This window comes from Streptomyces viridosporus T7A, from assembly GCF_008704515.1.
Classification (GTDB): domain Bacteria; phylum Actinomycetota; class Actinomycetes; order Streptomycetales; family Streptomycetaceae; genus Streptomyces; species Streptomyces viridosporus.
Window position 1 is genome coordinate 2,963,540 of record NZ_CP023700.1, and the last position, 57,671, is coordinate 3,021,210.

At 72.8% G+C, this 57,671-nt stretch carries 48 protein-coding genes and 2 tRNA genes (2 of these 50 running past the window's edge); 8 read left to right on the forward strand and 42 right to left on the reverse strand.

The features are described from left to right. Positions 1-178, reverse strand: the start of a protein-coding gene (locus tag CP969_RS13815; RefSeq protein ID WP_026085198.1) for a S41 family peptidase. Its footprint begins 3,029 nt before the window's first position; the window shows 178 of its 3,207 coding nt (coding positions 1-178); the start codon lies at positions 176-178; the stop codon falls past the left edge of the window. A gap of 45 nt (positions 179-223) precedes the next feature. After that, positions 224-790, reverse strand: coding sequence for a hypothetical protein (locus CP969_RS13820; protein WP_051044424.1), 567 nt, complete (start codon positions 788-790; stop codon positions 224-226). A 71-nt stretch (positions 791-861) separates the two neighbouring features. On the opposite strand from CP969_RS13820, the gene CP969_RS13825 reads away from it, so the two are divergent. Then, entirely contained in the window at positions 862-1,233 is a 372-nt protein-coding gene (locus tag CP969_RS13825) for a hypothetical protein (protein ID WP_026085197.1), read from the forward strand. Positions 1,234-1,242: 9 nt separating this feature from the next. Here CP969_RS13825 and CP969_RS13830 read toward each other — a convergent pair whose 3' ends face one another. The 4 genes from CP969_RS13830 to hrcA all read right to left on the reverse strand — a co-directional run bounded on the left by CP969_RS13830 (position 1,243) and on the right by hrcA (position 5,318). Further along, entirely contained in the window at positions 1,243-1,983 is a 741-nt protein-coding gene (locus CP969_RS13830) for a 16S rRNA (uracil(1498)-N(3))-methyltransferase (RefSeq protein ID WP_004988291.1), read from the reverse strand. Further along, on the reverse strand, positions 1,980-3,053 hold the full coding sequence (locus CP969_RS13835; RefSeq protein ID WP_016826327.1) for a nitronate monooxygenase: 1,074 nt from the start codon (positions 3,051-3,053) through the stop codon (positions 1,980-1,982). Before CP969_RS13835 ends, CP969_RS13830 begins: the two co-directional genes overlap by 4 nt. A gap of 111 nt (positions 3,054-3,164) precedes the next feature. Further along, positions 3,165-4,301, reverse strand: a complete 1,137-nt coding sequence (gene dnaJ / locus CP969_RS13840; RefSeq protein WP_004988289.1) for a molecular chaperone DnaJ — start codon at positions 4,299-4,301, stop codon at positions 3,165-3,167. Then, positions 4,302-5,318 carry a heat-inducible transcriptional repressor HrcA gene (gene hrcA / locus CP969_RS13845; protein ID WP_004988288.1) on the reverse strand — a complete coding sequence of 339 codons (1,017 nt, stop codon included), beginning with the start codon at positions 5,316-5,318 and terminating at the stop codon, positions 4,302-4,304. Positions 5,319-5,479: 161 nt separating this feature from the next. Between hrcA and CP969_RS13850 the strand changes: the two genes are divergently transcribed. Then, on the forward strand, positions 5,480-6,226 hold the full coding sequence (locus CP969_RS13850) for an MBL fold metallo-hydrolase (protein WP_026085196.1): 747 nt from the start codon (positions 5,480-5,482) through the stop codon (positions 6,224-6,226). A 28-nt stretch (positions 6,227-6,254) separates the two neighbouring features. Next, positions 6,255-7,055: a DUF3097 domain-containing protein gene (locus CP969_RS13855; RefSeq protein WP_004988284.1), complete on the forward strand. Its 801-nt coding sequence runs from the start codon at positions 6,255-6,257 to the stop codon at positions 7,053-7,055. A 127-nt stretch (positions 7,056-7,182) separates the two neighbouring features. Here CP969_RS13855 and hemW read toward each other — a convergent pair whose 3' ends face one another. The 4 genes from hemW to lepA form a co-directional block, all read right to left on the reverse strand. After that, entirely contained in the window at positions 7,183-8,415 is a 1,233-nt protein-coding gene (hemW, locus tag CP969_RS13860) for a radical SAM family heme chaperone HemW (RefSeq protein ID WP_026085195.1), read from the reverse strand. A 69-nt stretch (positions 8,416-8,484) separates the two neighbouring features. Then, positions 8,485-10,698: a SpoIIE family protein phosphatase gene (locus CP969_RS13865; protein ID WP_150474925.1), complete on the reverse strand. Its 2,214-nt coding sequence runs from the start codon at positions 10,696-10,698 to the stop codon at positions 8,485-8,487. Positions 10,699-10,986: 288 nt separating this feature from the next. Beyond that, positions 10,987-12,861, reverse strand: coding sequence for an AMP-dependent synthetase/ligase (locus tag CP969_RS13870; protein WP_004988277.1), 1,875 nt, complete (start codon positions 12,859-12,861; stop codon positions 10,987-10,989). A 268-nt stretch (positions 12,862-13,129) separates the two neighbouring features. Next, positions 13,130-14,998 (reverse strand): translation elongation factor 4, encoded by a 1,869-nt coding sequence (gene lepA, locus CP969_RS13875; protein ID WP_004988276.1) that lies wholly within the window; start codon positions 14,996-14,998, stop codon positions 13,130-13,132. A gap of 253 nt (positions 14,999-15,251) precedes the next feature. Here lepA and rpsT point away from each other — a divergent pair, with 253 nt between their 5' ends. After that, positions 15,252-15,518 (forward strand): 30S ribosomal protein S20, encoded by a 267-nt coding sequence (rpsT, locus tag CP969_RS13885; protein WP_004988275.1) that lies wholly within the window; start codon positions 15,252-15,254, stop codon positions 15,516-15,518. Positions 15,519-15,746: 228 nt separating this feature from the next. Here the strand turns inward: rpsT and holA are convergent, their stop codons facing one another. The 9 genes from holA to leuS all read right to left on the reverse strand — a co-directional run bounded on the left by holA (position 15,747) and on the right by leuS (position 27,859). Further along, a complete protein-coding gene (gene holA / locus CP969_RS13890) occupies positions 15,747-16,736 on the reverse strand; it encodes a DNA polymerase III subunit delta (RefSeq protein WP_181384056.1) in 990 nt (329 codons plus the stop codon). Between the two features lie 200 nt (positions 16,737-16,936). After that, a complete protein-coding gene (locus CP969_RS13895; protein ID WP_078495529.1) occupies positions 16,937-17,182 on the reverse strand; it encodes a hypothetical protein in 246 nt (81 codons plus the stop codon). Between the two features lie 24 nt (positions 17,183-17,206). Then, a complete protein-coding gene (locus tag CP969_RS13900; protein ID WP_004988268.1) occupies positions 17,207-18,046 on the reverse strand; it encodes an arylamine N-acetyltransferase family protein in 840 nt (279 codons plus the stop codon). A gap of 90 nt (positions 18,047-18,136) precedes the next feature. After that, on the reverse strand, positions 18,137-19,018 hold the full coding sequence (locus CP969_RS13905) for a YceI family protein (protein ID WP_026085194.1): 882 nt from the start codon (positions 19,016-19,018) through the stop codon (positions 18,137-18,139). A 248-nt stretch (positions 19,019-19,266) separates the two neighbouring features. Beyond that, positions 19,267-21,879 carry a ComEC/Rec2 family competence protein gene (locus CP969_RS13910; protein WP_150474926.1) on the reverse strand — a complete coding sequence of 871 codons (2,613 nt, stop codon included), beginning with the start codon at positions 21,877-21,879 and terminating at the stop codon, positions 19,267-19,269. Beyond that, a complete protein-coding gene (locus tag CP969_RS13915; protein WP_150474927.1) occupies positions 21,876-22,979 on the reverse strand; it encodes a ComEA family DNA-binding protein in 1,104 nt (367 codons plus the stop codon). Before CP969_RS13915 ends, CP969_RS13910 begins: the two co-directional genes overlap by 4 nt. Positions 22,980-23,104: 125 nt before the next feature. Further along, positions 23,105-23,950 (reverse strand): DegV family protein, encoded by an 846-nt coding sequence (locus CP969_RS13920; protein WP_004988254.1) that lies wholly within the window; start codon positions 23,948-23,950, stop codon positions 23,105-23,107. Positions 23,951-24,055: 105 nt separating this feature from the next. Next, complete coding sequence (locus tag CP969_RS13925) at positions 24,056-24,787, reverse strand: hypothetical protein (protein WP_026085193.1); 732 nt, start codon at positions 24,785-24,787, stop codon at positions 24,056-24,058. 195 nt (positions 24,788-24,982) lie between these two features. Further along, positions 24,983-27,859 (reverse strand): leucine--tRNA ligase, encoded by a 2,877-nt coding sequence (gene leuS, locus CP969_RS13930; RefSeq protein ID WP_016826316.1) that lies wholly within the window; start codon positions 27,857-27,859, stop codon positions 24,983-24,985. A 552-nt stretch (positions 27,860-28,411) separates the two neighbouring features. On the opposite strand from leuS, the gene CP969_RS13940 reads away from it, so the two are divergent. Both CP969_RS13940 and CP969_RS13945 read left to right on the forward strand, forming a co-directional pair. Next, on the forward strand, positions 28,412-29,701 hold the full coding sequence (locus CP969_RS13940) for a ferric reductase-like transmembrane domain-containing protein (RefSeq protein ID WP_016826315.1): 1,290 nt from the start codon (positions 28,412-28,414) through the stop codon (positions 29,699-29,701). After that, a complete protein-coding gene (locus tag CP969_RS13945; RefSeq protein ID WP_016826314.1) occupies positions 29,698-31,308 on the forward strand; it encodes an NADH-quinone oxidoreductase subunit NuoF family protein in 1,611 nt (536 codons plus the stop codon). Before CP969_RS13940 ends, CP969_RS13945 begins: the two co-directional genes overlap by 4 nt. Before the next feature lie 83 nt (positions 31,309-31,391). Here CP969_RS13945 and CP969_RS13950 read toward each other — a convergent pair. The 9 genes from CP969_RS13950 to CP969_RS33230 all read right to left on the reverse strand — a co-directional run bounded on the left by CP969_RS13950 (position 31,392) and on the right by CP969_RS33230 (position 36,428). Continuing rightward, positions 31,392-31,464, reverse strand: a tRNA-Ala gene (locus CP969_RS13950). A 151-nt stretch (positions 31,465-31,615) separates the two neighbouring features. Next, positions 31,616-31,849: a hypothetical protein gene (locus CP969_RS13955; RefSeq protein ID WP_004988233.1), complete on the reverse strand. Its 234-nt coding sequence runs from the start codon at positions 31,847-31,849 to the stop codon at positions 31,616-31,618. A gap of 3 nt (positions 31,850-31,852) precedes the next feature. Then, positions 31,853-32,041, reverse strand: a complete 189-nt coding sequence (locus CP969_RS13960) for a hypothetical protein (protein ID WP_078495417.1) — start codon at positions 32,039-32,041, stop codon at positions 31,853-31,855. Between the two features lie 199 nt (positions 32,042-32,240). Then, positions 32,241-32,313: transfer RNA gene (locus CP969_RS13965), tRNA-Ala, on the reverse strand. Positions 32,314-32,444: 131 nt separating this feature from the next. Then, the gene (locus CP969_RS13970) at positions 32,445-33,119 is read right to left on the reverse strand and encodes a histidine phosphatase family protein (RefSeq protein ID WP_016826313.1); all 675 of its coding nucleotides are present in this window, start codon (positions 33,117-33,119) and stop codon (positions 32,445-32,447) included. After that, positions 33,110-33,556: a ribosome silencing factor gene (rsfS, locus tag CP969_RS13975; protein ID WP_004988229.1), complete on the reverse strand. Its 447-nt coding sequence runs from the start codon at positions 33,554-33,556 to the stop codon at positions 33,110-33,112. The genes CP969_RS13970 and rsfS overlap by 10 nt, the downstream gene beginning before the upstream one ends. Positions 33,557-33,672: 116 nt before the next feature. After that, entirely contained in the window at positions 33,673-35,454 is a 1,782-nt protein-coding gene (locus CP969_RS13980; RefSeq protein WP_016826312.1) for an LCP family protein, read from the reverse strand. Positions 35,455-35,470: 16 nt separating this feature from the next. Continuing rightward, entirely contained in the window at positions 35,471-36,184 is a 714-nt protein-coding gene (nadD, locus tag CP969_RS13985; protein ID WP_016826311.1) for a nicotinate-nucleotide adenylyltransferase, read from the reverse strand. Between the two features lie 79 nt (positions 36,185-36,263). After that, on the reverse strand, positions 36,264-36,428 hold the full coding sequence (locus tag CP969_RS33230; RefSeq protein WP_004988218.1) for a hypothetical protein: 165 nt from the start codon (positions 36,426-36,428) through the stop codon (positions 36,264-36,266). 283 nt (positions 36,429-36,711) lie between these two features. On the opposite strand from CP969_RS33230, the gene CP969_RS13990 reads away from it, so the two are divergent. Continuing rightward, positions 36,712-37,827 (forward strand): M48 family metallopeptidase, encoded by a 1,116-nt coding sequence (locus CP969_RS13990; protein WP_004988214.1) that lies wholly within the window; start codon positions 36,712-36,714, stop codon positions 37,825-37,827. Between the two features lie 18 nt (positions 37,828-37,845). Here the strand turns inward: CP969_RS13990 and CP969_RS13995 are convergent, their stop codons facing one another. The 6 genes from CP969_RS13995 to CP969_RS14020 form a co-directional block, all read right to left on the reverse strand. Next, the gene (locus CP969_RS13995; RefSeq protein WP_016826309.1) at positions 37,846-38,916 is read right to left on the reverse strand and encodes an SCO2583 family membrane protein; all 1,071 of its coding nucleotides are present in this window, start codon (positions 38,914-38,916) and stop codon (positions 37,846-37,848) included. Positions 38,917-39,004: 88 nt separating this feature from the next. Then, the gene (locus CP969_RS14000) at positions 39,005-39,559 is read right to left on the reverse strand and encodes an SCO2584 family spore wall biosynthesis protein (RefSeq protein ID WP_449205553.1); all 555 of its coding nucleotides are present in this window, start codon (positions 39,557-39,559) and stop codon (positions 39,005-39,007) included. Positions 39,560-39,673: 114 nt separating this feature from the next. Beyond that, positions 39,674-40,960: a glutamate-5-semialdehyde dehydrogenase gene (locus CP969_RS14005; protein WP_004988205.1), complete on the reverse strand. Its 1,287-nt coding sequence runs from the start codon at positions 40,958-40,960 to the stop codon at positions 39,674-39,676. 103 nt (positions 40,961-41,063) lie between these two features. After that, the gene (locus CP969_RS14010; RefSeq protein ID WP_004988202.1) at positions 41,064-41,531 is read right to left on the reverse strand and encodes a hypothetical protein; all 468 of its coding nucleotides are present in this window, start codon (positions 41,529-41,531) and stop codon (positions 41,064-41,066) included. 132 nt (positions 41,532-41,663) lie between these two features. Further along, positions 41,664-42,791, reverse strand: coding sequence for a glutamate 5-kinase (proB, locus tag CP969_RS14015; protein ID WP_078495416.1), 1,128 nt, complete (start codon positions 42,789-42,791; stop codon positions 41,664-41,666). Between the two features lie 1,147 nt (positions 42,792-43,938). After that, positions 43,939-45,108, reverse strand: a complete 1,170-nt coding sequence (locus tag CP969_RS14020) for a phospholipase D-like domain-containing protein (RefSeq protein WP_004988198.1) — start codon at positions 45,106-45,108, stop codon at positions 43,939-43,941. A gap of 630 nt (positions 45,109-45,738) precedes the next feature. Between CP969_RS14020 and CP969_RS14025 the strand changes: the two genes are divergently transcribed. Next, positions 45,739-47,745 carry a hypothetical protein gene (locus CP969_RS14025; protein WP_016826303.1) on the forward strand — a complete coding sequence of 669 codons (2,007 nt, stop codon included), beginning with the start codon at positions 45,739-45,741 and terminating at the stop codon, positions 47,743-47,745. On the opposite strand, the gene CP969_RS14030 is transcribed toward CP969_RS14025, so the two are convergent. The 8 genes from CP969_RS14030 to rfbC form a co-directional block, all read right to left on the reverse strand. Next, positions 47,714-48,940, reverse strand: coding sequence for a glycosyltransferase family 2 protein (locus CP969_RS14030; RefSeq protein ID WP_016826302.1), 1,227 nt, complete (start codon positions 48,938-48,940; stop codon positions 47,714-47,716). The genes CP969_RS14025 and CP969_RS14030 overlap by 32 nt on opposite strands. Before the next feature lie 234 nt (positions 48,941-49,174). Further along, entirely contained in the window at positions 49,175-51,250 is a 2,076-nt protein-coding gene (locus CP969_RS14035; protein ID WP_016826301.1) for a hypothetical protein, read from the reverse strand. Between the two features lie 183 nt (positions 51,251-51,433). Next, complete coding sequence (locus CP969_RS14040) at positions 51,434-52,930, reverse strand: bifunctional cytidylyltransferase/SDR family oxidoreductase (RefSeq protein WP_004988190.1); 1,497 nt, start codon at positions 52,928-52,930, stop codon at positions 51,434-51,436. A gap of 596 nt (positions 52,931-53,526) precedes the next feature. Beyond that, positions 53,527-55,077 (reverse strand): alkaline phosphatase D family protein, encoded by a 1,551-nt coding sequence (locus CP969_RS14045; RefSeq protein WP_016826299.1) that lies wholly within the window; start codon positions 55,075-55,077, stop codon positions 53,527-53,529. Between the two features lie 194 nt (positions 55,078-55,271). Continuing rightward, the gene (gene obgE, locus CP969_RS14050) at positions 55,272-56,717 is read right to left on the reverse strand and encodes a GTPase ObgE (protein WP_004988188.1); all 1,446 of its coding nucleotides are present in this window, start codon (positions 56,715-56,717) and stop codon (positions 55,272-55,274) included. Between the two features lie 106 nt (positions 56,718-56,823). Then, positions 56,824-57,078 carry a 50S ribosomal protein L27 gene (gene rpmA, locus CP969_RS14055; RefSeq protein ID WP_004988181.1) on the reverse strand — a complete coding sequence of 85 codons (255 nt, stop codon included), beginning with the start codon at positions 57,076-57,078 and terminating at the stop codon, positions 56,824-56,826. 14 nt (positions 57,079-57,092) lie between these two features. Next, positions 57,093-57,413 carry a 50S ribosomal protein L21 gene (rplU, locus tag CP969_RS14060; protein ID WP_004988176.1) on the reverse strand — a complete coding sequence of 107 codons (321 nt, stop codon included), beginning with the start codon at positions 57,411-57,413 and terminating at the stop codon, positions 57,093-57,095. Between the two features lie 203 nt (positions 57,414-57,616). Then, a protein-coding gene (gene rfbC, locus CP969_RS14065; RefSeq protein WP_004988175.1) for a dTDP-4-dehydrorhamnose 3,5-epimerase crosses the window boundary here: on the reverse strand, positions 57,617-57,671 show its 3' portion. 539 nt of this gene lie beyond the right edge of the window; the window shows 55 of its 594 coding nt (coding positions 540-594); its start codon lies beyond the right edge, outside the window; it ends in the stop codon at positions 57,617-57,619.

Genomic DNA, 57,671 nt, shown 5'->3' on the forward strand with positions numbered 1-57,671 from the left:
CGTCGGGTGAGATGCGGGGGTGGGTCACCGGCACGTTGTCGGCGCTGACCCGCCAGGCCCGGCCGCCGTCGAGCGGCGCGAGCCACACGTCGTCCTCGGCGGTGAAGGCGACCAACTCACCGTGCAGGTGCGGGAATCGGAGATACGCGGTGGATGCGACCGATGCAGGCTGTGTCACCCGATCACCCTACGCAAGCGCCCGCGGCCTGGACAGGGGTGGGGATCACTTGCCCTCGACCGGGCGACAGGAGGGGTACTGGTCGCACCACACCGTCGTCGTGACGGTCACGGTGACGGTGGGGGCCGGCCCGCCCCGGGTGGGCTCGCCCACCGGCGGCGGGCTGGTGGCGTCGCAGTCGCCGAGACCGTCGACCCGGAACAGCCGCTTGCCGCCCACCTCGACGGTGAGGTTCCCGCGCACGCAGGCCCCGTTCACGGCGTGGGTGACCTTCCCGGTGACGGTGATCTCCCTGCCGTCCTCGGTCTCCCCCTCGCAGTCGACCGAGGCGACGGTGTCCTCGCTCCCGGAGGAGGCCGAGGACGACGGGCCGTCCTCGTCGCCGAAGGACGCGGTGCAGTTGAGCCACCGCACCCCGGTCTTGCGCCGGTCGAGTTCCTCGGTCACGGTCTCGTCGGTGGTGTACGCGACCGCCGCGGAACTCAGCCCGCCCGGCTCGCACGCCACGCTCCCGCCCACCGCGGCCACCACGAACCCGGCGGCCACCACCGGCCGCCGCCACCGTGCCCCGCTCCGTGCCCTGTTCCGGGCCCTGTTCCTCAACGCCCCCATGGACGGCAGCCTGCCACCGTCACCGCCGGGGCGGTAGGGCGCATACGGCCACTCCGCACTACCCTGGGCCGATGAGCGAACGCCGGGTCAGGAGACTCGTCACGGAGGGAGCCACGGCGGGCGAAACGGTCACCTACCGGTGGTCGGTGCGCCATCGGCACAGCACCGAGGGGCCCTGCGCGGAAGTCCTCGTGCTGACCCGGGGCACCACGACGACCCACCTGGTGTTCCGGGGCGGCGAGGGACGCCTCGTCCCCGACGGCTTCCTGCACTCGGGGGCCGTGGCCCTCGGGGAGCACGCGGCGCTCAATCTGCACGAGCCCGGTGTCGTACGGGCCTTCGTCGACGAGGCGCTCCGGCGCGGACTGCTCGAGGGGCCCGCGGAACTGGACGGCTGGGAACTGTTCCCGGCGGTCGCCGACCGCCGCGCGACGGACGGCTGACCGGGGCCGTCAGGACCAGCGGCCCGTGCGGGCCAGCAGCACGGCCGCCGCCGCGGTGCCGGCGGTGGAGGTGCGCAGGACACTGCGGCCCAGGCGGTAGGGCCTGGCTCCGGCCTGCGCGAAGAGCTCCAACTCCTCCGGTGAAATGCCGCCTTCGGGCCCGACGACCAGCACGATGTCGCCGGAGGCGGGGAGTTCGGCGGTCGCGAGGGGCTCGGTGCCGCTCTCGTGCAGGACGGCGGCGAAGGCGGCACCGGCCAGGAGGGGGACGACCTGCTTGGTCGTCGCCACCTCCGCGACCTCGGGGAAGCGCACCCGGCGGGACTGCTTGCCGGCCTCGCGGGCCGTCGCCCGCCACTTGGCGAGGGACTTCAGTCCCCTCTCGCCCTTCCACTGCGTGATGCAGCGCGCCGCCGACCACGGCACGATCGCGTCGACGCCGACCTCGGTCATCGTCTCCACCGCCAGCTCGCCCCGGTCGCCCTTGGGCAGCGCCTGGACGACGGTCAGCCGGGGGGACTCCGCGGGCTCCTCGACGACGTCGCCGAGGGCCACGACCAGGCGGTCCTTGCCCTCGGTGCCCGCCACCTCGCCCTCGGCCCAGCGGCCCGCGCCGTCGGTGAGGACGACGCCCTCCCCGGCCCGCAGCCGCTTCACGGAGACGGCGTGCCGGCCCTCGGGGCCGTCGAGCACGTAACGGCCCGCGCCGTCCGTGCCGAAGTGGTCGACGACGAACACCGGCGCGGTCATCGGGCACCTCCCGCCGACAACGCCGCCCGGGCGGAGGCCAGTTCGGCGACCAGCACCTCCACCAGCCGCCCGGCGGGCAGCTCCCGGGCCATCCGGTGGCCCTGGCCCGCCCACAGCGCCATGCCCTGCGCGTCCCCGGCCCGGGCGGCGGCCTTGCGCAGCGGCGCGGTGAGGTGGTGGACGTCCGGGTAGGCGGCGGGCGCGTAGGGACCGTGCTCGCGCAGGAAGCGGTTGACCAGGCCGCGGGCGGGGCGGCCGGAGAAAGCCCGGGTCAGCTCGGTGCGGACGTACAGGGGGTTGGTCAATGCCTGCTTGTGCAGGGCGTGCGCGCCGGACTCGTGGGTGGCGAGGAAGGCCGTGCCCATCTGGGCCGCGGCGGCGCCGGCCGCGAGCACCGCGGCGATCTGACTGCCGCGCATGATGCCGCCGGCGGCGACGACCGGGATGCCCACGGCCTCCCGGACCTGGGCGACGAGGGCCAGCAGCCCGACGCCGGAGCCGTCCGCCTCCGGGACGTCCCGGTGGGTGCCCTGGTGGCCGCCGGCCTCGACGCCCTGCGCGATCACCGCGCCCGCGCCGGCCCGCTCGACGGCCCGGGCCTCCTCCGTGGTCGTGGCGGTGACCAGGGTGAAGGTGCCGACGCGGTGGAGGGAGTCCAGGGCCTCACGGGACGGCACGCCGAAGTGGAACGACACCACCGGCACCGGGTCGTCCAGGAGGACGGCGAGCTTGGCGTCGAAGCCGTCGTCGCGGCCGCTGTCGGGGTCGCCGAGTTCGGTCTCGTACCAGGCGGCCTCCCCGGCCAGCTGGTGGGCGTAGACGCCGACGGCGGCGGGGTCGGCCGTCTCCGGCTGGGGCAGGAAGAGGTTGACGCCGAAGGGCCTGCCGGTCAGTCCCCGCATCTGCTTGATGTCCCGGTACATCCCGTCCGCGGTCTTGTACCCGGCGGCGAGGAACCCGAGCCCGCCCGCCTCGGACACGGCGGCGGCCAGCTGCGGCACGGAGACACCGCCCGCCATGGGAGCCTGCACGATCGGGTGCGGGAAGAGCTCGGTCAGCACGGAGGACATGACCGCATGTTGTCACGTCCCCCGGACGAACCAGAACCGACCCGTCCCTCGGGCCGGGCCGCTTCCCGGAGCTCCGCGGGAGCCGGCCCCGGCCCTCGCGGAAAGCTCCGCTCAGCGTCCGTTGAACGCGTCCTTCAGCCGGGAGAACAGCCCCTGCTGCCCCGGCTGGAACTGACCCTGCGGGCGTTCCTCGCCGCGGAGCTTGGACAGTTCGCGCAGCAGCCGCTCCTGCTCGGGGTCGAGCTTGGTCGGGGTCTGGACCTCGACGTGGACGACGAGGTCGCCCCGGCCGCCGCCGCGCAGGTGCGTGACGCCCCGGCCGTGCAGCGGGATCGACTGGCCGGACTGGGTGCCGGGCCGGATGTCGACCTCCTCCATGCCGTCCAGCGTCTCCAGCGGCACCTTGGTGCCGAGGGCCGCCGCGGTCATCGGGATGGTGACCGTGCAGTGCAGGTCGTCGCCGCGCCGCTGGAAGGTGGGGTGCGGCAGCTCGTGGATCTCGACGTACAGGTCGCCGGCGGGACCGCCGCCCGGGCCGACCTCGCCCTCACCGGCGAGCTGGATCCGGGTGCCGTTGTCGACACCGGCCGGGATCTTGACGGTGAGCGTGCGCCGGGAGCGGATCCGGCCGTCACCCGCGCACTCCGGGCACGGGGTGGGGACGACGGTGCCGAAGCCCTGGCACTGCGGGCACGGGCGCGAGGTCATGACCTGGCCCAGGAAGGACCGCGTGACCTGCGAGACCTCACCGCGGCCGCGGCACATGTCACAGGTCTGCGCGCTGGTGCCCGGAGCCGCGCCCTCGCCGCTGCAGGTGGTGCAGACGACCGCCGTGTCGACCTGGATGTCCTTGGTCGTGCCGAACGCGGCCTCGTCGAGCTCGACCTCGATGCGGATCATCGCGTCCTGGCCGCGGCGGGTGCGCGAGCGCGGCCCGCGCTGCGACGCCGTGCCGAAGAACGCGTCCATGATGTCGGAGAAGTTCCCGAAGCCACCGGCCCCGAAGCCGCCCGCGCCGCCGCCGCCGGACTGCGAGAGCGGGTCGCCGCCGAGGTCGTAGACCTGCTTCTTCTGCGGGTCCGACAGCACCTCGTAGGCGGCGTTGATCTCTTTGAACCGCTCCTGGGTCTTCGGGTCCGGATTGACGTCCGGATGCAGCTCGCGGGCGAGCCGCCGGAAGGCTTTCTTGATCTCTTCCTGCGACGCGTCGCGGCGTACGCCGAGTACGGCGTAGTAGTCCGTGGCCACCTATGACTCCGCCAGGATTTGTCCGACGTACCGTGCCACTGCGCGTACCGCTCCCATCGTTCCGGGGTAGTCCATGCGGGTCGGTCCGACCACGCCGAGCTTGGCGACAGCCTCGCCGCCCGAACCGTAGCCGACCGACACGACGGACGTGGAGTTGAGTCCTTCGTGGGCGTTCTCGTGACCGATGCGGACGGTCACGCCCGGATCCTTCGCCTCGCCGAGCAGCTTGAGGAGCACGACCTGCTCCTCCAGCGCCTCCAGGACGGGCCGGATCGTGAGGGGGAAGTCGTGCCCGAAGCGGGTGAGGTTGGCGGTGCCGCCGATCATCAGCCGCTCCTCGTTCTCCTCGACGAGCGTCTCCAGGAGGGTGGAGAGGACCGTCGAGACGGTACCGCGGTCCTCGGCCTCGAAGGCCTCCGGGAGGTCCTCCACCAGGTTCGGCACGTCGGTGAACCGGCGGCCCGCGACCCGGCTGTTGAGCCGTGCGCGCAGATCCGCCAGGGACGTCTCCCCGAACGGGGCCGGGCAGTCGACCATGCGCTGCTCGACCCGGCCGGTGTCCGTGATCAGCACCAGCATCAGGCGCGCGGGCGCGAGGGACAGCAGTTCCACGTGCCGCACCGTCGAACGGGTCAGCGACGGGTACTGCACGACGGCGACCTGCCGGGTCAGCTGCGCGAGCAGCCGCACCGTACGGGCCACCACGTCGTCGAGGTCGACGGCGCCGTCGAGGAAGTTCTGGATGGCGCGCCGCTCGGGCGCGGTCATCGGCTTGACCCCGGCGAGCTTGTCGACGAACAGCCGGTAGCCCTTGTCGGTGGGGATGCGCCCGGCGCTGGTGTGCGGCTGGGCGATGTACCCCTCTTCCTCCAGGGCCGCCATGTCGTTGCGCACGGTGGCCGGGGAGACGCCGAGCCGGTGCCGCTCGGTGAGCGCCTTGGAGCCGACGGGCTCCTCGGTGCCGACGTAGTCCTGGACGATCGCGCGCAGCACCTGGAGCCTGCGTTCGCTGAGCATCGCGCACACCTCCAGTAGCTTCCGCCCGGTAACCTCACTGGCACTCTTCGCACGCGAGTGCCAGACTTCCCCGGCCCAGTGTACGGCCGGGGGGTACTGCCCCGGCAAGGCCGGTCCCACGCTGTCGCGCCGTGCGGCGTCGTCCCGGATAGCGTCCCGGTATGACCGTGACTTGGGAAGAGGTGGGGTGGGAGCGGGTGGCGCCCGGAGTGGGGCGGTGCCGGCTGCCGGGGTGGGACTGCACGGCGGGGCTCGTCGTCGGGGCGGACGCCGTGCTGCTCGTCGACGCGGGCTCGAGCCTGGCCGAGGGCGCACGGTTGCGGGCCGAGGCGCAGGCGCTCACCGGCCGCCGTGTGACGCATCTCGCGCTCACCCACCCCCACTTCGACCACGTCCTCGGGGCGGCGGCGTTCGCGGGCGCGGAGGTCTTCGGCGCGGAGGGAGCGGAGGGAGCGGACGCGGCGCCGGCGTACGGGCGGGAGGAGCTGCGCGCGGACGCGGTGCGCCACGGGCTGGACGCGCGGGCGGCGCAGGAGGCCGTGGACGTCCTGGTCCGGCCGCACCGCACGGTGCGCGGCGAGCTGGCGCTCGACCTCGGACCGGGTGGCGGACGGCGGGTGCTGCTGGCGGACGTGGGTCCGGGGCACACGGCCCACGACCTCGCGGTGCTGGTCCCCGGCGACCCGGGGGTGGTCTTCTGCGGCGACCTGGTGGAGGAGTCGGGCGAACCGCAGGCGGGCCCCGACGCCGTGCCGTCCCACTGGCCGGCCGCCCTGGACCGGCTGCTGAAGCTGGGCGGCGAGGAGGCGCGGTACGTCCCCGGCCACGGAGCGGTGGTGGACGCGGCGTTCGTCCGGGCCCAACGCGACGCCCTGGCGGCCCGTTTCGGCGTGTCGCACCGATCCTGACGAACGGGCTCCTCGTATCGTCATCCGAATGCGCCCGTACTCCGCCGATCTGACCCCTCCGTGGAAGAAGCCGCAGCCCGTGCCGGAGGTCGCGGCCGAGCCCGGCCTGGTGGTGGAGGAGCCCGGCACCGGTTTCTGCGGCGCGGTGATCCGCTGCGAGGCGGGCACGGTGACCCTGGAGGACCGCTTCGGCAAGCACCGCGTGTTCCCGCTCCGGCCGCGCGGCTTCCTGCTGGAGGGCCGCGCGGTGACCCTGGTGCGGCCCGCCGTCGGCCTGCCGCGGCCCACCCGTACGGCGTCCGGTTCGGTGGCCGTCCCCGGCGCACGCGCGCGGGTGGCCCGCGCGGGGCGCATCTACGTCGAGGGCCGGCACGACGCCGAGCTGGTCGAGAAGGTGTGGGGCGACGACCTGCGCGTCGAGGGCGTGGTCGTGGAGTACCTGGAGGGCGTCGACGACCTGCCCTCCGTCGTCGAGGACTTCTCCCCCGGCCCGGACGCCCGCCTCGGCGTCCTGGTGGACCACCTGGTCCCGGGCAGCAAGGAGTGGCGCATCGCCGAGTCGGTGACGAGCGAGCACGCCCTGGTGGTGGGCCATCCGTACGTCGACGTCTGGGAGGCGGTGAAACCGTCGTCCCTGGGCATCGACGCGTGGCCCCGGGTGCCGCGCGGCCAGGACTGGAAGACGGGTGTGTGCCGGGCGCTGGGGTGGCCGGAGAACACGGGGGCGGCCTGGCAGCACATCCTGTCCCGGGTGCGGTCGTACAAGGACCTGGAGCCGGCGTTGCTGGGCAGCGTGGAGAGGCTCATCGACCACGTGACCGCGTCCTGACGGCGCTCCCGTCGTCGACCCACTGCGCCTGGTGGGCTGTTCTCCGCCGCTGCGGAGCTGGTCCGTCGATCGGCTCTGCGACCCTGCCGAGCAGTTGTCGCTCCCCGCCCTCGCGGGGAGCGGCCCCTCAGTCCACCAGGTCCCGCACCACCGCGTCCGCCAGCAGCCGCCCGCGCAGGGTGAGGGCCGCGCGGCCCTCCTCGTACGGGCCCGGCCGGAGCAGGCCGTCCGCCAGGGCGCGGCGGGCCGCCCCGAGGCCCTCCGGGCGCAGGAGGGAGAGGGGGACGCCCTCCTCGAGGCGGAGTTCGAGCAGGATGCGCTCGACCCTGCGGTCCTCCTCGCTCAGCAGCTCGCGCCCCGCCCCCGGCGACCGTCCCTGCGCCAGCGCCGCCGCGTACGCCCCGGGGTGCTTCACGTTCCACCAGCGCACGCCGCCGACGTGGCTGTGGGCGCCGGGGCCCGCGCCCCACCAGTCGGCGCCGCGCCAGTACAGCTCGTTGTGCAGGCAGCGGGCCGCCTGGGAGGTGGCCCAGTTCGACACCTCGTACCACGCGAAGCCCGCCGCCGACAGGGTCTCCTCGGCGATCAGGTACCGGTCGGCGTGGACGTCGTCGTCGGTCGTCGGGACCTCGCCGCGCCGGATGCGGCGGGCGAGCTGCGTGCCCTCCTCGACGATCAGCGCGTACGCCGAGACGTGGTCCGGCCCGGCGCCGAGGGCCGCGTCCAGCGAGGCCCGCCAGTCGTCGTCGGACTCGCCGGGGGTGCCGTAGATCAGGTCGAGGTTGACGTGCTCGAAGCCGGCCGCGCGGGCCTCGGCGACGCACGCCTCGGGGCGGCCGGGGGTGTGGGTGCGGTCGAGGACCTTCAGCACGTGCTGCCGGGCGCTCTGCATGCCGAAGGAGATCCGGTTGAAGCCGCCGGCCCGCAGGGTCGCCAGATAGGCCGGGTCGACCGACTCCGGGTTGGCCTCGGTGGTCACCTCGGCGTCCGCCGCCAGCCCGAACTCCTCGCGGATCGCCCCCAGCATCCGGACCAGGTCGTCGGCGGCCAGCAGGGTGGGCGTGCCGCCGCCGACGAACACCGTGCGGACCTCGCGCGGGTCGTCGCCGAGGACCTTGCGGGCCAGGCGGATCTCGTCGGTCAGGGTCTCGGCGTAGTTGTCGCGGGAGGCCAGCACCCCGCCGGTGCCGCGCAGCTCGGTCGCGGTGTAGGTGTTGAAGTCGCAGTAGCCGCAGCGGGTCGCGCAGTACGGGACGTGCAGGTAGAACCCGAGGGGGCGGTCGGCGGCCCCGGCGAGCGCGGACGCGGGCAGCGCGCCGTCGGCGGGGACGGGCTCGCCGTCGGGGAGTGCGGAAGGCATGTGCTCCATTGTCCCGCACCCGTCCCCGTTGCCCGGCGTTCCCGTCGTTCCCCCCCGGCGTTCCCGGCGTCACTCGGCCTGGAGCACCAGCAGGGCGAGGTCGTCCGCGGGCGGGCGGGCGCCGAACTCGTGCACGAGCCGGGTGATCCGTTCCGCTATCCGGTCGGCGTCCAGGCCCGCGCAGCCCGCCAGGGCCGCGGCCAGCCCGTCGCCGTCGTCGAACTGGCGGGAGCCGGAGCGCCGCTCGGTGACGCCGTCGGTGACGCAGAGCAGGGTGTCGCCGGAGCGCAGCTCGAAGGTCTCGCTGGTGTAGGTGACGTCCTCGACGACCCCGAGCAGGGTCTGCGGCCGGGCGACGGCGCGGACCGTGCCGTCGGGGGCGAGCAGCAGCGGCAGGGGGTGTCCGGCGGAGGCGAGGGTGCAGCGGACGCCGCCGTCGACGGGGACGAGCTCACCGTAGAGGAGGGAGAGGAAGCGGGTCTGCGGGCCGTCGCCGGGGGCGGTCGGGCGGGCACCGGCGGCGACGAGCGCGCGGGCGGCGGCGTCGGCGGCCTCCGTGGCGTCGTCGAGGAGCAACTGGTTCAGGCGGTCGAGGACGTCGGCGACGCGGTAGCCCTCGCGGGCGAGCAGCCGCAGCCAGGGCCGGGCCAGCCCGATGACCACGGCGGCCTCCGGGCCCTTGCCCTGGACATCGCCGAGGACGAAGCACCAGCGGCCCCGGCCGGCCGGGAAGAGGTCGTAGAAGTCTCCGCTCGGCCCGCCCTTGTCGTAGGGCTCGTGGACGAGGGCGCTGCGCACGCCCGGGATCTCGGCGACGGCGTCGGGCAGCAGCCCGCGCTGGAGCACCGCGCTGATGGTGGCCTGGCGGGCGTACTGCCGTGCGGCGCCGATGGCCAGGGCGACCCGTCGGCCGAGGTCCTCCACGAGCCCGGTGATCTCGTCGGGGAACCGGTCGATGCCGGCCCGCCCGATCACCAGGGTGCCCAGGGTCCGCCCGCCGGCCACGAGGGGGTAGGCGAGGGCCGCGCCGGGGGCGGTGGCGGACGGGTCGTGGGCGTCCGGGGGCGCGCCGGTGCCGTCGGGAGGGGCGTCGGGGGTGCCGGACACCGTGTCCGGCCAGGGGTAGGGGGCGGGCCCCGGGCGCAGCGGGTCGCCGGGCTGCGGGGGACGGCCGTCCAGGGCCCGGCGCAGGTCCTCGACGCGGTCCTCGCCGGCGTGCCAGACCCGGGCCGGCCGGGCACCGCCGCCCCGCGCCCCGTCACCGCCCCAGCCGCCGGGGCCGGCGGCCGCGTCCTCCAGCCACATCGCGCACCAGTCCGCCAGCCGGGGGACGATCAGCTGCCCGGTGAGCGCGGTGACCAGGTCCTCGTCGAGCTGGCCGGCGAGCAGGTCGGAGGCCTCGGCGAGGAAGGACAGGGCCCCGCGCCCCAGCCAGGCCCCGTCCCGCCCGGGACGGCGGGCGAGCCAGTCGTCCCCGTACGAGCCGCCCCGCCCGATGTGCCGGGCGTCGGGCGCCTCCGGGCGACCGGGTGCGTCCCGCGCGCTCCGGGAGGACAGCGCCTCCCTGGGGGTGCGCGGGCCCGGTGGGGTGGCCGGGTCGAGCGGGGTCGTCGGATCGGGGGGAGTCGCCGGGGCGAGGGGGGCCGTCGGGGCGGGCGGGTGCGCGGGGCCCTGGGGAACGGGCGGGCCCTGGGCGTCCTGCTCCGGCCGCGGCGGCTCGGGGGCGGGGATCCGCGCCGCGCTCAGGTCCCGCGCCGGCGCGTGCTCCCCGGCGTACGCCTCGCTCCGATCCTCCTCCGTACGGCCCCCGGCGGGCAGCCGCGCCCACACCGTCTTGCTGCCCGGGCGGTACGTGACCCCCCAGGCCTCGCAGAGCGCGGCGACGAGCGGCAGGCCGCGCCCGTACTCCGGGGCCTCGTACGGCGGCGCCTCCTGTTCGGTGCCGCGCGGGGCGCGGGAGGGGTGCCGGTCGGAGACCTCGACGACGAGCGCGCCGGTCCCCTCCTCCAGCCGGCACGTCAGGTGCACGTCCGTCCCGGCGTGCACGACGGCGTTGGTGACGAGTTCACTGGCGATCAGCGTGGCGTCGTCACCGACGCGGCCGGTGAGGTGCTCGGCGCCGGGCAGTCCGAGGTCGGCCCACTCGGTGAGCGCCTTGCGCAGCAGGGCCCGCGCGGAGCCCGGCGCGAGGGGACTGCCGGGCAGAACCGTTTCCACCCGCGCGTCCTCCCGCGCCTCAAAGGCGCCCGAGACGGTCTCCCGTTGCGTCGGAATGGCCCCCATGGGCAGCTCCCGGACAGTTCGTACGCGTACACACCGATCGATGCCGACAGGGTGACAGACGGAGCCCGCCCATAAGCACCGAGTTACCGAAGTGGGCCACTGGAGAGGAGAACCGCGTCCCGTACGTGGTCAGGAACGGACAGAAAGGCGGCCCGTTCCGACCAGTGGGGCAACCGGAGGGCAGGGGAAGAGCGGGGACGGCAAAGGGGCGGCGGGGTGGCGGGGACGGCAAAGGGGGCGGGGCCCGGACCGAACCGGTCCGGGCCCCGCCCCCTCACGGGGTGGCGGTCACGCCTCGCGCGCCCCCTCGTACATCTCGTCGATGAGGTGCTTGTACGCGCGCTCCACCACCGGCCGCTTCAGCTTCAGGCTCGGGGTGATCTCGCCGTGCTCGACGTCGAGGTCGCGCGGCAGGAGGCGGAACTTCTTGATGGTCTGCCAGCGCTGCAGGCCCTCGTTGAGCTGCTGGACGTAGCCGTCGACCATCTCGACCGCGGCGGGCGTGGCGACGATCTCCGCGTACGACTTGCCCTCCAGGCCGTTCTCGGCCGCCCACGCCGTGAGCGCGGCCTCGTCGAGGGCGATGAGGGCGGTGCAGTAGTTGCGGTCGGCGCCGTGCACCAGGATGTTCGACACGTACGGGCAGATCGCCTTGAACCGGCCCTCGACCTCGGCGGGCGCGATGTACTTGCCGCCGGAGGTCTTGATCAGGTCCTTCTTGCGGTCGGTGATGCGCAGGTAGCCGTCGTCCGACAGTTCGCCGATGTCGCCGGTGTGGAACCAGCCGTCGGCCTCCAGCACCTCGGCGGTCTTCTCGGGCAGGTTGTGGTAGCCCTGCATGATGCCGGGGCCGCGCAGCAGGATCTCGCCGTCGTCGGCGATGCGCACCTCGGTGCCGGGCAGCGGCTTGCCGACCGTGCCGGTGCGGTAGGCCTCGCCGGGGTTGACGAAGGAGGCCGCGGAGGACTCGGTGAGGCCGTAGCCCTCGAGGATGTGGATGCCGGCGCCGGAGAAGAAGTAGCCGATGTCGGGGGCGAGGGCCGCGGAGCCGGAGACGCAGGCGCGCAGCCGGCCGCCGAAGGCCTCGCGGATCTTGGCGTAGACCAGCTTGTCGGCGATGCCGTGCTTGGTCCTCAGCCCGAACGGCGCGCTCGCGGTGCCGGTGCGGCGGAAGTTGTCCTGGGTGACCTTGGCGTACTCGCGGGCGACACCGGCGGCCCACTGGAAGATCTTGTACTTGGCCCCGCCGCCGGCCCGGGCCTTGGCGGCGACGCCGTTGTAGACCTTCTCGAAGATGCGCGGCACGGCCGCCATGTAGGTCGGCTGGACCACCGGGAGGTTCTCGATGATCTTGTCGACGCGGCCGTCGACGGCGGTGACGTGCCCGACCTCGATCTGGCCGGAGGTGAGCACCTTGCCGAAGACGTGCGCGAGCGGCAGCCACAGGTACTGCACGTCGTCGCCGGTGACCAGCCCGGTCGCGGCGATCGCCTTCGCCATGTACGACCAGCTGTCGTGCGGCAGGCGCACGCCCTTGGGGCGGCCGGTGGTGCCGGAGGTGTAGATGAGGGTGGCGAGCTGGTCCTTGGTGATCGCGGAGACCCGCTCCTTGATCAGCTCCGGGTCCTTCTCCAGCCGGGCCGCGCCGCGGCTCTCCAGCTCGGCGAGGCTGATCACGAAGTCGTCGGTCTCCACGCCGGTCGCGTCGACGGCCACCACCCGGGTGAGCTCGGGCAGCTCGGCGCGCTTCTCCACCGCCTTGGCCACCTGCTCGGCGTTCTCCGCGATGAGCACCCGGCTCTGCGAGTCCGACAGGATGTAGGCGGACTCGTCGGCGTTGGTCTGCGGGTAGATCGTGGTGGTGGCGGCGCCCGCGCACAGGATGCCGAGGTCGGCGAGGATCCACTCGACGCGGGTCGAGGACGCCAGCGCCACCCGCTCCTCGGGCCGCACGCCCAGCTCGATCAGGCCGGCCGCGATCGCGTTGACGCGCTCGGCGGTCTGCGCCCAGCTGAGCGACTTCCAGGCGTCCGGACCCTCCCCCGAGGTCCGCGGCACCGGGTAGCGGTAGGCCTCGGCATCCGGTGTGGCCGCCACACGCTCCAGGAAGAGGGCCGCCACGCTCGGCGGACGGTTCTCGATCAGTGTCTGTGTGTGGCTCACGACATCCTCCGGGGCCCGCGACGGTGCGGCTGGCTCAGTGGGGCTGGTTACACTCGCGCGCCGTTGTTTAACTCGCGAGTAACTATCGAGCACGGACAGAGTAAGGGGCGACCGGCGGCTGCGTAAGGGGGTGCGGCCTGCCATTTCACCCGGAGAACTACCCGCAGGACGCGCGGGGGCCCACCGCGCTCACACGCGGCAGGCCCCTTTTCCGCCCGGTTCGCGGAGTGACCCGCGGTAACATCGGTGACCCTCGGTCACCTCCCGGCTACTTCTTGCCCTTGCCCGCTCCCCCGCTCTCGTCGCTGGAGAGGACGGCGATGAAGGCCTCCTGCGGGACCTCCACGGAGCCCACCATCTTCATCCGCTTCTTGCCTTCCTTCTGCTTCTCCAGCAGCTTGCGCTTGCGGGAGATGTCGCCGCCGTAGCACTTGGCGAGGACGTCCTTGCGGATGGCGCGGATGGTCTCGCGGGCGATGACCCGCGAGCCGATGGCGGCCTGGACGGGCACCTCGAAGGCCTGGCGCGGGATGAGCTCCTTGAGCTTGGCGACGAGCCGCACGCCGTACGCGTACGCCTGGTCCTTGTGGGTGATCACCGAGAAGGCGTCCACCTTGTCGCCGTGCAGCAGGATGTCGACCTTGACCAGGCTGGAGGTCTGCTCGCCGGTGGGCTCGTAGTCGAGGGAGGCGTAGCCGCGGGTCTTGGACTTCAGCTGGTCGAAGAAGTCGAAGACGATCTCCGCGAGCGGAAGGGTGTAGCGGATCTCGACCCGGTCCTCGGAGAGGTAGTCCATGCCGAGCAGGGTGCCGCGCCGGGTCTGGCACAGCTCCATGATCGCGCCGATGAACTCGGTCGGCGCCAGGATGGTGGCGCGCACGACCGGTTCGTACACCTCGTTGATCTTGCCCTCGGGGAACTCGCTCGGGTTGGTGACGGTGTGCTCGGTGCCGTCCTCCATGAGCACGCGGTAGACCACGTTGGGCGCGGTGGCGATCAGGTCGAGCCCGAACTCGCGCTCGAGGCGCTCGCGGATCACGTCGAGGTGCAGCAGGCCGAGGAAGCCGACGCGGAAACCGAAGCCGAGGGCGGCGGAGGTCTCCGGCTCGTAGACCAGGGCGGCGTCGTTGAGCTGGAGCTTGTCGAGGGCGTCGCGCAGCAGGGGGTAGTCGGAGCCGTCCAGCGGGTACAGGCCCGAGAACACCATGGGCTTGGGGTCCTTGTAGCCGCCCAGCGGCTCCTCGGCGCCCTTGTGCTGGCTGGTGACGGTGTCACCGACCTTGGACTGGCGGACGTCCTTCACCCCGGTGATGAGGTAGCCCACCTCGCCGACGCCGAGGCCGTCGGAGGGCAGCATCTCCGGCGAGTTGGTGCCGATCTCCAGCAGCTCGTGGGTCGCGCCGGTGGACATCATCCGGATCCGCTCGCGCTTGTTGAGCTGGCCGTCGATGACACGGACGTACGTCACCACACCGCGGTACGAGTCGTAGACCGAGTCGAAGATCATCGCGCGGGCCGGGGCGTCCTTGACGCCGACCGGGGCGGGGATCTCGGCGACCACCTTGTCCAGCAGCGCCTCGACGCCCAGACCGGTCTTCGCGGAGACCTTCAGCACGTCGTCGGGCTCGCAGCCGACCAGGTTCGCGAGCTCCTCGGCGAACTTCTCCGGCTGCGCGGCCGGCAGGTCGATCTTGTTGAGCACCGGGATGATCGTGAGGTCGTTCTCCATCGCCAGGTACAGGTTGGCGAGGGTCTGCGCCTCGATGCCCTGGGCGGCGTCCACCAGCAGGATCGTGCCCTCGCAGGCGGCGAGCGACCGGGAGACCTCGTAGGTGAAGTCGACGTGTCCGGGGGTGTCGATCATGTTGAGGATGTGCGTGCTGCCCCGGTCGTGGGTGGGGGCCCACGGCAACCGCACCGCCTGGGACTTGATGGTGATGCCGCGCTCGCGCTCGATGTCCATGCGATCGAGGTACTGAGCGCGCATCTGCCGCTGCTCGACCACACCGGTCAGCTGGAGCATCCGGTCGGCGAGCGTGGACTTGCCGTGGTCGATGTGGGCGATGATGCAGAAATTGCGGATCAGCGCCGGGTCGGTACGGCTCGGCTCGGGCACATGGTTAGGGATCGCGGGCACGCAGGGTCCTGATTCTTGAGGCGTCCGCATACGTGTGCTTGTCCGTCTGCGGTCTCGGGTCGGATCGATACGTAGCTTCCATGGTCCCACGGGTGACGACCTGGGACGGGTTTGGGCCGCGGAACGGCCCGCTGCTAGTGTGAGGGGCTGTGTCTCATGCCCTCTCAGCGCGAGACACCTCTTCAAGAAATCAACGGTACGGATCCGTGCGGCACCCGTGCGGCCCCGTACCAGAACCTGAAAAGGCTCATTCGTGGCGAACATCAAGTCCCAGATCAAGCGGAACAAGACCAACGAGAAGGCGCGGCTGCGCAACAAGGCCGTCAAGTCCTCTCTGAAGACCGCGATCCGCAAGGCCCGCGAGGCCGTGGCCGCGGGTGACGTCGAGAAGGCCACCGAGTACCAGCGCGTTGCCGCGCGTCAGCTCGACAAGGCCGTCTCCAAGGGCGTCATCCACAAGAACCAGGCCGCCAACAAGAAGTCGGCGCTGGCTCAGAAGGTCGCGACCATCAAGGGCTGATCACTTCCCTGATCTGACCTGATCGCCGGAAGGACCCGGGCGGGCCCTCTCTCATCCGCCCCCGACCGGCACCCCCGAGCCCGTACGCGGCCTGCGTTCGCCACGCGGGTACGGGCTCACACGCTTCGACCGAAGGCCCCGCCCCTCACCCTTCCCCGGGGTGCGGGCGGGGCCTTCGGCTTTCGTCCCGTCCGGCGGTCAGCCCCGGCCTCGTGTCCGGGCCGGCGGTCAGCCCCGGCCTCGTGAGCGGGCCGCCCGGGCGATCGCGACGACGGCCTTCTCCAGGGCGTACTCCGGGTCGTCCCCGCCGCCCTTCACTCCCGCGTCGGCCTCGGCCACCGCGCGCAGCGCCACGGCCACGCCGTCCGGGGTCCAGCCGCGCATCTGCTGCCGCACCCGGTCGATCTTCCACGGCGGCATGCCCAGCTCACGGGCCAGGTCGCCCGGCCGGCCGCCGCGCGCCGACTGCAGCTTCCCGATGGCCCGCACGCCCTGGGCCAGCGCACTGGTGATCAGCACCGGCGCCACCCCGGTCGACAGGGACCAGCGCAGGGCCTCCAGCGCCTCCGCCGCGCGTCCCTCGACCGCCCGGTCGGCGACCGTGAAGCTCGACGCCTCGGCCCGCCCGGTGTAGTACCGCCCGACGACCGCCTCGTCGATCGTCCCCTCGACGTCCGCGACCAACTGGGACACCGCCGAGGCCAGCTCCCGCAGATCGCTGCCGATGGCGTCGACCAGCGCCTGGCACGCCTCCGGGGTGGCCGACCTCCCGGTGGTCCGGAACTCGCCCCGCACGAAGGCCAGCCGGTCCGCCGGCTTGGTCATCTTCGGGCACGCCACCTCCCGCGCCCCCGCCTTGCGCGCCGCGTCGAGCAGCCCCTTGCCCTTGGCCCCGCCCGCGTGCAGCAGGACCAGCGTGATCTCCTCGGCGGGCGCCCCGAGGTACGCCTTCACGTCCTTGACGGTGTCGGCCGACAGGTCCTGCGCGTCGCGCACGACCACGACCTTGCGCTCCGCGAAGAGCGACGGGCTCGTCAGCTCGGCGAGGGTGCCGGGCTGGAGCTGGTCCGGGGTCAGGTCGCGGACGTCCGTGTCGGCGTCGGCGGCCTTCGCGGCGGCCACCACCTCCCGCACGGCACGGTCGAGCAGCAGGTCCTCCTGGCCCACGGCGAGCGTCACGGGGGCGAGGGGGTCGTCGGATGCGTTCTTCCTGGCCATCGCGACAAGCATCCCACGCGCCACCGACAACCCCCGGACGGCTCCGGCGCCTGCCCGCCGGACCGGCTTCCGCTTCCGGCACCGTCTCGGGCCGGCTCCCGCTCCCGGCGCCCTCTCGGACGGGCTCCCGCTTGCGGCACTGCTTGAGACCCGCTTCCGCTTCCGGCGCCGCCTCGGGCCGGCTTCCGCTTCCGGTGGCCCTACGGCTCCTCCCGCCAGCCCTCCCACTCCGCCGCGAACTCGTCCAGCTCCCCGGGGTCCAGCCGCCCCGCCTCGTCCCGCAGGACGACGAGCCACTGCGCGTCCTCCGCGTCGTCCTCGCCGGCCAGCGCGTCCCGCACCAGCCGTGGCTCCTCCGCCACGCCGAACCGCTCCCCGAGGGCCTCAGCCACCTCCTCGGCGGCGTCCCGGTCGGGCAGCACCAGCACATGTCGCACATCACTCACGTGCGCCATTGTCCGGCACCGGGCTCAGGCCCCGTCCCCGGTGCCCCGCACGGCCGGCACCGCGTCCAACTCGATGCCGAACCGGTCCCGGTACACCGCGAGCACCTCCTCGTCCGGCCCCAGCTCCCGCACCTCGCGCGTCCCGTCCGGCGCCGTGACCGTGAACCGCCGGCCGCCGAGCGTGATCCTCCCCCCGTCCTCGGTGACCCGGGAGCAGACCAGTGACCGCGTGAAGTGCGAGGCCGGTGACGTGCTGTGCCACCACGCACCGGCCGTGAAGTCGCCGAGCGCCCGCGGCCGCAGCTCCAGGCGGTACACCGGCCGTCCGTTCCGGCTCACGTCCAGGTCCGCGGCCCCCTCCGGCCCGGGTCCGCCGCGCACCCCGGCCGCGTCGGTACCCGCCGCGGCGATCCGGAACGTACCCCCGGGGTCCTCCTGCTCCCCCCGCTCCCCGAACGCCAGCGGCAGATGGCAGTGCGCCCCGAAGCCGACGTCGGCCAGCCAGTCGCCCCCGTCCACCGTCCGCACCCGCAGTGCGAGATGGTCGTACGGGATGCCGAGCCGGCCCTCGTCCCCGTACACCCGTCCCGCGAGGCGCGTGACGCCGAAGCCGAGTGCGGTGAGCAACGCCCCGAAGGCGCCGTTGAGTTCGTAGCAGAACCCGCCCCGCCGCGCCCCCACCACCTTGTCCAGCAGCCGCTTCTCGTCCAGCACGATCTCCTCACCGAGGTGGAGGGAGAGGTTCTCGAACGGAACGGTCCGCAGGTGCCGCAGGTGCAGGTCGCGCAGCACGTCCGCGGTGGGCGAGGCGGGGTGTCCGGCACCCAGACGGCGCAGGTAGGCGTCTCTCCGCGTTGCATCCATGCCCTCAGTGTGGCGCGAGTCGCAGCTCCCCGCCGGTCACCGCCACCGCCCGTCCCGGTCCGTCCGGCCCGCCGGGGCCGGGTCGGCCGGTCAGCTCTTGGACACGAGTTGCACGTCGATGTCGACCTGGACGATGGGACCGACGGCGGCGACACCCCGCGCCAGCATCGTCTGCCAGCTCACCGCGAACTGGCCGCGGTGCAGTTTGGTGGTGGCCCGGCAGACCGCCCGGACCTCGCCCTCCAGGCCATGGGCGAGCCCGAGGTATTCCATGTCCAGCGTGACCGTACGCGCCACCCCGTGCAGCCACAGTTCACCGATGACGGCCCACCGATTGCCGCCCTGGGGCTCGAACCGGTCGCTGTAGAACTCGATGGTCGGGAACCGCTCCACGTCCAGGAAGTCCTCCGACCGCAGATGGTCGTCGCGCATCTTCATGTTGGTGTCGATGGTCGCCGCGTCGATCACCACGTGCATCGCCGTCTGCGTCGGGTCGTCGGTGATCCGCGCCGTCCCCGCGAAGGAGTTGAACCGGCCGTGCACCCGGGCCACCCCGATGTGCTGCGCGGTGCAGGTGACCGAGGAATGCGCCAGGTCGATCTCCCAGTCCCCCGGCGCGGGCATTTCCATCGGCTGCTCCACCTGCAGGGTCACATCACCGAGCGAGGCGAGGGAGTTCTCGGTGACCGTGCACGGCACCCGGTACGGCATGTACCCCTCGGCGAGCACCTCGAGCCGGTATTCCCCCGCCGGAACCGTGGCCACGAACGATCCGAAGGGGTCCGTCTCCCCTTCGACCACGGTGTGCCCCGAGGCGTCGCCGACCGCGAATCGGGCGTGCGGCACCGGCTCGTCGGCCGGGCTGAGGACCCGGCAGCTCAACACCCCGGCGTTCGAGGGAGTCTGCACAGCCGCCAGGGGACCCGTCTGCTGATCCCGTTTCGTTCGGCCTGCCAGCCAGCGGCCCATCATGTGCGACACCCTCTGCATAACGTCAAGAACACCGATTGCCGGACGGCTATTCGACCACCCCGAGGCTTTGGATGCAATGGGCAAATACCCTGGGGGAAACCGGCGCAAGTACACAGAATTCATCTGAGTGGCCCCTGCGGTCCGCTCGCCCGACACCGCGGAGATTCCTCCCGGTTGGCACACGGGCCGCGCGAACACCGAAGCGGTCCCGGTACGCCGCGGGCACCTGCCCGTCCGCTCCCGGAGCCTCAGTGCCGCGCCACCCGCAACCGTCCGCTCCCGTCGTCGCCGACCACCGCCAGGGCCCCGTCCCGGTCCGTCCGCAGCACCGCCGCTCCCCCGGCCCGCAGCGCGGCGAGCGTGTTCGGGGCGGGGTGTCCGTACGGGTTGCCCTCACCCGAGCTGATGAGCGCCAGCCGCGGGGCCGCCCGGCGCATCAGGTCCGGGTCCTGGTACGCCGAACCGTGGTGGGCGACCTTCAGCACGTCCACGTCCGCCAGGGCCCGACCCGCCGGCGACCTCGCCAGGGCCCGCTGGGCCGGGGGTTCCAGGTCGCCGAGCAGCAGCAGGCGCAGGCCCCCGGTCCGGACGAGCATGGCCACGCTGGCGTCGTTCGGACCCTCCGGCGGCGACGGGGGCGGGCGGGTGCCCGGCGCCACCGGTGGCGCCGCCGGCGGCGGCCACACCACCTCCCAGGTCAGCGTCCCCGTGCGTCGCCGCTCCCCGGCGGCGGCGCGCGTCACCGGAACGCCCCTGCCCGCCGCGATCCGCCGTACGAACGCGGCCTGGTCCGCGGGTTCCTCGTAGCCCGTGGTCTCGATCGCGCCCACCGGACGTCCGCGCAGCACCCCGGGCAGGCCCGCCACATGGTCGGCGTGGAAGTGGGTCAGGACGACGAGGGGGATCCTGGTGACCCCGAGGGAGCGCAGACAGCGGTCCACGAGGGCCGGGTCGGGGCCGGCGTCCACGACCACGCCGGTGCCCCCACCCGCCGCCAGCACCATCGCGTCGCCCTGGCCCACGTCGCACATCACCATCCGCCAGCCCGGCGGGGGCCAGCCCGTGATCACCCGGGCCAGCGGCGGCGGTTGCACCACGGCCACCACCAGCAGCAGCGCGCAGACACCGCACCACCAGGGGTGTCCCAGCAACCGTCGTCCGACGGGCAGCGCGGCCAGGGTGAGCGTGCCGAGCGCCGCCGCCCCGGCCCAGCCGCCGGGCCAGTCCACTCCCGCGCCGGGCAGCGCCGCCCCGGTCCGGGCGATCTGCGCGATCCACTCCGCCGGCCAACTCGCGCACCACGCCAGCGCCTTCGCGACCGGCATCGCGAACGGTGCCGTGGCCAGCGCCAGGAAGCCCAGCACCGTGGCCGGGGCGAGCGCGAACTCCGCGAGCAGATTGCACGGCACCGCCACCAGACTCACCCGCGCCGTGAGCACGGCGACCACCGGTGCGCACAACGCCTGGGCGGCGCCCGCGGCTGCCAGCGCCTCCGCGAGCCGGGGCGGCACCCCGCGCCTCCTCAGTCCCGTGCTCCAGCGCGGCGCGAGCGTGAGCAGGGCGCCGGTGGCCAGCACGGACAGCAGGAAGCCGTAGCTGCGGGCCAGCCACGGGTCGTACAGCACCAGGAGCAGGACGGCCGTCGCCAGGGCCGGGACCAGTGACCTGCGGCGCCCGGTGGCGAGCGCGAGCAGCGCGACGGATCCGCAGGCGGCGGCCCGCAGCACGCTGGGGTCCGGACGGCACACGACGACGAAGCCGAGGGAGAGCGCCCCGCCCAGCAGCGCCGTCGCGCGCAGGGAGATGCCGAGCCGGGGCGCGAGGCCGCGCCGCTCCACGCGCTGCGCCAGACCGGGCGGGCCGAGGAGGAGGGCGAGGAGGATGGTGAAGTTGGCTCCGGAGACGGCGAGCGTGTGCGTGAGGTCGGTCTCCCGGAACGCCTCGTCCAGCTCCGGTCCGACCCGGGAGGTGTCGCCCACCACCAGCCCCGGCAGCAGCGCCCGCGCGTCCGCGGACAGCCCGTCGGTCGCCTCCCGCAGTCCGGCCCGCAACCGCCCCGCCAGCCGTTGCGGTGCCGACGGCCGCGCCACGACCTTTGGCCCGTCCCGGTCCCTCACGCGCAGCACGGCCGCGAACCGGTCGCCGCCCGCCCGCGCGGGAGCGAGCCGCGCCTCGACCCGCAACCGGGTGGAGGGCAGGAGCCCGAGCCACGGGGAACGCTCCGCACCGCGCCCGTCCGGGGAAGTCCGCGGGGCCGGCCGCGCGTCGACGATCACCAGCACCGGCGTCCGGGTCGCCGCCGCCCCCGCACCGGGCCCTTCCACCCGCCGCACACGGGCCTCGATCAGTACGGCCCGCGGTGCCGGGCGAGGACCGCCGGCCCCGGGCCGGGAGAGCCGGGGGTCGGCGGTGACCTCGAACTCGGCGGTCACCGGGGCGTGCTCCCGGGCCAGTTCCGGCACGGGGCCGCGCCGCAGGTCCGCACCGTGCAGGCCCGCGGAGCCGGCGGCAGCGGCGATGCAGAGCAGCACGGCGGCTCCGGACATCAGGGACTGCGGGCGGGCGGCGGCCCGCCGCCCGCCCCGGCGGCGCCGCCCGCGCCCCACCGCGAGGAGGACGCCGGCCGCCGCCAGGGAGACGGTCGCCGCGCCCACCGCCCCGCCGGGCGGGGCGTGCAGCGCCACCGCCGCCGTGGCCCAGGCCGCCAGCGCGGGCGGCACGAGCCGGAGGTCCGTCGGTGCCTCCCGGCGCGGGTGCGCGGCTCCGAGCCGCGTCCCGGACGCCGCGTGGACGGGCTGCCGGGCAGCGGGCTCCGCGGGCCGGGAATCCGTCGGCGGCACCGGGTCCGTCCCCTGCGTCACGGCCGCACCAGATCACGCAGGTCCGCGAAGCGGCGGTCGCCGATGCCCTTGACCTCGCGCAGTTCCTCCACCGAGCGGAAGCCGCCGTGCCGGGTGCGGTGGTCGATGATGTGCTGGGCCAGCACGGGACCGACCCCCGGCAGGGCGTCGAGTTGCTCCGGCGTGGCGGTGTTGAGGGACACCGGTGCCGCGGGCCCGGTGCCCGTCGGCGCACCGGCCGTACCGCCGGAAGCCGCGGTGCCCGCGACCGGTGCCGGGCCTCCGACGACCACCTGCTCCCCGTCCACCAGGAACCGGGCGCGGTTGAGGCCGTCGGTCTTCGTGCCGGGCCGCACTCCGCCCGCCGCCCGCAGGGCGTCCTCGACCCGTGAACCGGCCGGCAGCCGGTGGATCCCCGGGTCGCGCACCTTGCCGCTGACGTCGACCACGATCTCGGGCCCCGCCGAGCCGCCGGACCCCACCGCCCCGGCCGGTGCGCCCGCCCCGCTCCCCTCCCGGCCGGCTGCGCCCTCGCCCCGCTCCTCGTGGGGTGCGGCCGCCCGCACCACCTCCGGTGCCCGCACCGGCTGGACCCGCCCGGTCCAGAAGTGCTGCACGGCGAACCCCACGGCGACCACGAGCAGCACCGACAGCGCGACCACGCTCCGCCGTTCCAGCCCGCACCGCGCCTGTACCCACAGCGGCAGCCGCTCCCGCAGCGCGAGCCCGAACCGCTCCCGGCGCCGCTCCTCCCCCTGTCCCGCGCCCACCGGCCCGGGCTCCCTCCCGGCCCCTTCCCTGGCCGTGGCGTCCGCCCCGTCCGCCGGCCCGGTCCCGCCCCGGCGGGGCCGGTCCGGCGGGAGGTCCGCCGCCGTCGCACGGTGCACGGCCCAGCTCGGGACGCGCCCTGCCCTTCGGCCGCTCCCGGCGCCGTCGCCGCCGTCACCGAACAGCGCCTCCGCCCGCCGCCGGAGTTCCTCCGCCGACGCGTGCCGGTGCTCCTGCCGTGCCCGCCCCCGGGGTGCGGCCGGCCGGCGATGACGTGCGCGCCCGTCGGATGCGGGGCCGCGGCCCGGACCGCTGGTCGCCGTCGCTGTGCGTGAACGTGATCGAAGTGCCATACGAGGAGGATCGGGCCATCCGCGGCACCTCGGTGATCTTGGTCAATTCCCGGGGACTACCGCCCGGTTGTGGACAACTCCGTCACCCGTACGGGCACCTCGCCCGCGCGGCCGGCCGCGCCGCCTCACCGCGCCGAGACCACGACCCCCAGCAACCCGGGCCCCGTGTGCGCCCCGATCACCGCCCCCACCTCGCTGACGTGCAGGTCGGCCAGTCCCGGCACCCGGGCCCGCAGCCGGTCCGCGAGCGCCGACGCGCGGTCCGGGGCGGCGAGGTGGTGGACGGCGATGTCGACCTCGGCGCCGCCCGCCCGTTCGGCCGCGATCTCCTCCAGGCGGGCGATCGCCTTGGAGGCGGTGCGGACCTTCTCCAGGGGCTCGATCCGGCCGCCCGCCAGCTGCAGCAGCGGCTTCACCGCGAGCGCCGAGCCCAGCAGGGCCTGTGCGGCACCGATGCGGCCGCCGCGGCGCAGGTAGTCCAGGGTGTCCACGTAGAAGTAGGCGGAGGTGCCCGCCGCCCGTTTCTCGGCGGCGGTGACCGCCTCGTCCACCGTGCCGCCCGCCTCCGCGGTCTCGGCCGCCGTCAGCGCGCAGAACCCGAGGGCCATCGCGATCATGCCGGTGTCCACCACCCGTACCGGCACCGGTGCCTGACGGGCCGCGACGACCGCCGCGTCGTGGGTGCCGGAGAGTTCGGCGGAGAGATGGAGGGAGACGATGCCGGTGGCACCCGACGCGGCGACCTTGCGGTAGGTCTCGGCGAAGACCTCGGGGCCGGGCCGCGAGGTCGTGACCGGGCGCCGCTTCTGCAGGGCCTGGGCGAGGGAGCGGGTGGAGATCTCGGTGCCCTCTTCGAGCGCGCGGTCGCCGAGGACCACGGTCAGCGGTACCGCCGTGATGCCGTGCCGCTCCATCGTCCGGGCCGGAAGGTAGGCCGTTGAATCGGTGACGATCGCGACATGGCGGGACATGAGCTGGAGGTTACCTGGCGTAGTGCCCGTGTGGCAGCCCGGCCCCGCGGGCCGGGTCCGGTCGTGGCCGGATCACACGGTGCTCACGCGCTGCTCATGGGCTGCTCATGTGGTGCTCTCGGGGCGGGTCTTCTTCTGCCAGGAGTAGGTGGGGCGGGGTGCGGGCGGGGTGATGGCGGGCCGCGCCGACTCGGGTGCCGGCTCCTGCGACGCGGACGGCTGCGGCGTCTCCGGCCAGGAGGAAGGGGCCGCCGGGGCGTCGGCCGCGGGCCGGGGCCCGGGGTGCTGCTCGGTGGTCGCCCAGTGCCGCAGGGCGCCGGCCTCCATGTCGATCTGCGCGCTCAGCGTGTCCAGGTCGTCGTCCGCGAAGCGGCGGGCACGGTCGCGGGCCGCCCAGCGCAGGGAGTCCGCCGACTGTGTGATGCGCTCGGTGCGCTCGCGCAGCTCGGGGAGCCGCTCGGCGAGCGTGGCGCGGTCCGGCTCGGACTCCAGGCGCCGGAGTTCGCCGTCCAGTTCGTGTCCGTGCGCGCTGAGACGCTGGAAGAGGCCGAGGGACTCCTTGATCGACTCGTCCTCGGCGACGGCCGCCTCCAGCGCGTCCTGGGTGGCGCGCATGGAGGTGCGCAGCTCGAGTCGGAGCTGGGCGACCTCGCCGGCCGGACCGGGCCGACCGAGGGCCTTGGCCTTCAGGGTGTGGTCCTCGACCGTGCGGCGGGCCTGGGTGAGGTGGCGGTCGGCACTGCGCTTGGCCGCGCCGACGACCTTCACCGTCGCGTAGGCGCCCAGGCCGAGAAAGAGCACGAAGAGCAGGGCGAACACTGCGATCACTGCTTCCACGAGACTCCTCCTCCGGGCCCTGCGGCCTGTCCCGACACGCTCCGCGCCGCTCTTCCACGGTAAACGAGACGGGCAGGTCCGGAGTTCCGGCAGAACCCCGAACCTGCCCGTAGGGGACCACCCCGACCTGGGAGGTCGCGCCCGGCGGAGCGTCCGGCGGAGATCACCCCCGGGCGCTCCGCCGGCCGCCGTGCCTCACGCCGGGACGATGTTCACCAGCTTGGGCGCCCGCACGATCACCTTGCGGATGCCGGCCCCGTCCAGCGCGGCGACGACCTTCTCGTCGGCCAGCGCGATCTTCTCCAGCTCGTCCTCGGAGATGCCCGGCGACACCTCCAGCCGCGCCTTGACCTTGCCCTTGATCTGCACGACGCAGGTCACGGTCTCGTCGACCACGTACGCCGGGTCGGCCACCGGGAAGTCCTGGTGGACGACCGAGCCGGTGTGGCCCAGCCTGCGCCACAGCTCCTCGGCGACGTGCGGGGCCAGCGGCGCGATCAGCAGCACCAGGGACTCGGCGACCGGGCGCGGTACCGCCCCTCCCCGCTTGGTCAGGTGGTTGTTCAGCTCGGTGACCTTGGCGATGGCGGTGTTGAAGCGCATGCCCTCCAGGTCGCCGCGCACGCCGTCGATCGCCTTGTGCAGGGCGCGCAGGGTGTCCTCGTCGATGTCACCGTCCCCGGTGTCGACGACGGTGACCTCGCCCGTCGTCTCGTCGACGATGTTGCGCCACAGCCGCTGCAGCAGCCGGAACTGGCCGACCACCGCGCGGGTGTCCCACGGCCGCGACACGTCCAGCGGGCCCATCGCCATCTCGTACAGCCGCAGCGTGTCGGCCCCGTACTCGGCGCAGATCTCGTCCGGGGTGACCGCGTTCTTCAGGGACTTGCCCATCTTGCCCAGCAGCCGGGAGACCTTCTCGCCCTGGTACCAGTAGGCGCCGTCGCGCTCCTCCACCTCGGCGGCCGGCACCGCGATGCCGCGGCTGTCGCGGTAGACGTAGGCCTGGATCATGCCCTGGTTGAACAGCTTGTGGAACGGCTCCGCCGACGAGATGTGCCCCAGGTCGTACAGCACCTTGGACCAGAAGCGGGCGTACAGCAGGTGCAGCACGGCGTGCTCGGCGCCGCCGACGTACAGGTCGACGCCGCCGTGCGGCATGCCCTCGCGCGGGCCCATCCAGTACTGCTCGATCCCGGGGTCGACCAGCTTCTCGGAGTTGTGCGGGTCCAGGTAGCGCAGCTCGTACCAGCAGGAACCGGCCCAGTTGGGCATGGTGTTGGTCTCGCGGCGGTACTTCTTCGGTCCGTCGCCCAGGTCCAGGGTGACGTTGACCCAGTCCTCGTTGCGCGACAGCGGCGTCTCGGGCTCGGTGTCGGCGTCGTCCGGGTCGAAGGTGCGCGGCGAGTAGTCCTCGACCTCGGGCAGCTCCAGCGGCAGCATCGACTCGGGCAGGGCGTGGGCGACGCCGTCCTCGTCGTAGACGATCGGGAAGGGCTCGCCCCAGTAGCGCTGGCGGCTGAACAGCCAGTCGCGCAGGCGGAAGTTGACGGTGCCCTCGCCCAGGCCCCGGCTCTCCAGCCACTCGATGATGCGGGTCTTGGCCTCGGCGACGCCCAGGCCGTCCAGGGAGACCTCGTCGTTCGACGAGTTGATGATCTTCGCGTCGTACGAGGAGAAGGCGCTCTCCCACGTCGCGGTGTCCGTGCCGCGGCCGTCGGTCGGCTCGACGATGCAGTGGATCGGCAGCTCGAAGGCGCGCGCGAACTCGAAGTCGCGCTGGTCGCCCGCCGGCACGGCCATGATCGCGCCGGTGCCGTAGCCCATCAGCACGTAGTCGGCGATGAAGACGGGGACCTGGTCGCCGTTGACCGGGTTGGTCGCGTACGCGCCGATGAAGACGCCGGTCTTGTCCTTGGCCTCGGCCTGCCGCTCGACGTCGGACTTCGAGGCGGCCTGCGCGCGGTACGCGGCGACGGCCTCGGCCGGGGTGGCGTGGCCGCCGGTCCACACCTCGTGGGTGCCCTCGGGCCAGGCGGCCGGGGTGAACTTCTCGACCAGCGGGTGCTCGGGCGCCAGCACCATGTAGGTCGCGCCGAACAGGGTGTCGGGGCGGGTGGTGAAGACGGTGATGCGCTCGCCGTCGATGGGGAAGTCGACCCGCGCGCCCTCGGAGCGGCCGATCCAGTTGCGCTGCTGCAGCTTGATGGCCTCGGGCCAGTCCAGCGCGTCCAGGTCCTCCAGCAGCCGGTCGGCGTAGGCGGTGATGCGCATGTTCCACTGGCGCAGCTTGGCCTTGAAGACGGGGAAGTTGCCGCGCTCGGAGCGGCCCTCGGCCGTGACCTCCTCGTTGGCCAGCACGGTGCCCAGGCCCGGGCACCAGTTGACCGGCGCGTCGGAGGCGTAGGCCAGGCGGAACCCGCTCAGGACGTCGGCGCGCTCGGTCGCGCTCAGCTCGCCCCAGGCGCGCGTGTGGCCCGGGACGGGGCGCTCACCGGACTCGAACCGCGCGACCAGCTCGTCGATCGGACGGGCCCTTCCCGCCTCCTCGTCGTACCAGGAGTTGAAGATCTGCAGGAAGATCCACTGGGTCCACTTGTAGTAGTCCGGGTCGATCGTGGCGAACGACCGGCGCTTGTCGTGGCCCAGGCCCAGCCGGCGCAGCTGGGACTTCATGTTCTCGATGTTGGCCTCGGTGGACACGCGCGGGTGCGTGCCGGTCTGCACGGCGTACTGCTCGGCGGGCAGGCCGAAGGCGTCGAAGCCCAGGGTGTGCAGGACGTTGTGGCCGGTCATGCGCTGGAAGCGGGCGTAGACGTCGGTGGCGATGTACCCCAGCGGGTGACCGACGTGCAGTCCCGCACCCGAGGGGTATGGGAACATGTCCATGATGAACTTCTTGGGCCTGGCGACCGTCTCCGGATCACCCGCCAGGTCCCCGCTCGGGTTGGGGGCGGCGTAGGTGCCCTCGGCGTCCCAGAAGTCCTGCCAGCGTGCCTCGATCTCGGCGGCCAGGGCGGCCGTGTAGCGGTGCGGTGCGGCCTCCGCGGCAGCGGGGTTCGTCTCGCTCATGATCCTCAAAGCTCCATCGATCGTCTCTGCCTGCGCCTGCGGCTTCCGAGAAATGAAAAATCCCCTCGCACAGGAGGGGACGCCGCGCCGATTCCGACCCTCCGGTCACCGGCGGTCGGGACTGATCAGCGCGGCTCGCTAAGCAGAAGGCGTACGGCACGCATGGCGCAAGGGTACCGCAGGCCCCGAGCACGCCGCGACGCTCTTTCCGGGGACACGCAGGGCCGCCGGGGCCCCTCCGCCGGATCGGCTCGACTGAATCCTGACCGAATCCCGACTGGATCCCGACTGAATCCCAGCCGAGGGTTACTTCGCGTAACGGCCACTAAGGGGCATCACAACGACCACATCGTCTTTTGATAACAGCGCAATAACTCAAACCTCGTACTCGTCGGTATGACCGGGGCTTAGAGTTCCGCCCGGGACCGCTTTACCGATACCTCGGAGTTGCCCCATGAACCGTCGCCCAGACAGCAGCCCACCCCCCGCACGGGGCCGGTCGGCTGCGGCTCCGCCGTGCCCGCTCCGAGTCATGACGCCGGGGGGTGCGTCGTGAGGCCGGACGACAGCACGGCGGACGACTGGCTCCTCGAGTTCCTCGACTTCGGCGCGGGCGTCCTGTCGCTCGTCTGCCTGAGCTGCTCGGTCATCTGGGGACTCGTCGCCCAGGACCGGATCCTGCTCGGCCCGCGCCAGCGGATCCTGGCCCAGGCGGTGCACCGGACGACCGCGGTCGCCTCGCTCGTCTTCCTGCTGGTGCACATCGTCATCAAGCTGGTGCTGGACCACACCACCTGGGTCGCCGCGGTGATCCCCTTCGGACTGGCCCTCACCGACGACGAGGCCGTCGCCGGCAGGTCCTTCCTGATCGGCCTGGGCACCAGCGCCGGCCTGCTGATGTTCTTCGTGGGCGTCACCGGGGTGCTGCGCAACCGCTTCGCCTCGCCGGCCCCCGTCGCGGCCCGCTGGCGGGCCATGCACATGCTGGCCTACCCGGCCTGGTGCGCCGCGCTGGTGCACGGGCTCTACGCGGGTCGAGCCGCGAAGCCGATCTTCCTGATCCTCTACGGCCTGTCCGTGCTCGGCGTCATGGCGGTCCTCGTCCTGCGCGCGTCCCCGCCCCCGGTCAGGCGCAAGGTCTCCGACCGGGTCACCGCCCTGCTCGGCTCCCTCGTGCAGTCGGACCGCGCGGGTCTGGAGGAGAGCAGGTCCAGAGCGGCCGAGCCGTCCCTGCCGGGCTTCGCGGAGCGGCGCGGCTCCCGGTCCCGCGGCGACGGACCGCGCGGGGACGCCTCCCGCGGCGCCCCCCGCGGCGAGCGGCCGCGCGCGGACGGACCGCTGTACGAGACCGCCGAGCGGCCCGTCGCCGCGGAACCGGCGAACGGCTTCGCGGCCGCCTACCGCGCGGTCTCGGCGCCCTCCGGGCCGCCGCGGCAGCAGCCCCTCTTCGCGGACCGGACGGCCCGCATGGAGCTGCCGCTGGACATGCAGCCCACGCAGAGCATGCCGAGCGCGGACGGCCCGTCGAGCACCTCGGGCAACTGGCCGGTCCCGTCCCCGCCACCGGTCGGCGAGGCCCCGCCGTCGGCGTACGACCCGCTCAACGACACCGGATACACCATCCCGGTCTATGACAATCCGACCGGCCCCGGGTACGGCTCGAGTGATGTGTACGACACCGGTGAGACGAACACCCGCTACGACACGTACAACCCGAACGACACGTACAACAGCGGTCCCGCCACTGAAACACTCCCCGGTGCGTCGCCCTCGTCGTCCTACGACTTCGACGCACCGGGCTCGGGCGAACCTTGGAACACGCCGTCCGGAGGCTACAAGTGAACGAGGCTCTGCCCGACGTACCCGAAGTCCGCGTGGTCGGGCTTCCCCAGCTCACGTCGGGCTTCGACCTTGTCGACCGGCTCGACCTGCCCATGCACCTGAAGGTGCACGGGCCGCTCGAGCCCCTGGGCGGCGAGCAGCTCGCGCAGCTCGCCGAACGCATCAACCTCAGGGGGCGCGGCGGCGCGGGGTTCCCCTTCCACAAGAAGCTGCGCTCGGTCGCCGAAACGGCGATCAAGCGCGGCGTCCGGCCGGTCGTCGTCGTCAACGGCAGTGAGGACGAACCGGCCTGCCGCAAGGACACGGTGCTCATCAACCGTGCCCCGCACCTCATCCTGGACGGCGCGCTGCTGTGCGCCGAGGCCATGGGTGCCCGCACGCTCGTGGTGGGGGTCACCCGGGAGTCCACCCAGCGCTCCATGGAGGCCGCGCTCGCCGAACGCGGCCTGAACAACGGGCGCCGCTCCGCGCTGCGCGCCCGGGTGCAGCGCAACCCGGTCCGCATGGTCACCGGTGCCGCCGCCTCCCTGATCCGCTCCATCGACGGCGGTCCGGCGGTCCCGCCGGGCCGCAAGACCAGCGCCTCGAAGAACGGCGTCGGCGGCGCGCCCACGCTGCTGTCCAACGCCGAGACCTTCGCCCAGCTCGCCATCGCCGCCCGCATCGGCCCGGAGCGCTACGGCAACACCGGCCTGTACGACGAGCCGGGCACCGTGATGCTCACGGTGTCCGGCGCGGTGACCCGCCCCATGGTGGTCGAGGTCCCGACGGGGGTGCCGCTGCGCTACGTGCTCCAGCTCGCCGGCGCCCCGCCGGTGCCGCAGGGCGTGCTGACGGGCGGTTACCACGGCAAGTGGATCGACGCGGCGACCGTCAACGAGGCGATCGTCTCCCGCAACTCCCTGGACGCGGTGGGCGGTTCACTGGGCGCGGGGGCCATCCTGCCGATCAGTCAGGACACCTGCCCGCTGGGCGAGTCGCTGATGGTGGCGAAGTGGCTCGCCGAGGAGAGCGCCGGCCAGTGCGGACCGTGCTACCTGGGCCTGCCGGCCGCCGCCCGCGGCTTGGAGGACATCCTCAACGGCGGCGGCCCGGCCGCCCTGGAGGCGGTCAAGCAGGTCGCCAAGAACGTGAAGCGGCGCGGCGCCTGCTCGCATCCGGACGGCTCCGCGATGTTCCTGGAGTCGACCGTCAAGGCGTTCACCGACGACCTCGCCGCGCACGTCCTCGGCAACGGCTGCGGACGGCCCGTGGCGGGCGTCCTGCCCCTCTTCGAGGGGGGCAGGGCCCCCACGGGCATCCCGGGCGGCGGCGGGGAGGAGAACGGCCCCAGCCGCCAGAAGATCTACGTCGACTGGACGCTGTGCCGGGGCCACGGCCTGTGCGCGGACATCCTCCCGGAGGTCTTCCAGCTCGGCGCGGACGGCTTCCCGACGGTGGCCCAGGCCCAGGTGCCGCGCTTCGCCGAGGCCAAGGCGCTGCGCGCGGTGCGCCGCTGCCCGGCGCTGGCCCTGCGCATCGAGGACGAGGCGCCGCAGGCCAAGGCGCCGTCCCGCAATCTGCCGGTGCTCTCCCCCGGCCGCGGCCGGCGCGCCCTGGGCCGCTGACGCGGTCCCCGCGGCCGGCCCGCCACCGGGTCGCAAACGCCGAGGGCGGACCATCCGTTCGGATGGTCCGCCCTCGACTTCTGTGGAGCTAAGGAGAATTGAACTCCTGACCTCCTGCATGCCATGCAGGCGCTCTACCAACTGAGCTATAGCCCCTCGTGCCATGCGGCGGTTCCGTGTTTCCGGCTCCGTCGCCCGGTTTCCCCGGCGGCGACGCCAACATTACACGGTCCCCCCGGCAGAACACCAAATCGTTTCCGGCCCCGTCGGGAATGCCCGGAATGACGGGGCCGTCGCGCGGGCGCGATCACGCCGTGACGAACGAATAGAAGCGCTTGAGCGTGCAGTGCTCCTCCAGGAGCCGGCCGTAGATCGGTTCGCCCTCGAGTTCCCGGTAGGTCTCGATGGGGTCGCCTTTTATGATCAGCGCCCGCGCGCACTCCTCGCACCAGTACTGGTACTCGGGGTTGAGCGGTTCCATGTCGCGGACGATCGGCGTCCCGCTGCCGCACCAGTCGCACTTCCGCCTGTGTGCCCCCATCGCTCAGCTCCGGCTGTGGCCGCAGGCCGTGCAGGCGTAGGGGACCCCGCCGTTGCCGCCGAGCACCTGGGCGATGCGCGCGGGACCGCGGGAAGGGCAGCCGAGTCGGGTCGAGGTCCGTCGGGTCGAGGTCCGTCGCGTCGACACCGCTCCGAGGAGATGATCGAGCTCCTCGAGGATGCTCGCAGGCATCACAACTCCCTCCCGTCGGGCCGCGCCCCCTTCCGGCCGTTTGATTCTGCCACGACCGGGCCGACACGGTCATCGACGCCGGATACCGGTCGGGACACGGCTCGGCGCCTCGCAGGGGTATACGCCCGCGGGAGCCGCGCTGTTCAAAGCGCGGACGACGAAAGATCCCGCCCCCTGAGGGAACGGGATCTTCACGATGTGGAGCTAAGGAGAATTGAACTCCTGACCTCCTGCATGCCATGCAGGCGCTCTACCAACTGAGCTATAGCCCCTTGCGCCACGCGGCGAAGCCGCCTGGTGTTCCGCTCCGCTCGGCGGGGCGAACAAGAAGAACTTTAGCCTGCGACCTGCCGGAAAGTGAAATCCGGGTCCCGGGGCCGGTCCGCGGCCGGTCCCGGGAGCCTCAGTCGTCGTCGCCGAGCACCGGTTCCGGCAGGGTGCCGGCGTTGTGCTCGAGCAGGCGCCAGCCGCGGACGCCCTCGCCGAGGACGGACCAGCAGCAGTTGGTGAGGCCGCCGAGGCTCTCCCAGCTGCGCGGCTCCAGGCCGATCAGCCGGCCGATGGTGGTGCGGATGGTGCCGCCGTGGCTGACCACGACGAGCGTGCCGTCCTCGGGGAGCTTCTCGGCGTGCCTCAGCACCACGGGGGCGGCGCGGTCGGCGACCTCGGTCTCCAGTTCGCCACCGCCCCGGCGCACCGGCTCGCCGCGCTTCCACGCGGCGTACTCCTCGCCGTACCGGGCGATGATCTCGTCGTGCGTCAGGCCCTGCCAGACGCCCGCGTAGGTCTCGCGCAGCCCCTCCTCGAGGACGACCTCCAGGCCGGTGAGCACGGCGAGTTCCGCGGCGGTGTTCGCGGCCCGCTTCAGGTCGGAGGCGACGATCGCGTCCGGCCCGAGGCCCGCGAGCAGCCGGGCGGCCCGGCGGGCCTGCGCGACACCGGCCCCGGTGAGCTCCACGTCCGTGGTGCCCTGGAAGCGGCGCTCCACGTTCCAGGAGGTCTGACCGTGCCGCCACAGGATGATGCGGCGGCCCCGGCGCGCGGACCCGGCCACCTCGCCCGTGGCGCTCACCGCCACTCGCCATCCGGCTCGGCCGCCGCCTCAGCCTCCTGCTGCTTGGCGTGCTCCGCGGCCTTGCCGCGGGAGGCCTGGGCGTCGGCGGGCAGTTCCAGCTCGGGGCAGTCCTTCCACAGCCGCTCCAGGGCGTAGAAGACGCGCTCCTCGCTGTGCTGGACGTGGACGACGATGTCGACGTAGTCGAGCAGCACCCAGCGGGCCTCGCGGTCGCCCTCGCGGCGGACCGGCTTGGCGCCGAGCTCCTTGTTCAGCCGCTCCTCGATCTCGTCGACGATCGACTTGACCTGACGGTCGTTGGGTGCGGACGCCAGCAGGAAGGCGTCGGTGATGGACAGCACGTCACTGACGTCGTAGGCGACGATGTCGTGCGCGAGCTTGTCGGCGGCCGCCTGGGCGGCGGTGGTGACGAGCTCGAGGGAACGGTCGGTTGCGGTCACTACAAGGCTTTCGGTCGGTGGTCACTTGCCCTCCAGGGTCTCACGGACCACCGGGCGCACCCCACGTGACAACGGTGGGGCGCCCCCGCCCTCCGGGGCGCGCCCCCGCCCCGCGGCTACGACCCGGGCTCGTAGTCCTGGCCGAGGACGACCGAGACGCGGGCGTTCGCCGAGACCTCCCCCTTGCCGACGGAGCCGGTGGGCAGCCCCAGGGTCTTGGCGACCTCGGTGGCGTTCTCCTTGTCGGCGGCGTTCGCGTAGACGACCTTCGAGGTGGCCTCCGGGGCGGCGGTGCCGGCCTCCAGGAAGGTGAAGCCGCCGTTGAGGAGGACCACGCGGGCCTGCTCGGTGTGGTCCTTCACCCCGGTGGCGTTGCGCACGGAGACGCTGACGGCGGCGTCCTTGTCGGGGCTCTTCGCGGTGCCGCCGAGGACGTCCTTCACCACGCTGTCGCTCGCCTGCGCGGTGAGCGTGCCGTCGTCCTGCACGGGCAGCAGCGTGGTCTTGTGGTCGCCGCCCTTGGCGAGGTCGGAGAGCCGGGCGAGGAAGGTGCCGAGGTCCTTGTCGGTCAGCGGCGGCTCGATGATCTGGCCGAGGGTCTGGATGGTGACCGTCGCGGCGTCCGGCTCGGAGGTCATCTTGCGCAGGACGCCGTGCATGACCTGCCCGAACCGCTCCAGCTGGGCGTTCTGCGACTCGCCGGGGGCGCGGTGGGTGGCGTAGGCGACGGCCATCTTGCCGCTGAGGGTCTGCTTCTCCCCCTTCTTGACCAGGGGCGCCTCGCCCTTCTTGGCGTCCGGGTCGGGCACGTCGGTGTCGGTGTCGATCTCGATGTTGCCGACGAGGTCGACGAGGGTGAGCAGGAACGGGGTGTCCAGCCGCCAGGTGCCCTCGATCCTGGTGCCGAGGACGGTGTCGAGCGCGGTCCGGGTGCCCTCGGAGCCGTCGTCCTCGACGGACTTGGCGAGCGTGGTGGTGCCGTCGTCGGCGGTGAGGGCGAGGGAGTTGGGCAGCAGGACGGTGGTGCCCTGCCGGGTGGTGGTGTTGTCGACGAGCAGCGCGGTCGCGGTGCCGCCCCGCTCGGTGTCGTGCAGGTGGACGACGATCACGTCGCGCTTCTGGGCGCCCGCCGCCGTGGCGGTGCCCGTGCCGGAGCCGGAGCCGGACAGGCCGGGCAGCTTCCCGGCGTACCAGAGGTAGCCGACGCCGCCGACGGCGACCAGGGCGAGGACCACGGCCAGGGCGATGATCCGGCTGCGCGCGCGGCGCCGGGCCTCCTCGCGGCGCTCGGTGCGGTTCTCGGTGAACTTCAGCCAGTCGATGACGTCCTCGGAGCCGTCGTCGGGCTCCTCGACGAACGCGAACTGCTCGGTGCGGTACTCCGGTGCGGGCCCGTCGGGGGCCGTCTCGTCGTCGACCGGGCCGGCCTGCTGCGGGATGTGCGCGGTCTGCTCGGCGACGCGGGGCTGCCGGCCGGTGTCGGGGGGCGCGGTCCGCCCCTGCCCGGTCGGGTCCCCGGCCGGGTCGTGCGCGCTCTGCCCGTAGGGGTCGTGGGGGGCTGCCGCCGGGCCGGCCTGGTGGGTGCCGCTCGCGTAGGGGTCGTAGTCGTAGGAGCCGTAGGAGTCGTAGGAGCCGTAGGAAGGGGCCGGCGGCTGCTGGGCGGTCCCGTAGGGGTCGTACGGCGGCGCGGGCTGCTGCGGCCCGGCCGCGGCGTACGGGTCGTAGGCGTAATCCTGCTGTCCCTGCTGCCCCTGCTGCTGGTACGGGTCGTACGCCTGCTGCTGGGCCTGCTGGTCCGTGGCCTGGCGGTAGACGGGGTGGCCGTACTCGTCGTAGCCGACGAACTCGTACGGGGCGGCCCCGTCGGCCCCGTATCCCGCGTCGTATCGGTCGTTCACCGGTGCCCCTCTCGGCTCACTCGCCGCGGTACAACTCACGCTTGGCGATGTAGCGCACGACGCCGTCCGGCACCAGGTACCAGACGGGTTCTCCCTTGGCGACTCTCGCACGGCAGTCCGTCGAGGAGATCGCCAGGGCGGGGACCTCGACGAGGGAGACGCCGCCCTCGGGGAGACCCGCGTCGGACAGGTGGTGACCGGGCCGGGTGACGCCGATGAAGTGCGCCAGGGAGAACAGCTCCTCACTGTCCCGCCAGGTGAGGATCTGGGCGAGGGCGTCGGCGCCGGTGATGAAGAACAGGTCCGTGTCGGGGTTGAGCGCGCGCAGGTCGCGCAGGGTGTCCACGGTGTAGGTGGGGCCGCCGCGGTCGATGTCGATGCGGCTCACGGAGAACTGCGGGTTCTCGGCGGTCGCGATGACCGTCATCAGGTACCGGTCCTCGGCCGCGGAGACCGCGCGGTGGCTCTTCTGCCACGGCTGGCCGGTGGGGACGAAGACCACCTCGTCGAGGTGGAACTGCGCGGCGACCTCGCTGGCCGCCACCAGGTGCCCGTGGTGGATCGGGTCGAAGGTGCCGCCCATGACGCCGAGGCGGCGCTTGCCCGCCTCCGACGGGCCCCCGCCGAGGTCGCCGGCCGTCCGGCGGGGCTCCGGGCGGCGCTCGGTGCCGCCCGCCGTCTCCTCGGCCGTGCCCTTCGCCGGACCGGTAGGCATGTCCTGCTCTCCCATGCGTGCAGACCCTACCGGCCCGGCCCGTGGGCTCCGGCCGCCGGATGGGTCCCGGCCGCCCGAACCCTCCGCGACGGGCTCAGCGGTCGCGGTTGAAGCGGGTGGTGATCCACAGCAGGAGCAGCAGGGCGAACAGGACGCAGCCGCCGACGAAGTAGGGGTTGAGGCTCTGGTGGTTGCCGCCGTGCTCTCCGCCCTCGGCGGCGAGGGTGACCAACTGGGCAGCGGCGCTGGGGAAGCTCATCTTCGACAGGACCTATCGCGTGTGGGCGGGATAAAGACGTCAGCTCATCGTAAGCGGGCGCGTTCGCGCCGCTCACGCCGACTCCGCCGTTACGGGCGGCGGGCAACCTTTCCGGTGCCTCCGGTCGTCCTTCTGCCCGGAGCCGCGCGGCGACGGGCCACGCGGTGCCGCGCCCTTCCGCACTGCCCGTCCGCGGTCTCTGCGCCTAGGCTGGGCCTCGCCCCGGAGGAACGAAGGGCCGCACAAGGGCCGCAAGGGCCACTCAGACGCACATGGGGGAAACATGTCCGACGGCCATCAGCACAACGGGCACGAGAGCGTGCCGGGCAGGCAGCGCAGGCGCTTCCCCGGAATCTCCTCGCGTGCGTACGAGCACCCGGCCGACCGCTCCGCGCTGGTGGCGCTGCGCAAGCTGAGCGGCTTCGACACGGTGTTCAAGACCCTGAGCGGGCTGCTGCCCGAGCGGAGCCTGAGACTGCTGTTCCTGTCCGACTCGGTGCGCGTCTCGGACCGGCAGTTCGCGCACCTCAACGACATGCTGCGGGACGCCTGCTACATCCTGGACCTGGAGAAGGTCCCGCCGATGTACGTCAACCAGGACCCGACGCCGAACGCGATGTGCATCGGCATGGACGAGCCGATCATCGTGGTCACCACGGGACTGGTCGAGCTGCTCGACGAGGAGGAGATGCGGGCGGTCATCGGGCACGAGGTCGGGCACGCGCTGTCCGGGCACGCGGTGTACCGGACGGTCCTGCTGTTCCTGACGTCCCTCGCGGTCCGGGTCGCCTGGATCCCGCTCGGCAATGTCGCGATCATGGCGATCGTGACGGCGCTGCGCGAGTGGTTCCGCAAGTCGGAGCTGTCCGCGGACCGCGCGGGGCTGCTGGTGGGCCAGGACCTCCAGGCCTCGATGCGCGGCCTGATGAAGATCGCGGGCGGCAACCACCTGCACGAGATGAACGTGGACGCGTTCCTGGAGCAGGCCGACGAGTACGAGGCCGGGGGCGACCTGCGCGACTCGGTGCTGAAGATCCTCAACGTGCTGCCCCGTTCCCACCCCTTCGCCGCCGTGCGGGCGGCCGAGCTGAAGAAGTGGGCGGCCACGCGGGACCACCAGCGGATCATGGACGGCCACTACCCGCGCCGCGACGAGGACAAGGACGCCTCGGTGCGGGACTCGTGGCGGGAGTCGGCGAGCAACTACGCCGGCGAGGTGAGGAACTCCAAGGATCCACTGATGAAGCTGGTCAGCGACATCGCGGGCGGCGCCGGAGACCTGGGCGACCGGGTCCGCCGCGGCTTCGGCGGCTTCACCTCCTCGGCTCCCCGGCCGCCGAAGGACCCGGGCACGGCGCCGGGCCCGGCGGACGACGGCCCGCCGCGCGACGGCGCCTGAGGCGCCGGGGCGGCCGTCTCACAGCTCCGGTTGCGCATCCGCCGCCAGGGTGCCGCACAGCGCCGGTGTGCCGCCCGGGGCGTAGGGGTCGGTGCCGGCGGGGCCGCCCTCCTCGGCCGTCCGGCCGGCGAGGAGGGGACGCAGCCGGGCCGCGGAGTCCTCGGCGCAGGACAGGGGGCCGGCCTGGACCTCGGAGAGGACCACCTGGGCCTGGTGCAGGCGCAGGTCGTCGCGGTCGAAGCGGAAGAGCAGCTCGCGCCGGACCGTGAACAGGGAGGCCTCGGCGTCCCGGTCCGCGCCGGCCGGCCGCACCGCGTACGCGAACGTGTGGTCCGTGGCGACCTCCAGGGTGGAGGAGTCGGCCTCGGAGGCCCGCATGGTGCCCCGGACCCGGACCTCGGGGGCGGCCAGCTCCGCGCGGGAGGGGTCGAGGCGGACCAGCCATCCGGTGGGCGCGTGCCGTCCGTCGGCGGCGGGCCGGGCGAAGCTCCGGTCGAACTGGTCCAGCTGGGCGGGGTCGAGCAGCACCCGCACGGAGCGCGTCTCGCCGCCGGTGAGCACCTCGGGGTCCAGGGAGGACCGCACGAGGTAGTCCTTCGTGATGGTCAGCGCGTTCATGACCTGGCTGTCCGAGAAGTGCGCGGTGCGCCGGGACGCCGGGAGCGTCACCCCCTCCGCGCCGACGCGGAACCCGGCCGCCGGACTGCTCGCGTAGAGCTGTTCGGGGTCGCTGGTGCCGGGCACCTCGTCGCGGGGGGCCAGCGGGACGACGGTCATCCGCAGGGGAGCGGCCTGCTCCCCGGCCTCGGGCGCCTGGTAGGGGTGGCGTACGCCCATGTAGATCGCGGTGCCGAAGGCCACGACGATCAGCAGGAACAGGATCAGCGCCGGCCGGGACAGGCCGTGGCGCAGTGGCGGGCGGCGGCGGACGGCGGGCGCGTGGTCGGTGATGCGCTCCCGGGCGGAGTACTCCTGGAGCCGGGCAGCACGGATGAAGGACTCGTCGAAGACGACGGACCCGTACTCGTCCTCTCCACCTCCGGGGGCTCCCTCGGGCGCCCCCTCGGGCGGGTCCGAAGGCCCTCCCATATCTTCAGGGTAGGTCCCGGGGGGCGCGGGTAAACGCCCTGCCGCGCGCCAAGTTCCGCCGGCTTCCCACCGGGTCGGCCGCCCGGTCTCAGGGGCTGCTCGGAATCACCGGGACGGCCGGCTGGGAGTGGTCGGCGGAGGCGGACGGGGCCGCCCCGCCGCCCTGCTCCAGGCCGGTGGAGGCGGGGGACGGGACCTGGTCCTGGCGGTGGGAGGAGGCGCCCCGGTAGACGGCCGAGAAGGCGAGCGCGACCATGCCGATGCCCATCACCAGGGCGAGTACCCAGGCGACGGGGCGGTGCCAGCGGACCTGCCTGCCGTACGGGCCCGGGGAGCCGTAGCCGTCCTCCGGGGCGTCGGGGTCGTCGTCCGGGTCCTCGAAGCCGGGGCCGCCCCGGTAGCGGCCGTATCCGTCGTCGTACCGCTCGCCGTGCGGGCGGGTCCGGCGGGCCTCGGCCTCGGCCCTGGCCTGCGCGGCGGCCAGGAGGCGTTCCACGGCGGTCGGCTCGTGCACCTCGGCCGCGCGGACGAAGGCCTCGTCGAAGACCACGGAGGCGAACTCTTCGTCCGACGCTCCGCGGTCGTGGTCGTCGTCGGGCTCCCAGCCGTCAGGGAACGGCGTACCCCCCACGTCCTCCGGCACGGATCCAGAGTAGACCTGGGGGGTCATTTTGGGCAGACGGTATGGAAATTCATCCGTCTGCCGGGACGGCCCCTCCTCCGCCGCCCCCGCCGCCGGCTCCCGCGCGGGCGCGGTTCAGCGCCGTACGTGGCCGTCGCCGGTGACGATGTACTTCGTGCTGGTCAGCTCGGGCAGGCCCATCGGCCCCCGGGCGTGCAGCTTCTGCGTGGAGATGCCGATCTCGGCGCCGAAGCCGAACTGGCCGCCGTCGGTGAAGCGGGTGGAGGCGTTCACCGCGACCGTGGTGGAGTCCACCAATTGGGTGAAGCGGCGGGCGGCCGCCTGCGAGGTGGTGACGATGGCCTCGGTGTGGCCGGAGGTCCACAGCCGGATGTGCTCGACGGCCTTGTCGAGGGAGTCGACGACGGCGGCGGCGATGTCGTACGAGAGGTACTCGGTCTCCCAGTCCTCCGCCGTGGCCTCCACGACGGTCGCGCGGGACTCCTTGGCGTGGGCCATCACGCGCTCGTCGGCGTGCACCGTGACCCCGGCGTCGGCCAGGGCGTCCAGGGCGCGCGGCAGGAACTCGGCGGCGATGTCCTGGTGGACCAGCAGGGTCTCCGCGGCGTTGCAGACGCCGACCCGCTGGGCCTTGGAGTTGACCAGGATCTCCACGGCCGTGTCGAGGTCGGCCTGCGCGTCGACGTAGACGTGGCAGTTGCCGGTGCCGGTCTCGATGACCGGGACGACCGACTCCTGGACGACCGTGTTGATCAGGGAGGCGCCGCCGCGCGGGATGAGCACGTCGACCAGGCCGCGGGCGCGCATCAGCTCGCGCACGCTGTCCCGGCTCTCGCCGGGCACCAGCTGCACCGCGTCGGCGGGCAGCCCGGCGCCGTGCACGGCGTCGCGCAGCACGCGCACCAGCGCGGTGTTCGACCGGTAGGCGGAGGACGAGCCGCGCAGCAGCACCGCGTTGCCGGACTTCAGGCACAGGGCGGCGGCGTCGACCGTCACGTTCGGCCGGCCCTCGTAGATGATCCCGACGACACCGAGCGGCACCCGGACCTGGCGCAGGTCGATGCCGTTGGGCAGCGTGGAGCCGCGGACGACCTCGCCGACCGGGTCGGGCAGCGCGGCCACGTCCCGCACGTCGGAGGCGATGGCGCGCACCCGCTCCGGGGTGAGCGTGAGCCGGTCGACCATGCCGTCGCTGGTGCCGGCCTCGCGCGCCTTGGCCACGTCCTGGGCGTTGGCCTCGACGATCTCGCTCGCCCGGACCTCCAGCGCGTCCGCGATGGCGAGCAGCGCGTCGTCCTTCGCGGCACGCGGCAGCGGCGCGAGGGTGGCGGCGGCGCCCTTGGCCCGGTAGGCGGCCTGGTGGACCGGGGACATCGAGTCGTACGGGGAGAGCATGGTCATAGGGGAAGGGTAGTGCGGGCGACGGGCGTCGGCGGCGGTCGTCCCGAACCCCGAGACATACGGTCGAGGACCCCGCGACCCGCGTTCGGCCCACGCCCCGCGGTCAGAACGGATGCACCCCGACGGGTGTCGCCGGGGCCGGTCCGTACCCCGCGGCGATGCGCTGGCGGTAGGTGGCCCGGTCGATGACCTCCAGGCCGACGATCTCCCAGGGCGGCAGCCCCGCGGTCCGCCGGTGCTCGCCCCACAGGCGCAGCGCCACGGCGGCCGCGTCGTGCAGGTCGCGGGCCTCCTCCCAGTAGCGGATCTCCGCGTGGTCGTCGGCGTACCGGCTGGTCAGCAGGAAGGGGTGGTCGTGGGCGAGCTGCTCCAGGGCCCGCCGGACCTCGGCGACCGGGGCCGGTTCACCGGAGACGCTGAGGGTGACGTGCCACAGGCGCGGGAGCTCGCGCGGCTCGCCGCCCGGGAAGCGGTCCCCGGGCGCGACGCCGGCCAGGGCGCGCCCGGCGCCGGGGGCGCGGGAGCCCGCACCGTCGCGAGACGCCGTCGTCCCAGGGCGCACTCGTCTCACGACGCCTCCTTCACGCGCGGACCGGCCGGGGTGCCGGGCGGATGTGTCCCTGGGACAAAGTTGAGCAGGCCGCCGGGGCTCGTGGGGCGGTTTTGCGGAACGTCCACCACCGGGGGCGGAGGATTCAGCACATTACGGATGCAGGACCACCAGATCGTCCCTGTGTACGACCTCGCGTTCGTACTCCGGTCCGAGGTCCCGGGCGAGTTCCCGGGTCGAGCGGCCGATCAGGAGGGGGATCTCCTTGGCGTCGAAGTTGACCAGTCCGCGCGCCACCGCCCGCCCCTCGCCGTCCCGCAGTTCGACCGGGTCGCCCGCGCTGAACTCGCCCTCGACGCCGGCGATGCCGGCCGGCAGCAGCGACTTGCGGCGTTGCACGACCGCGCGCACCGCCCCGTCGTCCAGGGTGAGCGAGCCCTGCGGGGTGGACGCGTGCTGGAGCCACAGCAACCGGTCGGCGAAGCGGCGGCCGGTGGGGTGGAAGTAGGTGCCGGTGTCACCGCCGGCCAGGGCGTCGGCCGCGTGGACCGCGCTGGTCAGCACCACCGGGATGCCGGCGGCGGCGGCGATCCGGGCGGCCTCGACCTTGGTGACCATGCCGCCCGTGCCGACGCCGGCCCGGCCGACGCTGCCGATCTCGACGTGGGCGAGGTCCTCGGGGCCGTGCACCTCGGCTATCCGCGAGGTGCCGGGCCGGGCCGGGTCGCCGTCGTACACGCCGTCGACGTCGGAGAGCAGCACCAGCAGGTCGGCGTGGACCAGATGGGCGACGAGGGCGGCGAGGCGGTCGTTGTCGCCGAAGCGGATCTCGTCGGTGGCGACGGTGTCGTTCTCGTTGACGATCGGGAAGGCGCCCATCGCCAGCAGCTTGTCGAGGGTGCGGGAGGCGTTGCGGTGGTGGGCGCGGCGGCTCATGTCGTCGGACGTCAGCAGCACCTGGCCGACCCGGACGCCGTAGCGGGCGAAGGAGGCGGTGTAGCGGGCGACCAGCAGGCCCTGGCCGACGCTGGCGGCGGCCTGCTGGCGGGCGAGGTCCCTGGGGCGGCGGCGCAGGCCCAGCGGGGCGAGGCCGGCGGCGATGGCACCGGAGGAGACGAGGACGAGCTCCCGCTCCCCGCCGCTGCGCACCTTCGCCAGCACGTCGACGAGGGCGTCCACGCGGTCGGCGTCCAGACCGCCCGCCGCGGTGGTCAGCGACGAGGACCCGACCTTGACGACGATCCTGCGGGCCTCGCCCACGGCCTGCCTTGCGCCTGACACCTTGCCGTCCGTCCCTCGCGTCGATCGGTCGCCCCGTCCAGCAATCTACGCGAAGCGGGGCGCGTCGCGCGTCGCCGGTCCACACTGCAGACGGCGCCGTGCGTCCGGTCCGGCCGTGCGACCGGGGCCGGCGGCGCACGCGGGGAGGGAGGCGGGGCCCGCCGTCCGCCGTCACGCGGGGCCGGGGCCGTCGGGGCTGGAGACCGGTGACGCCCTTGATCCAGTCGAGGCTGGTGGGAACGGTGGCGGACCGCATCGGACCGACACAGACGTTGTCGCTCAGCCGGTAGGTGACGCCGGAGGTCACGCCGACCTGGTAGCGCTTGCCGTGAGCCCCTCCTCCGCCGTCGCGGACGGCGCGCCCACACCGAAAAGGCTCGCGCCGACGATGGCGGCCACGGTCACGCAGGTACGGGCTCTCAAGGTTCGTCCTTCTGTTCGCGAGAGGGAGACAGAACACGAGCGGTGGCGAGCACACGCCTCACCCACCGGCCACCCGTTCGATCCGGTACGCGTGAACACCCTTGACGCGGCTGCTGAACGGCCGCTGAACGGGGCCGTGGTGTGCCGACATCTCCGGCACTGCGCCGACCAAGCAGAACAGGGGGGTGGTTCCGGATCGTCACGGACAGCCCTCCATCAGCCGCCCCCCCCGTCCAAGTGATGTGACGGACCGGCAGGTCGTCGTCGCCCGCGCCGCCCCCGCGGTGCCCCCCGCACGTCGCTTGCCGCCGCGCGACTCGACCGGGCCGGCCCGCCGCAACTCCGCATCCGGCCGGATCAGAGGAATTGACGAGCTGCCACGAAATGACCCCGTAGCACAATGCAAGCGCGACACGGGGAGTTACCGCGGCAAAGTCCGGATACTCGGATGGTTCACCGGAGGGGCAGCAATGAGCCAGGTCGAGTTTCGACTGCTTGCTCCTGTGAGTATGCGGTACGGGGAGATCCACTGGGACCTACGACTCCGCAACGACGCAGCATTCCGGCGATGTCGGTCCTCGACATGAACCGAGTTGTTCCGGTGGAGAGGATGCTGCGCACCCTGCGGGGAGAAAACCCCACCAGGATCGGCGGGTACATGGAGGAGGAGCGCCTCTCCACCGCCGCCCCGCCCGCGCGGGACGGACGGGATCCTCAGAACCCGTCAGGTGCCCTGGTCGCAGGCGTGGGGGTTGGTCCACAGAACCCGGAACTGCTCGATGTAGCGGTTGGTGACCCACCCGTCGATGACGCGCAGCATCACGTCGTTGGCCCGGTGGGCCGAGTTGTCGGTGAGGTTGTAGGAGCCCACGAACACGGCCTTGCGCCACTCGCCCGCGTACTTGGCGTCGATCAGGAGCAGCTTGTTGTGGCTCCACCCGTCACAACTGATGTCGGACGCGGCCACGCCGTACTTCCGCAGGATGTCGGAACCGGACTGCTCCTGGACGATCACCTTGACGTCGCAGCCGATGCCCACGAGTCGGTTCAGCTCGGCGATGATCTCCCTCGCGTAGGCTTCGTCCTCCATCAGGCTGGACTCCAGCCAGATCCGGTCGTTGCCCTCCGCGCACGCGCTGACGTTGCCGAGGACGTCGGCCACACGGTTGATTCCGGGCTGGGGAAAGAAGTACGCCTTCGACAGTTCGTTGCTGCCGTCGATCGTCCTCTCGGCGTTGGTGTCCCACTCATCGCCGCCGTACGTCCAACCACCCGCGTGGAGGCGGCGCCAGTAATTCACGTACGCGGAGAACAACAGGTCGTCGTTCCGGCTGATCAGAAGATTCTGTGCGTGCCTGGCCTGCCACTGGCTCAGATTGCTGGAGCTCTGCAGGACCAGCTTCGTGTCACCCTTCTTGATCACGAAGAACTTGTTGTGCATCGCACCGCGGTCCGCGTCCATGCAGGATTTCGGGCAGTACACCAGATCGATCCCGGCGTTCCGGAACTTGTCGGTGATCGAGGCGGCCGACGGGCCCACCACGATCCGTACGCTCACGCCGCTCTCGGCAGCGCGCACCAGTGAATCCGCCAGGGCGGTGCCGCCCCCGTCGGTGCCCCAGTTGTAGAGCGCGACGCGGATGTAGCTGCCGGTCTCGCCGGCAGCCGCCGCGTTCGCCGTCGCGTCGATCTTTGCCTTGATTTTCGCCGCTATCAGACGGTCCTCGACACCGGCCCCGTAAGTGAAGCAGACCTCATAGTTTCCGGATTCCGAACAGGTCCCGTCCAGAGCCGTCGCGGAAGGCGCCGACACCACCGCCGCCACCATTGACACGACGAGCAGCAATGCGCATGTGAACCCGCGCAATCCGCGGGTGGAGTTTTTCGTCGTCACCGAGGCATGCTATGGCATGTACACGCTCGACAAGGTCGTTTCCACAGTGCCCGTTACCCGCGGGTGACGCGGCATCAGGCGTGGGTACTTCCGTCCGCACGCGCCGACTCGGCGAGCGGTGAACCGGTACCCGCCTCCCCAGCCGGCGCGACCCGGTCGCCGTGAATGCCCGCTCACGGACACCGCCGGGGAATCGAGTGGGAACCCGTCCGGCCGTCCAACCGGCTCCTCCCCGGCGTCACTTCGCGACAGCGGTGCCGCTGCGCCTCGTCGAGCGGGGGTACGGTGAGCACCGCGACCGAGGCCACGGCCGCACCGGGGCAGGGCGCACCGTACCGACCGGACCCGCCGCGGCCCCGCTCGGACGCTGCGGGAAGGGCGCTCCGGAGCCCGCCGGGCGGGGCTTGCGGGCCCCGCGGAACCACTAGCATCCTGTGGTCATTCCACACGTCAGGGACACTCGTGTGTCGTCCTGAGGTCGACACGCGTTAACTTGGGCGCCTGTCCCGCGACGATCCTGGAGTGACCGCAGTGCCCCTGCCCTTGTCCCGTAGGCGGTTCGCGGCGAGAACGCGTCCACACCGTCTCCCGTCCCGCCTGTCCGGCCACGCCGCCGTCACCAGGGTTCTGGTGACCGCCGTCCTGGTCGGCGCCTTCGCGGCACAGGCCGCCGCGGCCCTCCTGCCGCTGGCGCCGCTGCTGCTCGCCGCGACCGCCGTGTCCCTGGCCGTCGAGGCCGTGCTGCACCGCCGGCAGCCCGGTCTGCTGTCGCTCTTCGCCAAGGCGCACGCCGATGTCACCGTCCGCCACGTGGTGCGCGACCTGCTGCTGGTGGTGGGCCTGCTGCGGCTCGGCGAGGAGGACGGGGAGCCCGGGCTCGCGCCGCTCGTCGCCGGTCTGCTCGCCTTCTACGCCCTGCACAGCGCCATCCAGGCGGTGTCCGTGCTGGTGCACCGCACCCGGACGCTGCCCGTGGTGACCCGGAACATCGACGCCTCGGCCCTGCGGCTGTCCCCCGCCCCGGCCGGCCTGCTGCGCCGCCCCGGCCACCGCCTGCTGGTGTTCGGCCTGCCCGCCACGGCCGGCCTCGCGGTGGCCTCGGTCACCGACGAGACCCGGTGGGCGGCGGCCGGTGTCGCGCTGTCGCTGCTGCTCTCGCTGACGGGCCTGGTCGTGCTGGCGCTGCGGCTGCTGCCCGGCCGGCGTCCGGCGGGCGAGCAGGAGGTGCTCGAGTGGTTCGACGCATGGCTCGCCGACTACCGCCCCACGGTCGGCCTGTACTTCTCCGGCGGCGCCTCCTCCGCCTACCAGGCCAACATGTGGCTGGAGCCGCTGGCCAAGCTCGGCGGCCGGCCGGTGATCATCCTGCGCGAGCGGTTCATGGTGTCGAGGATCGCGCCGACCGACGTCCCGATCGTGTGCCTGCCGAAGGTGGCCACGCTGATGCGCCTGGAGCACTCCACGCTCGAGGTCCTCATCCACCCGTCGAACTCCGGCAAGACCTCCCAGGTGCTGCGCATCCCCACGATCAAGCACGCCTTCGTCAACCACGGCGAGAGCGACAAGCTGTCCTCCTGCAACCCGTACGCGAAGGCGTACGACGAGGTGTGGGTGGCCGGTCCCGCGGCGCGCGAGCGCTACGCGCTGGCCGAGGTCGGGGTCGAGGACAAGGACGTGGTGGAGATCGGCCGCCCGCAGCTGGACGCCGTGCGCCCGTACGCGGGGCCGCCGACCGGTGCGTACACCACCGTGCTGTACGCGCCGACCTGGGAGGGCTGGGACGGCAACCCGGGCAACACCTCGGTGATCGAGGCCGGCGAGAACCTCGTGCGGGCGCTGCTCGCGGACCCGGGGGTGCGGCTGCTGTACAAGCCGCACCCGCTGACCGGCTCGGTGGACCCGCGGGCGGGCGCCGCCGACCGGCGCATCCGCGAGCTGGTCCAGGAGGCGAACCGGGAGCGGTCCGGGCCGCGTCCGGCGCCCTCGGCGGAACTGGCCCGGCTCACCGCCGAACTGGACCGGCTCACCGAGGCCGGCTTCCGGGAGAGCGCCGACCAGGTCGAGCGCATGCTGGTGCAGTCCGCCCCCGAGCCCGGCCGGGCCCAGGCCGTGGCGCGGGCGACCGCGGCCTGGGAGGAGGCGTACTGGGCCTCCCTGCCCGAGGGGGAGCACCAGATCGTCACGGACGCCCGGCCCGCGCTGTACGCCTGCTTCGACATCTCCGACCTGCTGATCAGCGATGTGTCCAGCGTGGTCAGCGACTTCCTGGCGAGCGGCAAGCCGTACGCCGTGGCGAACACCAGCGGGCTGTCCGAGGAGGAGTTCCGCACGACGTTCCCGACCGTGGTGGCGGCGACCGTGCTCACCCCGGACGCGGCCGGGGTGCCGGCGCTGCTGGAGTCGGTCCGGCACCCGGAGAAGGACGCGTTGGCCGAGGCGCGGGCGGAGCTGAAGCTGCGGCTGCTGGGCCCCGCCGAGCCCTCGTCCCAGGAGCGCTTCGGCGCGGCTGTGGACGCCCTGTGCGCGGCCGCCGAGGAGCACAGGGCGCGCATGACGCGCCGGCTGGCCGCGGTGCCCTCTCCGCGCCGGGAGGCCTCCACCGCCCTCACGCCGCCGCAGCCGTCCCGCCCGGTGTGACCCCGCCGGAGGAGGCCAGCGCCCGCCGGGCCCTGCGGGCCGCGCGCCGCAGCAGGGACCCGGTGCCGCCCTCGCGGTAGCCGGGGACCGCACGGGCCTCGTGGGGGGAGGCCAGGTAGACGGAGTCAGGGATGCCCGCCGCGCGGTCACGGAAGTGCGGGTAGCCGAGGTAGACGCGCCGGCCCCGCTTCTCCAGCAGGGCCGGCGCCTGCTGCTTCGCCCGGACGAACTCCAGGACGTCCCCGAGGAGCTCGGGCCGCCGCTCGGCCACCAGGTGCAGCCGCAGCCGCTCCTCGACCTTCAGCAGCCCGGCCACGCCCTCGGTCCAGTGGGCGGCCATCAGCGGCTGTGCCAGCTCCAGCTTGTGCCGCCGGACGTCGTCGCCGTCCTTGAGGAACCGGGGGCCGAACTGCGGCAGCAGCGTGACGGTGAAGGGCCGCACCATGAGCCGGTCGCGCCGGGGGCCCTCGGGGACGAGGTCGGCGATCAGGCGCATCAGGGCGCGGGCGGAGTCGAAGCGCAGGGCGTAACCGCCGCTCCTGGTCACGTGCTTGCCGTCGTCGCGGCCCACCAGGTAGTAGCAGGTGTGGTCGGCGACCACGGAGACGCCGTCCGCCCGCAGGTACGCCTCCATGGTGAACAGCGCGTCCTCACCGGTGAACAGGGACTCGTCGAACCGCATGCCGTGCCGGTCCAGTAAGGAGCGGCGGAACAGCTTCTGCGCACTGAGCGTGAACTTGATGTTCGAGGAGAAGACGTCGGTGCGCTCCAGCGTCCTGCCCCACATGGACTTCGGCGCACCGCGGTTGACGCCCTCGACCCGGCCCAGGACGACATCGGTGCCGGCGCGGTCGGCCATGGCGACCATCCGCTCCAGGGCCTCGGGGCCCAGCCGGTCGTCGGCATCCAGGAAGAAGACGTAGCGCCCGGCGGCCTTGCCCAGACCCACGTTGCGCGGGCCGCTGGGGCCGCCCGAGTTCTCCTGCCGGATCACCGTGACCGGCATGGGCGCACGGTCCGCGAACTCCTCCAGGTACTCCCCCGTGCCATCGGTCGAACCGTCGTCGACCGCGATGACCTCGATGCGCCCCGGGTCGATGGTCTGTGCCTCCACGGAGGCGAGGCACTCGACCAGGTACGGCATCGCTTCGTACGCCCCGACGACCACGGTGACATCGGGCTGCGTCACGGTCATGTCTCCCCCTCGTTCCGTAACATTTCCCCCCGTACCGCCTCATTCACTACTTGCTAGACGGGTGTTCGAGGAAGGGGGTTGCCTCACCCCGCCGCTTCAGTGCTCCACGTCACAGAGCACGGCCGCGCCCGCTCGGGACGCGAAGCCGGGCGTGTGAAGCCGGGGACGCGACAGGGCCCGGCCCCCGGGGAGCGAGTCCTCGGGGGCCGGGCCCTGTCGGGTGGTGCGGAGCGGTCAGCCCGTGGGGGCGCCGTCCGTGTCGCCGGGCGCCGACGCGCGCTGGCCGGGCAGCGCGTCCGCCAGTTCCACGTCCGGACCGCCGACCGTGATCCGGGACTCCTGGCCGAGGTTGCGCGTCTCGGCCTTCAGCGCGAGCTGCGCGACCGCGGTGTTGAACTGGTCGATCGACTTCGGCTCGTCGGGGCCCAGCAGGTAGCGCTTGAGCTCCCTGCGGTCCTCCGCCAGCGGGTCGGCGTCCGGGACGCGGACCGCCTCGAGCAGCGCGTCCAGTTCGGCCGCGTCGTTGGACAGGATCACCGCGGCGCGCACCGCCGTGTTCTGCCGCTTGAACTCCTCCACGCCCAGCCCGGCGGAGTCCGTGACCGCGTACGGCTTGCCGCTGGCGATGAAGTCGGACACCACGCTGGAGATGTCGGAGACCATCGCGTCGGAGACGTTGAAGCAGTCGTACAGGCGCGGCTCGGCGCCCGTGATGACCCGGTGCTCCCAGTCGGGGAAGGAGCGCCAGTACGCGGTGTTCCACTCGGCGCGCAGCCGGGCGATCTCCTCGTGCCGGGCCACGTCCACCAGCCCGTCGCGGGTGGCCTCGGCCTCGTCGCCCCTCTCGGTGCCGCCGGTCAGCTCGGCCAGCCGGGCCTCGATCCGGGCCAGCTCCGCCCCGGCCTGCGTGCGGGCGGCGGTGTCGGCGGTGAAGCGCGCGTCGGCGGCGCGCTCCGCGGCGGCGGCCTCGATCAGCGCGGTGATCCGCTGGTGGGCGGCCTTGGCCTGCGGGCTGCGGGTGCCGGTGAAGGGGTGCGGCTTGTACAGGACGCGCACCGCCGGGTCGGCCTCGACCAGCCTCTTCACGATGTTCTCGCCGGCCAGCAGGATCGAGGTGTTGCCGGGGTTGTCGTCCCAGCCCTCCCAGGTGGGGGCGTACAGAATCGTCGGCATGCGGTCGCCCGGCACGCCCTGCCAGGTCCGGATGGGGGCCAGCTGCGGGCGGCCCACCTCGACGATGTCCTCGTCGCGGACCCCCACGTCGGCTATGGCGTAGCGGTCGCGGCCCGCGCGGCCGGCGGTCCACACCTCGTCGTAGACCTTGCTGAACGGGTTGACGCTGGCGAGCTTGTCGCTGTCGCCGTGGCCGATGAAGACGTGCCGCATGGTGGGCACGCGCAGCAGGTGGATGTTCTTGCCGACGTTGGCCGCGTACAGCGCGACCCGCACCGTGGACAGGTCCATGTTCATCAGGTGCACCCCTCCGGGCACGCAGACGACGGGGACCGTGGTGGGCGCCAGGTTCTGCAGGATGACCCGCTCGCGCAGGATGATCAGCGGACGGGTGTCCAGCTGCTCCATGGTCTCCAGCCACATGTTGACCTGGTAGGCGGAGTCCTTGGAGCCGGAGAAGTACAGCACGGTCTCCGGGCGGTACTCGCGCAGCCAGTCGTCGACGGCGGCCAGCACCTTCTCGGCCTTCGGCGGGGTCTTCCCGCCGCGCACGTAGGGCACCAGGGCGAGGACGTACAGGATGCTCAGGGCCAGCGTGACGCCGATGCCGGTGTAGCCGACGGCGGCCGACTCCAGGGCCGCGCCGGCGAGTATGCCGGTGACCGCCGCGAGGTCGAGGTGGAGCATCTTCTCCGCGGGGCGGTCCAGCAGCAGGCGCGGCGGGGCGTCCGGGATGCGGATGCGGGAGGCCAGGTCGACGTTGCGGGTGGCGACCGGCATGCGGCGGCGGTTGCGGATCAGGGTGGTCAGCGCGCCGTGCGGGGCCTGGAGGCCGTAGAAGGCGATGAAGCAGGCGATCGCCCCGTAGTAGATCAGGTTGTCCGCGAGGGAGAGGCGGGCCAGCAGCAGGATCAGCAGCAGCTGCCGGATCAGGAAACGGATCGACAGGCCCGCCCGCACCTTGCTGAGGCGGCTGACCAGGTAGCTGCCCTTGCGGTGCAGATAGTGGTCCGCCAGGTACGTCACGGCGGCCGCGGCCGCGAAGGCGGGGATGCTCGGGACGAGCGCGGCCAGCATGAGGCAGGGAAAGCCCAGCATCATGAGGACCGCCGCGGCCAGTTCGGCCGCGCTGCCCACCCTGGCGACGCGAATAGCGGTGGATATCACGGAGAAACCTGCTCTGGGAGGGGGAGTGCCGGTTTGTGCCTGCGAGTATTTCATCGGTTACGGACTCAGGCCCCCGCGAGAACCCGTTGCACGAACTTCGTTAACGAGCGACCGCAGAGGCCTGAATTACCTGAGTTTATTTGCCCTTGATTATTACACGCCGTCCTGACGGTCCAGCACCGAGGCCAGCGCCTGTTCGAAGCCGGAGGCCCGTGCCGCGCCCGCGGTCGGGTCCTGCTGGCGCACGTCGATGACGTGACCGGTGAGCTCCGACAGCAGCACGTCCAGCGAGGTGCGGGCCACCGCCTCGGAGGAGAGCAGGCTGCCCGCGGGCTCCTGGCCGAAGGCCTTGGTGCGCATCGGCGTGGCGGTGCGCTCCGGGTTGATGCAGTTGACGCGGACGCCGTCGCCGGCCCACTCGTCGGACAGGGCCTGGGTGAGGTTCACCATCGCGGCCTTGGTGGAGGAGTACAGGCTGTACTCGGCGCGCCCGCGGGTGTAGCTGCTGGAGGTGTACAGCAGCAACTGCCCCTTGGTCTCGGCCAGGTACTTGTAGGCGGAGCGGGCGATCTGCACGGGGGCCAGGTAGTTGACCTTCAGCGCCTCCTCGATGGTGGCGTTGTCGGTCTCGGCGAGCTTCCCGATGCGCAGCACGCCCGCGGTGTTGACGACGTAATCGATGCGGCCGGTCTCGGCGTACGCCTTGGACAGCGCGTCGTCGACCTCCTCCGGGTTCTCCACGTGGGTGCCGGTGGTGGAGCGGCCGAGCGCGTAGACGGTGGCGCCGTAGGACTCGGCGAGTTCGGCGATGTCCTTGCCGATGCCGTACGAACCGCCGAAGACCACCAGGGTCTTGCCGGTGAGCAGCTCGCGGTAGGCCTCCTCGCCGTTCTGCTCGGGCGCGGCGGTGGAGGCGAGCTGGAAGAGCTTGTCGGCGATGAAGACGTCGACGGGCTGGGTGACCTTCATGTTGTACTCGTCGCCCGCGACGACGTGGATCGGCACGTCCGGCAGGTACTTGAGCACGACCGAGCAGTCGTCGGTGGCCTGGAAGTTCGGGTCGCCGGCGGCGACCTCGTAGGCGCGGCGGATGGTGGACAGCTTGAAGGCCTGCGGCGTCTGGCCGCGGCGCAGCCGGGAGCGGTCCGGGATCTCGGTGATGAACTCGCCGTCCTCGCCGTGGGTGCGCGTGACGATGATGGTGTCCGCGGACGGGATGGCCACGTCGACGGCCTGGTAGCGCTCCAGCGCGCTCACGCAGTCGTCGATGACGCGCTGCGACAGCAGCGGGCGGACGGCGTCGTGGAAGAGGACGTTGAGGTCCTCGCCCTCGGCCAGGCCCTCGCCGAGCGCGGCGATGGCCCGCTCGGTGGTCTCGTTCCGGGTCGAGCCGCCCTCGATGACCTTGGTGACCTTGGTGAACCCGGCCTTGGCGACGATCTTCTCGATGTCGGGCACATACCCCTGCGCCATCAGCACGATGACCTCGTCGATCGAGTCGGCCTTCTCGAAGGTGGCCAGGGTGTGCTCGATGACTGCCTTGCCGGCGATCTTCAGCAGTTGCTTGGGAATCGACAGACCCACCCGCTGACCGGTACCACCGGCCAGGATCACTGCGGTGGTACGGGGCTTGGCTATGTGCTGGGACACAGGTGACCTACCTTGGGGCGACAGGGGACCTCGAAATGGTCCCACTTGTGGTTACCGCAGTGCAAGGTGAGCGACCTTGACAGCAAATGTGCGCGCAACCCGTCATTCACCTATGACTCCTGGGGCTCGGCGACGGTTCCCGGAACACCCCGGGAATTGCTGTGAGTAAGTCCACAGGAGTCGGGCGGTTGCCGTGCGCGACGCGAACGGCGTGCTCGGCGCGGGCGCGGTCACGACCGCGGTCGCAGTCGCTCCGGACAGCGGTGACCGGGGACCTTCGCGGTTCCTCCGGCGATGTCAGGTGCACCGTACGCCCCGTGCCGTACGGCGGTCACGGCGGGTCGGCCCGTGCGGGGCCGCGCCGGGAACACGGCCCGGATCTTCACGTCTTCGCGACGGGACCGCACGGGTTCTCCGTATTCCGGCACCGCCGGGAGGTATTACCGCGGAATTCCCGTCGGGATTCCGCCGCATTCCGGCTCCGGGGAGCCGGGAGAACGACGGTGAGAAGAGGGGGACGGCGCGCGGTCCCCGGGACGCGGGAGGGGCCCCGGCGCTCGCGCGAGCGCCGGGGCCCCTCCCGCCGGGCGGCGGTCTCAGACCAGGTGGACGCCGGGCCGGCCGGCCTCCACCCGCAGCGTGGCCAGCGTGCTCGGCGTGGCCCGCGGCTCCACGACGGTGTCGACGACCCGCACGCGCGCGTCGATGCGGTCGGGGCGGATGTCGAACAGGTGGTAGCCGCGGTGGGCGTCGAGCAGCTTCCAGTGCGGGTTGTCCGCACGCCGCGGGTCCCACTCCCGGGCGAAGGCGGCCTGGTCCTGGTCGCCGTTGCTGGAGATGGAGGTGCCGACGAACTCGGCGCCCACGACCGCCGAGTCCGGATCGGCGAAGTCCGCCTTGAGGTCGCCGACCATCGTCAGATGCCGGTCGCCGGTGAGCACCACGGGGTTGCGCACCCGCGCGAACTCCTCCAGCAGCGCGTTCCGTTCGGCCTGGTAGCCGTCCCAGGCGTCGTAGAACCAGAGCTTGCCCGGGCCGACCCGGAGGTCGGTCTCGGCCATCATGATCTGGGAGGCGATCAGGTTCCAGCGGGCGGGCGAGCGGCGCAGCCCGTCGACCAGCCACCGCCGCTGCGCGGCGCCGAGCATGGTCAGCGACGGGTCCTGGGCGCCCTCCTGGCTGGTGGCCTGGTCGCTGCGGTACTGCCGGGTGTCCAGCACGTTGAGCCGGGCGAGCCGGCCGAACTCCAGTCGGCGGTACATGCGGATGTGCGGGCCGTTCGGGACGGCGGTGGCGCGGACCGGCATGTGCTCGTAGTACGCCTGGTAGGCGGCGGTCAGCCGGGCGACGAACGCGTCGTGCGGCTGCTTGTCGGGGTCCTGCGGGATCTCGCCGGCGAAGTCGTTGTCGACCTCGTGGTCGTCGAAGGTGACCACGAAGGGGGCGTGGGCGTGCATCGCCGCGAGGTCGGGGTCGGAACGGTACTGGGCGTACCGGTTGCGGTACTGGGCCAGGCCGTACGGCTCCCCGGTGCCCTCGTGGCGCCGTACGCCGGTCGCCGACGGCGTCGACTCGTAGATGTAGTCGCCGACGAACACCACCACGTCCGGGTCCTGCTCCCGCATGTCGGCGTACGGGGTGAAGTAGCCGTGCTGCCAGTTCTGGCAGGAGGCGAGCGCGACGCGCAGACGGCCGCCGGCGCTGTGCGGGGCGGGCGCGGTGCGGGTGCGGCCGACGGGCGAGAGCTGCCCGCCGGCGCGGAAGCGGAACCAGTACGTGGTGCCGGGGCGCAGCCCGCGGACGTCGACGTGGACGCTGTGCCCGTACGCCGGCCGGGCCCGGGCGGTGCCCCGGCGGACGATCCCCTTGAACCCGGCGTCGGTGGCGAGCTGCCACTCCACCGGCACGGTGCGGTCGGGCATGCCGCCGCCGTTCAGCGGATCGGGGGCGAGCCGGGTCCACAGCACGATCCCGTCCGCCAGTGGGTCACCGGAGGCGACGCCCAGGCTGAACACCCCGTCGGGTAAAGGCTTTTCGACAGCCCGGGCGGTGGCGGGCAGCCACAACTGGCCGGCCGCCGCGGCGCCGAGCACGGCGGCACCGGCGGTCAGAACCCGGCGGCGGTTGGGCGGAACTGCTCCGGTCATCGGCGAACTCCCCTGCCTCGCGAACCTCTTGGACAGGGGGAAGGTCACCCTCGGGGCAGTCCGTGCGCTGAACCCAACAGCTCGCGTTCATGACAAGCAGGGAGACAACAGGAAACCCGCCGCGGCACGGGAACGTCCCGTGGCCGCGACGGGTCGAGGAAGTGAGCGCCGGACGACGCCCGGGGCCGGAACGGCTAGAACGGTTCGAAGCCGTCGTACTCCCGCTCGGCCTCGTCCCGTTCGGCCTGCCGGTCGCGTCGCCGCTGGGCGGCGGGGCGGGGCGCCTCGAAGCGGTGGTCCTCGCCGCGCCGGCCGAGCATCTCCGCGCCGGCCGTCACGGACGGCTCCCAGTCGAAGACGACCGCGTTCTCCTCGGGCCCGATGGCGACGCCGTCGCCGGACCGGGCACCGGCCTTCATCAACTCCTCCTCGACGCCGAGGCGGTTGAGCCGGTCGGCGAGGTAGCCGACGGCCTCGTCGTTGTTGAAGTCCGTCTGGCGGACCCAGCGTTCGGGCTTCTCGCCGCGCACCCGGAACAGCGGCTCGCCGCCGATCTCCTCGCGGGTGACGGTGAAGCCCGTGTCGTCCACGGCCTTGGGCCGGATGACGATCCGCGTCGCCTCTTCCTTCGGCTTGGCGGCCCGCGCCCGGGCCACCAGCTCCGCCAGGGCGAAGGAGAGCTCCCGCAGCCCGATGTGGGCGACGGCCGACACCTCGAAGACGCGGTAACCGCGCGCCTCCAGATCGGGCCGCACCATCTCGGCGAGGTCCTTGCCGTCAGGGACGTCGATCTTGTTGAGGACGACGATCCGCGGCCGGTCGTCGAGACCGCCGTACTGCCGCAGCTCCTCCTCGATGACGTCGAGGTCGGAGAGGGGGTCTCGGTCGGACTCCAGCGTGGCGGTGTCCAGCACGTGCACGAGCACGCTGCACCGCTCCACGTGGCGCAGGAACTCCAGCCCGAGCCCCTTGCCGCGGCTGGCCCCCGGGATCAGCCCGGGGACGTCGGCGATGGTGTAGACGGTGGACCCGGCGGTGACCACGCCCAGGTTCGGCACCAGCGTGGTGAACGGATAGTCGGCGATCTTGGGCTTGGCGGCGCTGAGCACGGAGATGAGGGACGACTTGCCGGCACTCGGGTACCCCACGAGCGCCACGTCGGCGACCGTCTTCAGCTCCAGGACGATGTCCTGGAGGTCCCCCGGCTCGCCGAGCAGCGCGAACCCGGGCGCCTTGCGCCGCGCCGAGGCCAGGGCCGCGTTCCCGAGTCCGCCGCGCCCGCCCTGGGCCGCGACGTACGAGGTCCCGTGTCCGACGAGGTCGGCGAGGACGTTGCCCGCCTTGTCGAGGACGACGGTCCCGTCCGGCACCGGCAGGACGAGGTCCTGGCCGTCCTTGCCGGACCGGTTGCCGCCCTCGCCGGGCTTGCCGTTGGTGGCCTTGCGGTGCGGGGAGTGGTGGTAGTCGAGCAGCGTGGTGACGGACTGGTCGACGGTGAGGATCACATCGCCGCCGCGTCCGCCGTTCCCGCCGTCCGGTCCGCCCAGCGGCTTGAACTTCTCGCGGTGGACGGAGGCACAGCCGTGGCCTCCGTTACCCGCGGCGACGTGCAGTTCGACGCGGTCCACGAAGGTGGTCATGGTGGGGTGCCTCCAGAAACGTACGGATCGGTTCTCGGTCTAACACGCGAAAGGCGGACCCGCCTTCCCGCCGGGGAAGTGAGGTCCGCCTCGCGAAAGCTTCCGGTCAGGCGACCGGAACGATGTTCACGACCTTGCGGCCGCGGCTGGTGCCGAACTCCACCGCACCGGCCTGCAGCGCGAACAGCGTGTCGTCGCCGCCGCGACCGACGCCGGCGCCGGGGTGGAAGTGGGTGCCGCGCTGGCGGACGAGGATCTCACCCGCGCTCACGACCTGACCGCCGAAGCGCTTCACGCCGAGCCGCTGGGCGTTCGAGTCGCGGCCGTTCCGGGTGGACGATGCGCCCTTCTTGTGTGCCATCTCTCCTCAGTCCCTTACTTCGCAGCCGCGGGGATCTCAGTGACCTTGATCGCCGTGTACTGCTGGCGGTGGCCCTGCCGACGGCGGTAGCCGGTCTTGTTCTTGTAGCGCAGAATGTCGATCTTCTGGCCCTTGTGGTGGTCCACGACCTCGGCCTGGACCTTGATGCCGGCCAGCACCCACGGGTCGCTGGTCACGGAGTCGCCGTCGACGACGAGCAGGGTCGAGAGCTCGACCGTGTCGCCGACCTTGGCGGTGGAAATCCTGTCAACCTCGACGATGTCGCCGACAGCAACCTTGTGCTGGCGACCACCGCTGCGCACGATGGCGTACACGCGGAACTCACTCTCTCGCTCGGGAACGGCACCCCCGCAGTCCAGCCGCCCGCGGCACGCGAGCGGCCTCTCCGGAACACCGTGCGCTCCGGAGGAAGAGGTTTACGGGGATGTGGCTTGTCACTGGACATGCCGACGGTCCAGGTTACGGGGCCGTGGCCGAACGGGTCAAACCGGCCCCGGGCGGGTCCGACCCGGGCGGTTCAGCCGCCGAGGCTCTCCCGGTAGGCCACGCACGCCTCGTAGGAGGGCAGCAGG

Bases quoted from the DNA above. Each gene is read 5' to 3' on its own strand.
- CP969_RS13820 (WP_051044424.1), bottom strand. From the start codon at position 790: ATGGGGGCGTTGAGGAACAGGGCCCGGAACAGGGCACGGAGCGGGGCA.
- CP969_RS13825 (WP_026085197.1), top strand. From the start codon at position 862: ATGAGCGAACGCCGGGTCAGGAGACTCGTCACGGAGGGAGCCACGGCG.
- CP969_RS13830 (WP_004988291.1), bottom strand. From the start codon at position 1,983: ATGACCGCGCCGGTGTTCGTCGTCGACCACTTCGGCACGGACGGCGCG.
- CP969_RS13835 (WP_016826327.1), bottom strand. From the start codon at position 3,053: ATGTCCTCCGTGCTGACCGAGCTCTTCCCGCACCCGATCGTGCAGGCT.
- hrcA (WP_004988288.1), bottom strand. From the start codon at position 5,318: ATGCTCAGCGAACGCAGGCTCCAGGTGCTGCGCGCGATCGTCCAGGAC.
- CP969_RS13850 (WP_026085196.1), top strand. From the start codon at position 5,480: ATGACCGTGACTTGGGAAGAGGTGGGGTGGGAGCGGGTGGCGCCCGGA.
- CP969_RS13855 (WP_004988284.1), top strand. From the start codon at position 6,255: ATGCGCCCGTACTCCGCCGATCTGACCCCTCCGTGGAAGAAGCCGCAG.
- hemW (WP_026085195.1), bottom strand. From the start codon at position 8,415: ATGCCTTCCGCACTCCCCGACGGCGAGCCCGTCCCCGCCGACGGCGCG.
- CP969_RS13865 (WP_150474925.1), bottom strand. From the start codon at position 10,698: ATGGGGGCCATTCCGACGCAACGGGAGACCGTCTCGGGCGCCTTTGAG.
- holA (WP_181384056.1), bottom strand. From the start codon at position 16,736: ATGGCCAGGAAGAACGCATCCGACGACCCCCTCGCCCCCGTGACGCTC.
- CP969_RS13900 (WP_004988268.1), bottom strand. From the start codon at position 18,046: ATGGATGCAACGCGGAGAGACGCCTACCTGCGCCGTCTGGGTGCCGGA.
- CP969_RS13905 (WP_026085194.1), bottom strand. From the start codon at position 19,018: ATGATGGGCCGCTGGCTGGCAGGCCGAACGAAACGGGATCAGCAGACG.
- CP969_RS13915 (WP_150474927.1), bottom strand. From the start codon at position 22,979: ATGGCACTTCGATCACGTTCACGCACAGCGACGGCGACCAGCGGTCCG.
- CP969_RS13920 (WP_004988254.1), bottom strand. From the start codon at position 23,950: ATGTCCCGCCATGTCGCGATCGTCACCGATTCAACGGCCTACCTTCCG.
- leuS (WP_016826316.1), bottom strand. From the start codon at position 27,859: ATGAGCGAGACGAACCCCGCTGCCGCGGAGGCCGCACCGCACCGCTAC.
- CP969_RS13955 (WP_004988233.1), bottom strand. From the start codon at position 31,849: ATGGGGGCACACAGGCGGAAGTGCGACTGGTGCGGCAGCGGGACGCCG.
- CP969_RS13960 (WP_078495417.1), bottom strand. From the start codon at position 32,041: ATGCCTGCGAGCATCCTCGAGGAGCTCGATCATCTCCTCGGAGCGGTG.
- nadD (WP_016826311.1), bottom strand. From the start codon at position 36,184: ATGGGAGAGCAGGACATGCCTACCGGTCCGGCGAAGGGCACGGCCGAG.
- CP969_RS33230 (WP_004988218.1), bottom strand. From the start codon at position 36,428: ATGAGCTTCCCCAGCGCCGCTGCCCAGTTGGTCACCCTCGCCGCCGAG.
- CP969_RS13990 (WP_004988214.1), top strand. From the start codon at position 36,712: ATGTCCGACGGCCATCAGCACAACGGGCACGAGAGCGTGCCGGGCAGG.
- CP969_RS13995 (WP_016826309.1), bottom strand. From the start codon at position 38,916: ATGGGAGGGCCTTCGGACCCGCCCGAGGGGGCGCCCGAGGGAGCCCCC.
- CP969_RS14005 (WP_004988205.1), bottom strand. From the start codon at position 40,960: ATGACCATGCTCTCCCCGTACGACTCGATGTCCCCGGTCCACCAGGCC.
- CP969_RS14030 (WP_016826302.1), bottom strand. From the start codon at position 48,940: ATGACCGTGACGCAGCCCGATGTCACCGTGGTCGTCGGGGCGTACGAA.
- CP969_RS14045 (WP_016826299.1), bottom strand. From the start codon at position 55,077: ATGACCGGAGCAGTTCCGCCCAACCGCCGCCGGGTTCTGACCGCCGGT.
- obgE (WP_004988188.1), bottom strand. From the start codon at position 56,717: ATGACCACCTTCGTGGACCGCGTCGAACTGCACGTCGCCGCGGGTAAC.
- rpmA (WP_004988181.1), bottom strand. From the start codon at position 57,078: ATGGCACACAAGAAGGGCGCATCGTCCACCCGGAACGGCCGCGACTCG.